The sequence below is a fragment of the Natrialba aegyptia DSM 13077 genome, assembly GCF_000337535.1.
Lineage (GTDB): Archaea > Halobacteriota > Halobacteria > Halobacteriales > Natrialbaceae > Natrialba > Natrialba aegyptia.
Genome location: NZ_AOIP01000060.1, coordinates 1 through 57,671 on the forward strand (window position 1 = coordinate 1; position 57,671 = coordinate 57,671).

The 57,671-nt window shown below is 61.1% G+C and carries 38 protein-coding genes and 3 pseudogenes; 11 read left to right on the forward strand and 30 right to left on the reverse strand.

Features of this window, described 5'->3' with window-relative positions; all coding sequences use genetic code 11:
• The 17 genes and pseudogenes from C480_RS20390 to C480_RS20470 form a co-directional block, all read right to left on the reverse strand.
• A pseudogene (locus tag C480_RS20390) lies at nucleotides 1-794 on the reverse strand (ABC transporter substrate-binding protein); the annotation flags it as partial.
• Complete coding sequence (locus C480_RS20395) at nucleotides 791-1,978, reverse strand: ABC transporter substrate-binding protein (protein ID WP_006667555.1); 1,188 nt, start codon at nucleotides 1,976-1,978, stop codon at nucleotides 791-793. The gene C480_RS20395 and the pseudogene C480_RS20390, both read right to left, overlap by 4 nt.
• Nucleotides 1,979-3,154: an ABC transporter substrate-binding protein gene (locus C480_RS20400; protein ID WP_006667556.1), complete on the reverse strand. Its 1,176-nt coding sequence runs from the start codon at nucleotides 3,152-3,154 to the stop codon at nucleotides 1,979-1,981.
• The gene (locus tag C480_RS20405; RefSeq protein ID WP_006667557.1) at nucleotides 3,151-4,344 is read right to left on the reverse strand and encodes an ABC transporter substrate-binding protein; all 1,194 of its coding nucleotides are present in this window, start codon (nucleotides 4,342-4,344) and stop codon (nucleotides 3,151-3,153) included. Before C480_RS20405 ends, C480_RS20400 begins: the two co-directional genes overlap by 4 nt.
• Complete coding sequence (locus tag C480_RS20410) at nucleotides 4,341-5,519, reverse strand: ABC transporter substrate-binding protein (protein WP_006667558.1); 1,179 nt, start codon at nucleotides 5,517-5,519, stop codon at nucleotides 4,341-4,343. Before C480_RS20410 ends, C480_RS20405 begins: the two co-directional genes overlap by 4 nt.
• On the reverse strand, nucleotides 5,516-6,685 hold the full coding sequence (locus tag C480_RS20415) for an ABC transporter substrate-binding protein (RefSeq protein ID WP_006667559.1): 1,170 nt from the start codon (nucleotides 6,683-6,685) through the stop codon (nucleotides 5,516-5,518). Before C480_RS20415 ends, C480_RS20410 begins: the two co-directional genes overlap by 4 nt.
• Nucleotides 6,686-7,873, reverse strand: a complete 1,188-nt coding sequence (locus C480_RS20420) for an ABC transporter substrate-binding protein (RefSeq protein WP_006667560.1) — start codon at nucleotides 7,871-7,873, stop codon at nucleotides 6,686-6,688.
• A gap of 2 nt (nucleotides 7,874-7,875) precedes the next feature.
• Nucleotides 7,876-9,075: an ABC transporter substrate-binding protein gene (locus C480_RS20425; protein ID WP_006667561.1), complete on the reverse strand. Its 1,200-nt coding sequence runs from the start codon at nucleotides 9,073-9,075 to the stop codon at nucleotides 7,876-7,878.
• A gap of 2 nt (nucleotides 9,076-9,077) precedes the next feature.
• Nucleotides 9,078-10,208 (reverse strand): ABC transporter substrate-binding protein, encoded by a 1,131-nt coding sequence (locus C480_RS20430; RefSeq protein ID WP_049904139.1) that lies wholly within the window; start codon nucleotides 10,206-10,208, stop codon nucleotides 9,078-9,080.
• Nucleotides 10,209-10,320: 112 nt separating this feature from the next.
• Complete coding sequence (locus C480_RS20435) at nucleotides 10,321-11,496, reverse strand: ABC transporter substrate-binding protein (RefSeq protein WP_006667563.1); 1,176 nt, start codon at nucleotides 11,494-11,496, stop codon at nucleotides 10,321-10,323.
• 53 nt (nucleotides 11,497-11,549) lie between these two features.
• A complete protein-coding gene (locus C480_RS20440; RefSeq protein ID WP_241433900.1) occupies nucleotides 11,550-12,740 on the reverse strand; it encodes an ABC transporter substrate-binding protein in 1,191 nt (396 codons plus the stop codon).
• A gap of 164 nt (nucleotides 12,741-12,904) precedes the next feature.
• Complete coding sequence (locus C480_RS20445) at nucleotides 12,905-14,788, reverse strand: ABC transporter ATP-binding protein (protein WP_006667565.1); 1,884 nt, start codon at nucleotides 14,786-14,788, stop codon at nucleotides 12,905-12,907.
• Nucleotides 14,788-15,705, reverse strand: coding sequence for an ABC transporter ATP-binding protein (locus C480_RS20450; protein WP_006667566.1), 918 nt, complete (start codon nucleotides 15,703-15,705; stop codon nucleotides 14,788-14,790). The genes C480_RS20445 and C480_RS20450 overlap by 1 nt, the downstream gene beginning before the upstream one ends.
• Nucleotides 15,706-16,836 carry a FecCD family ABC transporter permease gene (locus C480_RS20455; protein WP_006667567.1) on the reverse strand — a complete coding sequence of 377 codons (1,131 nt, stop codon included), beginning with the start codon at nucleotides 16,834-16,836 and terminating at the stop codon, nucleotides 15,706-15,708.
• A 237-nt stretch (nucleotides 16,837-17,073) separates the two neighbouring features.
• A complete protein-coding gene (locus C480_RS20460; protein ID WP_006667568.1) occupies nucleotides 17,074-18,060 on the reverse strand; it encodes a HEAT repeat domain-containing protein in 987 nt (328 codons plus the stop codon).
• Nucleotides 18,061-18,284: 224 nt separating this feature from the next.
• The gene (locus C480_RS20465) at nucleotides 18,285-19,577 is read right to left on the reverse strand and encodes a threonine ammonia-lyase (protein WP_006667569.1); all 1,293 of its coding nucleotides are present in this window, start codon (nucleotides 19,575-19,577) and stop codon (nucleotides 18,285-18,287) included.
• Nucleotides 19,574-20,917 (reverse strand): amidohydrolase, encoded by a 1,344-nt coding sequence (locus C480_RS20470; RefSeq protein WP_006667570.1) that lies wholly within the window; start codon nucleotides 20,915-20,917, stop codon nucleotides 19,574-19,576. The genes C480_RS20465 and C480_RS20470 overlap by 4 nt, the downstream gene beginning before the upstream one ends.
• A 144-nt stretch (nucleotides 20,918-21,061) precedes the next feature.
• Between C480_RS20470 and C480_RS20475 the strand changes: the two genes are divergently transcribed.
• Nucleotides 21,062-22,042, forward strand: coding sequence for an NAD(P)-dependent oxidoreductase (locus C480_RS20475; protein ID WP_049904144.1), 981 nt, complete (start codon nucleotides 21,062-21,064; stop codon nucleotides 22,040-22,042).
• 143 nt (nucleotides 22,043-22,185) lie between these two features.
• Here the strand turns inward: C480_RS20475 and C480_RS20480 are convergent, their stop codons facing one another.
• The 4 genes from C480_RS20480 to C480_RS20495 all read right to left on the reverse strand — a co-directional run bounded on the left by C480_RS20480 (nucleotide 22,186) and on the right by C480_RS20495 (nucleotide 28,430).
• The gene (locus C480_RS20480; protein WP_049904128.1) at nucleotides 22,186-22,485 is read right to left on the reverse strand and encodes a hypothetical protein; all 300 of its coding nucleotides are present in this window, start codon (nucleotides 22,483-22,485) and stop codon (nucleotides 22,186-22,188) included.
• Between the two features lie 512 nt (nucleotides 22,486-22,997).
• Nucleotides 22,998-25,097 carry a hypothetical protein gene (locus C480_RS20485; protein ID WP_006667573.1) on the reverse strand — a complete coding sequence of 700 codons (2,100 nt, stop codon included), beginning with the start codon at nucleotides 25,095-25,097 and terminating at the stop codon, nucleotides 22,998-23,000.
• A gap of 481 nt (nucleotides 25,098-25,578) precedes the next feature.
• On the reverse strand, nucleotides 25,579-26,757 hold the full coding sequence (locus C480_RS20490; protein WP_006667574.1) for a M24 family metallopeptidase: 1,179 nt from the start codon (nucleotides 26,755-26,757) through the stop codon (nucleotides 25,579-25,581).
• A gap of 188 nt (nucleotides 26,758-26,945) precedes the next feature.
• The gene (locus C480_RS20495) at nucleotides 26,946-28,430 is read right to left on the reverse strand and encodes a dihydrolipoyl dehydrogenase (protein WP_006667575.1); all 1,485 of its coding nucleotides are present in this window, start codon (nucleotides 28,428-28,430) and stop codon (nucleotides 26,946-26,948) included.
• A gap of 468 nt (nucleotides 28,431-28,898) precedes the next feature.
• Here C480_RS20495 and C480_RS20500 point away from each other — a divergent pair, with 468 nt between their 5' ends.
• The 3 genes from C480_RS20500 (at nucleotide 28,899) to C480_RS20510 (ending at nucleotide 32,145) form a co-directional block, all read left to right on the forward strand.
• Nucleotides 28,899-30,017: a CNNM domain-containing protein gene (locus tag C480_RS20500; RefSeq protein WP_006667576.1), complete on the forward strand. Its 1,119-nt coding sequence runs from the start codon at nucleotides 28,899-28,901 to the stop codon at nucleotides 30,015-30,017.
• A gap of 99 nt (nucleotides 30,018-30,116) precedes the next feature.
• Nucleotides 30,117-31,532, forward strand: a complete 1,416-nt coding sequence (locus C480_RS20505; RefSeq protein ID WP_006667577.1) for an aryl-sulfate sulfotransferase — start codon at nucleotides 30,117-30,119, stop codon at nucleotides 31,530-31,532.
• Between the two features lie 76 nt (nucleotides 31,533-31,608).
• Nucleotides 31,609-32,145, forward strand: coding sequence for a metal-dependent hydrolase (locus C480_RS20510; protein WP_006667578.1), 537 nt, complete (start codon nucleotides 31,609-31,611; stop codon nucleotides 32,143-32,145).
• 159 nt (nucleotides 32,146-32,304) lie between these two features.
• Here the strand turns inward: C480_RS20510 and C480_RS22745 are convergent.
• Nucleotides 32,305-32,916 (reverse strand): annotated as a pseudogene (locus C480_RS22745) (IS6 family transposase); the annotation flags it as partial.
• 778 nt (nucleotides 32,917-33,694) lie between these two features.
• Entirely contained in the window at nucleotides 33,695-35,920 is a 2,226-nt protein-coding gene (locus C480_RS20520; protein ID WP_006667580.1) for a glycoside hydrolase family 3 N-terminal domain-containing protein, read from the reverse strand.
• A 202-nt stretch (nucleotides 35,921-36,122) separates the two neighbouring features.
• On the opposite strand from C480_RS20520, the pseudogene C480_RS24865 reads away from it, so the two are divergent.
• Nucleotides 36,123-36,875, forward strand: a pseudogene (locus C480_RS24865) (ABC transporter ATP-binding protein); the annotation flags it as partial.
• Nucleotides 36,876-37,040: 165 nt separating this feature from the next.
• Here C480_RS24865 and C480_RS20530 read toward each other — a convergent pair.
• The 3 genes from C480_RS20530 to C480_RS20540 form a co-directional block, all read right to left on the reverse strand.
• A complete protein-coding gene (locus tag C480_RS20530) occupies nucleotides 37,041-38,894 on the reverse strand; it encodes a malectin domain-containing carbohydrate-binding protein (protein WP_006667581.1) in 1,854 nt (617 codons plus the stop codon).
• A 376-nt stretch (nucleotides 38,895-39,270) separates the two neighbouring features.
• Nucleotides 39,271-40,407: a TrmB family transcriptional regulator gene (locus tag C480_RS20535; RefSeq protein WP_006667582.1), complete on the reverse strand. Its 1,137-nt coding sequence runs from the start codon at nucleotides 40,405-40,407 to the stop codon at nucleotides 39,271-39,273.
• A gap of 105 nt (nucleotides 40,408-40,512) precedes the next feature.
• The gene (locus C480_RS20540) at nucleotides 40,513-43,167 is read right to left on the reverse strand and encodes a glycosyl hydrolase (RefSeq protein ID WP_049904146.1); all 2,655 of its coding nucleotides are present in this window, start codon (nucleotides 43,165-43,167) and stop codon (nucleotides 40,513-40,515) included.
• 1,344 nt (nucleotides 43,168-44,511) lie between these two features.
• On the opposite strand from C480_RS20540, the gene C480_RS20545 reads away from it, so the two are divergent.
• Nucleotides 44,512-45,612 (forward strand): S1C family serine protease, encoded by a 1,101-nt coding sequence (locus tag C480_RS20545; RefSeq protein ID WP_006667584.1) that lies wholly within the window; start codon nucleotides 44,512-44,514, stop codon nucleotides 45,610-45,612.
• Here the strand turns inward: C480_RS20545 and C480_RS20550 are convergent.
• On the reverse strand, nucleotides 45,605-46,402 hold the full coding sequence (locus tag C480_RS20550; RefSeq protein WP_006667585.1) for a ZIP family metal transporter: 798 nt from the start codon (nucleotides 46,400-46,402) through the stop codon (nucleotides 45,605-45,607). The genes C480_RS20545 and C480_RS20550 overlap by 8 nt on opposite strands.
• Nucleotides 46,403-46,684: 282 nt before the next feature.
• On the opposite strand from C480_RS20550, the gene C480_RS20555 reads away from it, so the two are divergent.
• Nucleotides 46,685-47,272, forward strand: a complete 588-nt coding sequence (locus C480_RS20555) for an AsnC family transcriptional regulator (RefSeq protein ID WP_006667586.1) — start codon at nucleotides 46,685-46,687, stop codon at nucleotides 47,270-47,272.
• Nucleotides 47,273-47,359: 87 nt separating this feature from the next.
• The gene (locus tag C480_RS20560; RefSeq protein ID WP_006667587.1) at nucleotides 47,360-50,119 is read left to right on the forward strand and encodes a heavy metal translocating P-type ATPase; all 2,760 of its coding nucleotides are present in this window, start codon (nucleotides 47,360-47,362) and stop codon (nucleotides 50,117-50,119) included.
• Between the two features lie 72 nt (nucleotides 50,120-50,191).
• Here the strand turns inward: C480_RS20560 and C480_RS20565 are convergent, their stop codons facing one another.
• The gene (locus C480_RS20565) at nucleotides 50,192-51,349 is read right to left on the reverse strand and encodes an MFS transporter (RefSeq protein ID WP_006667588.1); all 1,158 of its coding nucleotides are present in this window, start codon (nucleotides 51,347-51,349) and stop codon (nucleotides 50,192-50,194) included.
• A 356-nt stretch (nucleotides 51,350-51,705) separates the two neighbouring features.
• Here C480_RS20565 and C480_RS20570 point away from each other — a divergent pair, with 356 nt between their 5' ends.
• Together C480_RS20570 and C480_RS20575 are read left to right on the forward strand one after the other, a co-directional pair.
• Nucleotides 51,706-53,412: a nitrite/sulfite reductase gene (locus C480_RS20570; protein ID WP_006667589.1), complete on the forward strand. Its 1,707-nt coding sequence runs from the start codon at nucleotides 51,706-51,708 to the stop codon at nucleotides 53,410-53,412.
• Complete coding sequence (locus C480_RS20575; protein WP_049904148.1) at nucleotides 53,405-55,000, forward strand: Coenzyme F420 hydrogenase/dehydrogenase, beta subunit C-terminal domain; 1,596 nt, start codon at nucleotides 53,405-53,407, stop codon at nucleotides 54,998-55,000. The genes C480_RS20570 and C480_RS20575 overlap by 8 nt, the downstream gene beginning before the upstream one ends.
• 130 nt (nucleotides 55,001-55,130) lie before the next feature.
• Here the strand turns inward: C480_RS20575 and C480_RS20580 are convergent, their stop codons facing one another.
• Nucleotides 55,131-55,400 carry a hypothetical protein gene (locus C480_RS20580; protein WP_049904132.1) on the reverse strand — a complete coding sequence of 90 codons (270 nt, stop codon included), beginning with the start codon at nucleotides 55,398-55,400 and terminating at the stop codon, nucleotides 55,131-55,133.
• A gap of 272 nt (nucleotides 55,401-55,672) precedes the next feature.
• Here C480_RS20580 and C480_RS20585 point away from each other — a divergent pair, with 272 nt between their 5' ends.
• Nucleotides 55,673-56,905 carry a cation:proton antiporter gene (locus C480_RS20585; protein ID WP_006667592.1) on the forward strand — a complete coding sequence of 411 codons (1,233 nt, stop codon included), beginning with the start codon at nucleotides 55,673-55,675 and terminating at the stop codon, nucleotides 56,903-56,905.
• 74 nt (nucleotides 56,906-56,979) lie between these two features.
• On the opposite strand, the gene C480_RS20590 is transcribed toward C480_RS20585, so the two are convergent.
• Nucleotides 56,980-57,591 carry a TetR/AcrR family transcriptional regulator gene (locus C480_RS20590; RefSeq protein ID WP_006667593.1) on the reverse strand — a complete coding sequence of 204 codons (612 nt, stop codon included), beginning with the start codon at nucleotides 57,589-57,591 and terminating at the stop codon, nucleotides 56,980-56,982.
• Between the last annotated feature and the right edge of the window lie 80 nt (nucleotides 57,592-57,671).

Here is a 57,671-nt window from a genome sequence, read left to right on the forward strand (position 1 = left end):
AGATGTGTATAAGAGACAGGCTTCATTTCGTACCCTTCACTTCGCGCGTACAGCGGGTAGAACTGCCCCGCGGTCGGATCCGATCCACCGTTGATGAGGCCGATCCGCGGGCGCTCCGATTCGGGCGGCAGCCGGGACTGGATCTCCGACCGGAGTTCGTCGTGGATCTCGGCGAACGCCTCGTATCGCTCTCGCTCCTGAAACAGGTCTGCCAGACGTTCGAACCCCTCGTAGAGTGGGTAGAGCTCGTAATCGTGGAACTCGCGTCGACGGCGCATGTTGTTCCCGAAAAAGGGCGCGACGTTCTCGATGATCTCGGCCGTGTCTTCTTCGTCCCAGTTGGCGTCCCAGCCGACGCCGTGGAGGTACTCGGGGTCGATTAGGAACACGTCCGGATCGATCTCGTAGAAGCTCTCTTTGTCCCAACTGTCCTCCGCCCACATCGCCGGCAGGCCCTCCTGCGTAGGAACGTCGAGGCCGAACGGTTCGAATAAAAACTCCGGGATCATGTTGCCGGCGGTGAGGAACCCCTCACGTTGACCGAGCGCGAACGCCATGTCCGCCCAGCCTCCGTTGTAGACGGCGTACCGCTCCGGGACCTCCTCGAAGGAGAGACAGCCAGTAGGTTCGATGCACGCCTCGTACGACCTTCCACTCTCGGACTGTTGGGAATCGTCGTCCCGTCCGATCAGATTCGAACAGCCGGCCAGGACACTCCCCGTAACGAGTGTTCCGCCGTATTTCAGCGCGTCTCTTCGGGTCGGCCCCTCGAGCGTGCTGTCGTTGCCACTCATGCGAAGTCACCGTTGATGATATCCGCGACCGCCTGCCGGTCGAATAGTTGCTCGTCGTCGGGAATCTCCGGGTACGGCCCGTCGGCGTATGTCGGCCACTCCCCGAACACGTCGGGATAGAGTTGCTTCGCGCTCATCTCGAGTTGGAATAGGTTTAGGATCGGGCCCTGGTAGCGCGCCCCCTGCGCGTAAACCCGATCGGTTTGGACCGCGGAGAGTTCTCGTCCGACGGCGTGGTTCTCCAGATCATCCCGTATATTGGACATATCTGTTCCCGGACTCATACCGCCCAGCGAGAAGAGAACGTCGGGATCAGCCTCGAGTAGCCCTTCCATGTCGATCGTATCGCCGGAGGAAATATCGTCGCCCAGGGTACCGATCGGACCGAGCGGGCGCACGTGTGCCAACAGAAATCCGGGCGTGTCCAGCGTGTAGACGTACATGCTTTCAATGTCGCTCATCCCCGCCATGACCACGGTCGGACGGTTCTCTTCTGGGGGGAGATCCGCCTCGATCGTTTCCAGCAGGTTCGTGTGTACCTCCGCAAGCGCTTCGTATCGCGCCTCCTCGCGGAACACCGCTGCGACCTTCTCGAACATCTCCCAGAGCGTGTAATACTCGTAGCGGTCGGCCCACTCGGCGGGCGGCTCGCCGTGTCTGTCGCTGAATTTGTTCCCGAACCACGGGCCGACGGTCCCGCCGATTTCGTCGATATCTGACGTGCTCCAGCTATCGAGAGCGTTCACGCTCGCCGGGTCGGCGAGGTGGACGTCGCTGTCGAGGTCGTAGAGTTCCTCCTTATCCGGATCCCACGAAGAGTACAATCCCGACCAGTCCAGCGTGATTCCGGGAAGTCGCTCGGTAAACTGGTTCCAGAGCTGGTCGTAGTAGTCGGGTGCGTGCATCGCGTTGACGTCGTTTCCGCGTCCGAGAGCGAACGCCATGCCTGCGTGGTGAGTGAGCCGCGTGAAGATGCTCTCCGGCGGTGAGTCGAACTCGACTTCTCCCATGGGGGCCATCGTCACCGAATAGGAGCCATCGCCGGACGGGTCGTCCGTCCCCTCGTTTTGTCCGGCCAGATCGGAACAACCTGCAAAGGCGACACCAGTTGCGAGCGTCCCCCCGTATTTCAGCGCGTCTCTGCGCGTCGGCGTGTCGGTCGTGCTGTCGTTGTTGTCACTCATTTAGAGATCACCGTTGATGATGTCCGCAACACGCTGGCGGTCGAACAGCTGTTCGTCCGTGGGAATCTCGGGGTACGGTCCCTCTGTGTAGGTCGGCCACTCTCCGAAAGCATCGGGATAGAGCTGTTTGGCGCTCATCTCGAGTTGAAACAGATTGAGGATCGGTCCCTGGTTTCGAACCCCGCCAGCGTACACGCGGTCGTTCGCAACTGCAGTGAGCTGCCGGGCGACTGGGTCCTCTTCGAATGTGCTCCGGACGTCCTCGATACCGGAGTGGCCCATCATCTCGGCGACGAGGAGAACGTCAGGGTCGTGCTCTGCTAGCGTCTCGTAACCGATCTGCCGGCTGCTCGATAAGTCCGGGAACACATCCGTTGCTCCGAGCGGACGTGTGTGTGCGTAGGTGAAGCCCGGCGCGTTGAGAGGGTACACCCACAGTGACTCGTCGACCACTTTGAGAGTCACCGCCGTCGGCCGATTGTTTGGGGACGGACGGTTCTGCTCAATCGACGTGAGCACGGAGGCATGAATATCAGCAAGCGCTCTATACCGCTCCTCGGATCCGAAGAGGTTGGCGACTTGCTCGAAGATCTCCCACAGCGTATAATACTCGTATACGTCAGCCCATTCTTCGGGCGGAGAACCGTGTGTGTTGCTGAAGGTATTGCCGAACCACGGCGCGACGTTCTCTTCGATATCAGTGATGTCGGAACGAGTCAGTGAATCCATCCACGTCATGTATGCGGGATCCGCGAGATGGAGATCGCTCTCGAGTTCGTAGAAGAGTTCTTTGTCGAGATTGAACGAGTTCGGGAGGCCGCTCCACTCGACCGAGACACCCTCGAGGCGCTCGAGGTAGTTATTCCAGATCGGTCCGAAGCGGTCCCCACCCCAGGTTGCGTTGACGGCGTCGCCTCGGCCGACCGCGAGGGCCATCCCGGCGTGATGGGTCAAGTCAGTGTACACGGACTCCGGGGGCGACTCGAGTTCGATAGTACCTGCCGGTGCCATCGTCACGGAGTACGTCCCGTCGTCGGAACTCGACCCTGCTGGCGTCTCCTGTCCGACTAACTCCGAACAGCCCGCGAGGGCGGTCCCAGCCGCGAGTGCGCCGCCGTATTTTAGTGTCTCTCTGCGCGTCGATCCGTCGACTGTAGTATCGGTTTCGTCAGTCATGCGTTGTTGGCTCCAGTAATAATGTCTGCAACGTCCTGCCGGTCGAACAGTTGTTCGGCCTCGGGAATTTCGGGATACGGCCCGTCGGTGTAGGTCGGCCACTCCCCGAAAACGTCCGGATAGAGTTGCTTCGCCGCCATTTCGATCTGAAAGAGATTCATAATCGGCCCCTGATTCCGCCCGCCCTGCGTGTAGATGCGATCGTTTTCCACGGCCGACACCGACGCGGTCGCCGGATCGTCCGCGAGTCGCTCTCGCGTCTTCGACACGTGTCTGAATTCGGACATCCCCGCGGGACAGAGGATAACATCGGGGTCGGCCTCGATGAGTGCCTCGAAGTCGACCGTCGACTCGGTCGCCACGTCGGCGAAGACGTCCGTCGCACCGAGGGGGCGGGTGTGGGCCGTCAGGAACCCGGGACCGTTCAGCGCGTAGACGTACATGCTGTCCTCGGACTGGTTGAGGATGATCATCGCCACGCTCGGTCGCTCGTCTTCGGGCGGGAGACCCGCTTCGATGGTCGCGAGCATCTCGGCGTGAACGTCGGCAAGCGCCTGGTACCGCGCCTCCGCTTGGAAGACCCGTGCGACCTTCTCGAAGAGTTCCCAGAGCGTGTAGTACTCATAGCCGTCAGCCCATTCGGCCGGCGGCTCCTTGTTCGCGTTACTGAACGTGTTCCCGAACCACGGGGCGACGGTCTCCCCGATTTCCTCGATGTCGTCGGTACTCCAGCCACCCATCGTCGTCATATAGGCTGGATCGGCCAGATGGAGGTCGCTCTCGAGTTCGTAGAGGAACTCCTTGTCCGGGTCCCACGTCCCGGGGAGGTCGGCCCACTCCGCGGAGACACCGTCGAGGCGCTCGAGGAATTTGTTCCAGATCGTATCGTTGTACTCGGGGTTGTACAGCATCGACGAGACGGCGTCGCCGTGGCCGGCTGCAAGCGCCATATCCGCGTGATGCGGGAGGACCGTGAGGACGCTCTCCGGCGGCTGTTCGAACTCGACGGTGCCGCTTGGTGCCATCGTCACCGAGTACATCCCGTCCGATTCGTCGGACGAACCCGATTCGCTCTGGCCGGCGAGTTCCGAACAGCCCGCCAACAGCCCGCCGCCGACGACCGTGCCGCCGTACTTCAGGGTATCTCGTCGCGTCACTGCCTCGCGTCGAACGATATCGTCGTCCGTCATCGTTCGAATTCCCCGTTGATGATGTCCGAAACGCGATCGTAGTCGAAGAGGCGCTCATCGCCGTTCGACAGCGTTTCGAGACCGTTCCACTCTCCGAACGTCTCGGGATAGAACTGCTTGGCGGCAGCTTCGGTCTGGAACAGATTGATGATCGGTCCCTGATAGGAGGTTCCACCGCGATAGAGCCGATCGTTCTGGACGGCGGTGAGCCGTTTGCCGACCGGGTCTTCGCGCATGGCATCCATTCGCTGCTCGAACTGTTCGGTCGAAACGTGAGAAAACCCGTACTGGAACAGCAGCGCGTCCGGATCGATCTCGAGGAGCCGTTCGTAGTCCCACTCCGCGTAGCCCCCGTCGATCTCGTCGTCGAACGCACCTCGCATCTCGAGGTCCCGGTACTGCTTGTGTCCGTTCCCGTCGTGAACCGGATAGGCATAGAACGCACCCTTCTCGAAGTTCGAGTTGATCGATAGCAGTCCGACGGTCGGTCGTTCCTCGTTCGGCGGTAGTTCGGACCGAATTTCCGAGAGGAGGCGTTCGTGAATCTCGTTGAGTGCTTCGTATCGCTCTCGCTGTTGGAAGACGTCGGCGATTACGTCGAAGGCCTCGTATAGCGAGTAGTACGGGTAGTCGTGCCAGTCGTCGCCACGACGACGAATCGAGTTGCCGACGATGGGGCCGATACCGGTCGAGACTTCATCGAAATCCGCTGGCCCCCAACTGTCGTCGAGGACGCTGATGAAGTTCGGATCGAACAGGTGGACGTCGCTCTGGAGGTCGTAGAACGTTTCCTTATCAATTCCGCCCTCACTCATGAGCTGCGGAACGTCGTCGAACGAGACATCGATGCCCGGAAGCGCGTCGTAGAACGCGCTCGGCCAGTTCTCCGTGTAAATGAGTCCCTGCAGACCGTCGAGTTGGCCGAGCGCGATAGCCATGTCAGCATAGGTGCTGAAGTACGCCATCCACGTCTCGGGTACGGCGTCGAAGGTGACCTCGCCCATCGGTGGCATCGTCACCGTGTACGACTTGCTTCCGTCCGTCTCGACTCCGTCGCTCTGCCCGGCCAACTCCGAACAGCCCGCGATGGCAACGCCGGCCGCAAGTGAGCTGCCGTATTTCAATGCGTCTCTGCGCGTCGGGCCTCCGGTCGTGCTGTCGGTATTGTCACTCATCGTTCGAACTCTCCGGTGATGATGTCTGCGACCGCCTGTCGGTCGAAGAGCTGGTCGTCGCCGGTCACCTCCCCGAACTCGTCGGGGAACAGTTGCTTCGCCGCTCGCTCGGTCAGGAAGAGGTTGTGAATCGGCCCCTGATTGAGGTAGCCGCCGCGGTAGACGCGCCCGTTCTGGACGGCGGAAAGCTCGCTCCCGACGGGATGGCTCTGCATGTAGTCGAGAACCACGTCCCGAAACTCCGCGGCGGACTTTCGCTCGTGACCACGGACGAGAATCACATCTGGATCGACCTCGAGTAAGTTCTCGTAGTCGAGTTCACCGCGGTTCGCCGTGCTGAGGTTATCGATGTCCGTCCCCGCCAGCGCGTCGTGGACGCCGAGATCGCGCCACTGTTTCTTGCTCGTCCCCGCGTCGTCGAGTCGGTACGGCGAGAACGTCTTCGGCTCGTCGGTTCCCTCGAACGTGAGGAAGACCTCCGGTCGGTCCCCGTTCGGTGGAAGCCGCTCCTGTATCGACGCGATGAACTCGTCGTGAAGGTCACTGAAGGCCTCGTAGCGCGCTTGCTGTTGGAACACGTCGGCAACCTTCTCGAACGCTTCGTACAGCGTGTAGTAGCGGTAGTCGTGCCAGTCGTCGGAGCGCCGAAAGATCAGGTTCCCGACGAACGGCGCGACGTTCGTCGCGATCTCGTCGACGTCTCCCTCGCCCCAGTCTAACCAATTGATGAGCATCTGAGGGTCATACAGGTGGACGTCGCTCTCGAGTTCGTAGAACTCCTCTTTGGTTCTGACCTCCGGATACTGCTCGAGGACGTCTTCGTCGACGGTCACGCCCGGCAGTTCGTCGTAGACGTACGTGTAGTAGCGGTCCGCGCCGCCGACGCCGGCCAATCCGTCGGCCTGCCCCAGCGCGACGGCCATGTCGGCGTAGCCGCCGTCGTACGCGGCCCATCGTTCGGGTACCTCGTCGAACGAAACCGTCCCCATCGGCTCCATTGACACCGAGTACGATCCCTGCTCGGTCGTCTGGGTCCCGTGGTCATCCTCCTGTCCGACCAGTTCCGAACAGCCCGCGAGGGCGGTCCCGGTCGCAAGCGCTGCGCCGTACTTGATCGTGTCTCTGCGCGTCGGTGCCGCTGTCGTATTCGTGTTCTTGGAATTCATTTAGATCTCTCCGTTGATGATATCCGCAACCCGCTGGCGATCGAACAGCTGCTCGTCTTCGGTGACATCCGGGAATCGGTCAGAATCGAACGCGCCGAACGTCTCGGGGTAGAGCAATCGGGCGACGAGTTCGGTCTGGAAGAGGCTCACGATCGGTCCCTGTTGGAAGTACGGACCCGGATAGACGGCGTCGTTCTGGACAGCAGTGAGTTGGCGGCCGACGGGATGGTCCGAAAGCGGCGCGACGAACTGGTCGTGAAACGCGCTCGCGGAGAACTCGCCGGTTTCGTCCGTGAGGCGAACGCCGCCGTGGACGACGATGATCTCGGGGTCGACAGCAAGCATCGACTCGTAGTCGAGCATTCCGTCCGTCTGCTCGTCGCTGAACGCCGATTTGATACCGAGGTCGCGATACTGCTTCATCTCGAGGCCTTCGGAATCAGTCGTCATCGCCGCGAACTCGCCGCTTTCGAGGTCGGATCCGAAGTTGATGAGTCCGATTTCGGGGCGGTCGCGGTCGGCCGATAAGTTCGAGTCGATCTCGGCCCAGAGGTCGTCGTGAACGTCGACGAACGCCTCGTACCGCTCGCGCTCGTCGAAGACGTCGGCCAACCGATCGAACGCCTCGTACAGCGAGTACAGTTCGTAGTCGTGGAACTCGCGTCGGCGAACGATGTTGTTCCCGAAGAAGGGAGCGACGGTCTCTCCGATCTCTTCGGTATCGGACTCGTCCCACGAGTCATCGAAGCCGGTTCCGTGGAGGTAGTTCGGATCACAGAGGATGATATCCGGATCGAGTTCGTAGAACAACTCCTTGTCCCAGCCGCCCCCGGCCAGCGGGTTCGGAACGTCCGTCGGCATCGACACGCCGACGCGGTCGTAGAAGTACGGCTCTGGATACCATCCGGCGGGCCGAAACCCATCGCGTTGGCCGAGTGCAACGGCCATATCCGCCCACGGACCCGTAAGCGCCATCCAGCTCTCCGGAACCTCCTCGAGGGAGAGACAGCCGACGGGCTCGATGCAGGCTTCGTACGAACCCTGGCTGTCGGTCCCCTCTGCGCCGTCGTCCTGCCCGACCAGCTCCGAACAGCCGGCGAGCAGACTTCCCGCGGCGAGCGTCCCGCCGTACTTGAGGGCGTCTCTGCGCGTCGGTGCCTCGGTCGTATCGCTCGTCGTGTCTGGCATGCTCAGAACTCACCGTTGATGATGTCTGCAACCCGCTGGCGGTCGAACAACAATTCGTCCGTAGAGAACTCCGGGAACGCCTCCGGATCGAACTCTCCGAAGATCTCCGGATAGAACTGTCGGGCGACCATTTCCGTCTGCAGAAGGTTGACGATCGGCCCCTGTGAGCCGAACGCCCCGGGATAAACGGAACCGTTCTGAACAGCGGTGAGTTGACTTCCAACCGGATGGTCTTCCAGCGGAGTGACGTACTGATCGCGAAACGCCGCTGCGGAGAACCCGTTACCGCCATCGGTAGTACCGATCCCCCAATGGACGACGATGATATCCGGATCGACCTCGAGTAGCCGTTCGTAGTCGATCGTTCCGGCCTCGACGTGATCTGGCGAAAACGCGCTTCCGACGTCTAAATCACGATATGGCTTCATCTCGAGACCTTCGACCCGCGTGTCCATCGGATAGAACTGTCCCTGAGTCGGGTCGGATGCGCTGTTAATCAGGGCGATATCGGGTCGTTCGTTCTGGGGCGGGAGCCGGGAATCGATCTCGGACAGCACGCGCTCGTGAATATCGGCGAACGCCTCGTACCGATCTCGTTCTTGGAAGAGGTCAGCCAGCCGCTCGAATGCCTCGTACAGCGAGTAAGAACGATAATTGTGCCACTCTCGACGGCGGAGAATGTTCTTTCCGAAGAACGGCGCAACCGTATCGCGAATCTCCGCGGTGTCTCGCTCGTCCCACGAACTGTCCCATCCGGTCTCGTGCATGTAGTTGGGATCCATCAGAATAACGTCGGGATCGAGTTCGTAGAACCGCTCTTTGTCCCAGTTCGAGGGAGACAGTGACGCGGTTTCTGACTCGGGTGGAACATCGAGACCGAACGGTTCGAACAGGAATCCCGGAATCATGTTCGCGGCGGTCTGGAACCCATCTCGTTGGCCCAACGCGAAGGCCATATCCGCCCACTCTCCGTTATTGACGATGTACGTCTCCGGAATCTCCTCGAACGTGAGACAGCCGACCGGTTCGAGACAGGCCTCGTACGCCGAATCATCGGATCCTCCCTCCGACCCGGTATCGGCGTCGTGACTGAGAAGGTCGGAACAGCCTGCGACTGAAACCGCGGTTGCGAGTACTCCGCCGTGTTTCAGCGTGTCTCTTCGTGTCGGTGCCGCTGCCGTATCGCTCGTCGTGTCTGGCATGCTCAGAACTCACCGTTAATGATGGCTGCAATCCGCTGGCGGTCGAACAACTGTTCCGACTCGGAAAACTCCGGATACGCGCCGCCATCGTATCGCGGCCACTCGCCGAACTGCTCCGGATAGAGCTCCTTTGCGCCCATCTCGAGTTGGAAGAGGTGCGCGATCGGTCCGCCGTACCGAATCGCCATGGGGTAGATGCGACCGTTTTCGACCGCGGGAATCTCTCGAGCCACGGGATCGGTTTCGAGGAAGTCTTTCGTCTCGACGAAGTTTCTCGTCGGCCCCATCGCGTGGGTGTTGAGTATCACGTCGGGATCGGCTTCGACGAGCGCCTCGAGATCGATCTGGCTGTACGCCTCGATGTCGGTGAACGCGTCTACCGCACCGAGCGGGCGGAGATGCGCCTGCTCGAAGCCGGGGTCGTTGAGTGCAAACGGCGAGATGCTCAGGTCTCCATCCGAGAGTCCCGTCTGTATGCGAGCGACCCGCGGCCGGTCGGTTTCCGGCGGGAGGTTGGCCTCGATCTCGGCGAGGAGATCCGTGCGGATCGCCGTGAGTTCCTGATACCGCTTTTCTTCCCGAAAAACTGCCGCGACCTTCTCGAATATCTCCCAGAGCGTGTAGTACTCGTAGTCGTCGGCCCACGCTGCTGGCGGCTCTCTCTGGGAATCGCTGTAGGTGTTTCCGAACCACGGGGCGACGGTCTCGCCGGTCTCTTCGATGTCGTCGCGGTCCAAACTGTCCATTATCGTCATGTACGCCGGATCGGCCAGGTGGAGATCGCTCTCGAGTTCGTAGAGTTGCTCCTTGTCGATGTTCCAGGAGCTAGGCAGGTCGGCCCACTCGGTGGATACCCCCTCGAGGCGCTCGAGGAAGAGTTCGTAGAGCGTCCCGAAGTTCTCCGGGCTGTACAAGGCGTTAATCGAGTCGCCGTGCCCGAGTGCGAGCGCCATATCGGCGTGGTGGACGATATTGGTGAAGACGTTCTCCGGCGGTCGCTCGAGCGTGATCTCGCCGGCGGGGGCCATCGTCACTGAGTATGACTCGCCATCGCCCTCTCTTTCGCCCTCGTCACCGGTCCCGGTACAGCCGGCGAGTAGCCCGCCGCTGACCACTGCCCCGCCGTATTTCACGTATTCCCGTCGAGTCCGTTCGCTTCGCTCACTCCCCCGACGACTTCCCGCTCGCTGGCGCTCGCGGGAATCCCGTCGCGTCGGTGCTCCGGTCGTTTTCGCGTCGTTGGTGTCAGTCACGGTTAGATTTCCCGTTAACGATGTCGGCAACCTCCCCGCGGTCGAACAGCTGTTCGTCGGCTGGAATTTCGGGATACGGTCCCTCGGTGTAGGTCGGCCACTCGCCGAACGCGTCGGGATACAGTTGCTTCGCCGTCATCTCCGTCTGGAAGAGATTGAGAAGCGGACCCTGACGCCGTGATCCCTGGACGTGTATCCGGTCGTTCTGGACAGCGGTCAGCTCGCTCGCAACGTCGTGGTTCGCGAGGGTCGACCGGATCTCCTCGATGTCGTGAGACTCCGTCATCGGTCCGAAGACCAGGAGTGCATCAGGATCGGCTTCGAGTAGGAGTTCGTAGTCCAGCACGATGTTCCGACCGTCGTCTCCGTACGACGGGCCGACGGCGTCCGCGAGGGCATCGGTCGCCCCAAGCGGTCGCGAGTGGGCGGCGTAGTAGCCGGGGTGGTTCATCTTGTATCCCCAGATCTTGCCGTCATCCGCGGTCGAGAACAGGACCATCGCCGCTGTCGGCCGGTCGCCTTCCGAGGGCAGTCTGCGTTCGATTTCGTTTAGCATCGACTCTCGAACGGCCGCGAGTTCCTGATAACGCGTCTCCGCCTGGAACACCTGTGCGATCTTCCGGAAGATTTCCCAGAGAGGGTAGTACTCGTAGCTGTCGGCGTAGGCCTCTGGCGGTGCCTTCTGCGTGCCGCTGAGGGTGTTTCCGAACCACGGTGCGACGAGCTCCGCGATCTCTTCGACGTCGTTGGCGTCCAAGCCTTCGGCCGTCGCAACCTTCGCCGGGTCGGCCAGGTGGACGTCGCTATCCAGTTCGATGAGTTTCTCCTTCGTCGGCGGCCACGAGGAGTAGAGGCCGGACCAATCGACGGAGACGCCCTCGAGGCGGTGGAGGAACTTGCTCCAGAGCGACTCGTAATAGTCGGGCCCGTGCATGGCGTTGAGCGAGTCGCTGCGACCGACCGCCACCGCCATGTCGACGTGGTGGGGCAGAATACTGAACACGTTCTCCGGTACGGAATCGAACGTGACCTCGCCCATCGGAGCCATCTCGACCGAGTAGGACCCGTCTCCTGGCGTTCCGTTCTGACTCTGGTTCTCGTCTTGCCCCGCTAGTTCCGAACAGCCGGCGATTGCCCCACCCCCAGCCAACGCCCCGCCGTACTTCACAAGGTCTCTACGCGTCGGTGCTCCACTCGTAGTAGTGTCATGATTTGGCATTTTCAGACGTCTCCGTTGATGATATCCGCGACGCGCTTTCGCGAGAACAACTGCTCCGATTCCGGGATGTCGTACGTCCCATCGTCGTTGTAGGTCGGGAACTCGCCAAACTGCTCGGGGTAGATTTGCTTCGCAGCCATCTCTATCTGGAACAGGTTATAAATCGGGCCCTGCATCGAATCGCCGCCACCGTACAGCCGATCGTTCTGTACCGCGCTCAACTTCGAGCCAACCGGATCGTCTTTGAGGTCGAGCATCGACTGATACCGTTCGTCAAAGCCACCCGTGCCGAAGTTGTGAATGAGAACGTCCGGATCGATTTCGAGCATCAATTCGAGGTCGTAGGTTCCTGCGTCCGATTCGTACGTGCGGTCGCTGTCGGCGAATACGTCCCGCACGCCGAGCGGCCGGTAGTGTGAGACGCCGTATCCCTCGTTATCTATTTTGTACGGCGAGAACACACCCCAGTCGTTCATCGCGACCAGTGCCACCGTCGGGCGTTCGTCCGCAGGCGGGAGGTTGGATTCGACGAGTGAGACGAGATCGTCACGGACGCGTTTTAACGCCTGATACCGCTCCGTCTCGCGGAATACCTGTGCCACCTTATTGTATAACTCCCAGGCGGTGTAGAAGTCGTAATTCTCGACGCTTTGATCGACTCGCTCGTTGTGCGACCGCGAGAAACGATTCCCGAAGTAAGAGGCCACGTTCCGTTCGATCTCGTCGATATCGTTCTCATCGAAGTCGTAGTACTCGCCGTAAACGGTGTACCACGTCGGATCAAGCAAGATGAGGTCGGGATCGACATCGTAGATAAGCTCCTTGTTGTCGTAACTGCTCGTCATCCGCGCAGAGGGATCAAACTCGACATCGGGTAACTGGTCGTAATAGCCAGTATAAAAGCGCTCCGTCGGCATCGCCGTGATCGCTTCACCGTGGCCGAAAGCCACCGCCATGTCGACGTAATTTATACTATAGGTTAGCACCCGATCGGGGACTTCCCCGAATTCGATGGTTCCGACCGGTGATATCGTCACCGAGTAGGCGTCCCCGCCTGCTTCAGCCGTCGATCCCGAATCGTTCTGTCCTACTAAGTCAGAACACCCCGCCAGCAGTCCGCTTCCGACGGCCGTGCCGCCGTATGTCACGAAATTCCGACGTGTCGGGCCGTTGCCTCTCATTTTGTCTCCCATCGTATTTTTAGGATCGCCTAAAACATAATAAACGCTCCGATTATTAGGTCGGCCTAAATCAGGAACTGTCCCCGATTATAGTAACAACTGAAACGGTTTACACACTGATCGTACAGCTGTCGCACGATCAGGTGTGCACTGACTTTCAGTGGCTACTATACCTCTCAAGCGGTGGTCTCGAGAAACGATTCGGGGACGGCATCGATTTCACCGGCTTGGACGCCCCACAGCGTCGCGTACAGCCCGTCCGCTGCGAGCAAGTCGTCGTGAGTGCCGCGCTCGACGATCCGCCCGTCCTCGAGGACGAGGATCGTGTCCGCGTCCTTGATCGTCGACAGCCTGTGGGCGATGGCTACCGTCGTCCGCTCGGTGGTCAGTTCCTCGAGCGAGCGTTGGATGAGGTACTCCGTCTCCGTGTCGACGCTGGCGGTCGCCTCGTCCAGCAGGATGATCGCCGGATCCTGCAGGATCGCCCGGGCCAGTGCGATCCGCTGGCGCTGGCCGCCGGAGAGTTTGACGCCCCGCTCGCCGACCCGCGTCTGATAGCCGTCCGAAAGCGCTCGGATGAACTCGTGGGCTTCCGCCGCGTCGGCGGCCTCCCGTACCTCGTCGTCGCTCGCATCGAAACGGCCGTAGCGGATGTTCTCGGCGACGGTACCGTCGAATAGGAACGTGTCTTGGCTCACATAGCCGATCGCGTCCCGCAGGTCCGAAACCCGGACGTTCCGCACGTTGTGGCCGTCGACGCGGATCGCGCCGTCGTCGACGTCGTACAACCGCAAGAGGAGTTTCGCGACCGTCGATTTGCCCGCGCCGGTCGACCCGACGAGAGCGATCGTCTCGCCCGGTTCGACGGCGAAGTCGATCCCGTCGAGGATCGGTTCCCCGTCCTCGTAGCCGAACCGAACGTCGTCGTACTCGAGTCGCCCGTCGACCGCCTCGAGGGCGGCCGCGTTCGGTGAGTCCCGAATCCGGACTGGCACGTCCAACAACCCGCAGATGCGCTTGCCCGACGCCTTCGCGTTCTCGTACCAGTCGACGATACTCGAGAGTTGGGCCATCGGCCCCGTCAGGCGCTGGGTCAACAGCATGAAGACGACGAAGTCGCCCGTGGTGAGTTCGCCGGAGAAGAACAGCGGCGGTCCGGAGAACACCCACAGTCCGCCGACGACGAACGTCGCGAGCAGCGCCACGCCGGTGATCAACTCCATGCCGGGCCGGTAAAAGTAACTCAGCTTCAACACGTCCATCTGTGCATCGAGCACCTCCCGTGAGACATCGCGAACGCGGCCGTTCTCGTACTCCTCGGTGCTGGCGGTCTTGACGAGTTCGATCCCGCTGAGACCGTTCTCGATGCGCGTGTTCAGATCGCCGATCGTCGAGCGGACGGCGGTGTACCGCGGTTCGATCAGCCTGACGAACCACCAGGTAAACGCGACCAGCAACGGCACGGCCCCCAGCGTGACCAGTGCGAGTTGCCAGTTCGTGTACAGCAACGCGGCGGTGATTCCGACGACGATCACGCCGATCCGAACGCTGTCTCCCAGCGCGTTATCGAAGAACACCTCGAGATTTGAGGTGTCGTTGTTCAGAATCGACATGACCTCGCCGGTCTCCTTGTTGTCGAAAAAGGTCATATCGAGGCGTTGCATCTTCTCGTAGGTCTCCGTTCGAATCGTGTACATCACTCCGTGGGCGAAGAAGTTCATCGCCACGCCCCGGACCCATTGGAGCAGCGCACCGCCCGCCAGCGCGACCCCGATAACGGTCGCGGACAGCCAGAACTGCGCGGTCGGGTCAGTCGGCAGCCACGCGGCGGGCACGAGCGGAAGCGCGTACGTTTCCTCCCCGAACACCGCATCGATAGTCGTTCCGAGCACGAGCGGCGTCACGAGGACCGTTCCGTAGGCGATCACGCTGGAGACCAATCCAAGTGCGAGCCAGCGTCCCTCACCGAGGCCGTAGGTACGGAACAGTCGAAACAACGGCTGCGAGACTCGCTCTCGGTAGGCATCGAGTTCCGTCTCGAATTCCTCGTTCTCGGTCACTATTCAGCCTCCATGCCGTCGTTTCGTCGGCTGGTTTCGTCGTCGTGATCCGAGTCAGCGTCGTCGTTACGGGCGCAGAGTGGATCGATCCGCGGTCCGCGCTCGGTCAGTTCGACATCGGCATCGATCCGGAACACCTCCTCGAGCAATGACTCGGTAACGACGTCCGCAGGGTCCCCTCGATCCCGTATCTCGCCGTCCCCGAGGACAATTACGTGGTCGGCGAGCCGCGCCGCCTGTTCGATGTCGTGGAGCACGACGACGACCGTACTATCGCTTTCCTCGCGCAGGCGTTCGACGATCTCGAGGACTGTGAGGTGATGGTGAAGATCGAGGAACGTCGTCGGTTCGTCGAGCAAGAGCACGTCAGTCTCCTGGGCCAGCACCATCGCGATCCACGCGAGTTGTTTCTGGCCGCCGCTGAGACTGCCGACCTCGCGCTCGCGGAGGAGACCACAGTCCGCGAGTTCGATCGCGCGCTCGACCGCCTCGTGATCCGCGTCGGAGATCGACTCGAAAAAGCCCCGGTGGGGATAGCGGCCGTGATAGACGAGATCCTCAACGGTGATACTGCTCGGCGACGTACTCTCTTGGGAGAGCAAGCCGAGCTTCCGGGCGAGGGCCTTCGTCTCCATCGACTGTACCTCGTCGTCACCGAGCAGTACCGACCCGTCCTCGGGCGCGAGCCGGTTGGCAAGTCCCTTCAATAACGTACTCTTCCCCGATCCGTTCGGGCCGACGAGTGCGGTGACCGCTCCCGGTTCGGCCGCGACGGATTCGCCGCCGATGATCGGATCGCCCGAGCTCGAGTACTGCAACACGAGGTCCGAACCGGAGAGCGTACTCGCCGCCGAGTCGCCGGCGGCTGGCTCTCCCTGTTCGGTCGGTCGACCCGAGTCCGTGATGAGGCCATCCATTCAGATCTTACCCATGTTCTCTTGTTTTCGCATCAGATAGAGGAAGTATGGGCCACCGAGGAGTCCAGTGACGATGCCGACGGGGATCTGCGTGGGACTTAACGCGAGTCGCGCACCGACATCAGCAGCGACCATCAACGCTGGGCCGACGAATAAACAGCCGATGATCAGTTTCTTCGAGTCACTCCCAACGAGATTTCGAACCATGTGTGGGACGATGAGTCCGACGAAACCGACGATTCCGGCGACGGCGATGCTCGCTGCTGCCGCGAGGACTGCAACGCCAGACAACGCGAATCGGACTTTCTCGATGGACATGCCAAGTGACTTCGCCGTCTGTTCACCAAGCAAGAGGACGTTCATTTGACGCGAACCGGCGATGGATAGCAAGACCACGAGGAACGACCACGGGAGGATGAGCCGAACCTGTTCCCAGTCAGTTCCGGTGAGCGAGCCGGTAGTCCATGCGATAGCTGACTGGACAACGCCGATATCGTCCGCGAAGAAAAACAACGCCGTCTGCAGCGAGCCAAAGACCGTGCCGACGATGACGCCGGCGAGCACCAGTCGAACGGGTGATGTGCCGTTTTTCCAGGCGATAACGTAGACGATGAGAAACGCGCCAGCCCCACCAAACGCAGCGATCAGCGGCAGAAACGCCGTTAAGCTGCCAAACACGACGAGTGTAAGTAGAATCAACAACCCAGAACCTGAGGAAACACCGAGAATGAAGGGGCTCGCAAGTTCGTTCCGCGTCACCGCCTGAAAAATCGCCCCGGAGACGCCGAGGTTCATCCCGACGAGAGCCGCGACGAACACCCGTGGCAGGCGGATGTTCCAGACGATGAGGCTGTTAGTACTCATCTCGGGCATCGCTTCGCCGAGTATGAATGCATCCCATGCCTGCGGGTTGAACACCACGTTCGGGTTGAATATTGCGGCCCACGCCTCGGTGAACGTCATCGAATACGCCCCGAAGCTCACCTGAATCAGCCCGCCGGCGAACACGATAGCGAGGCTGCCGAAGACCACCGTCGCGAGCGTCGGATCGAAGAGCCACCCGAACCGCGTCTCGCTCACCAACGATGCCACCGTCCGTTTTGTGCCGACGCTCGATTCCTTCTTACTCATCGTCGAACCACGTACTCCGTTGGGACGGAACTGTGGCGCTCGTTTCTGTCGGGTGCGTTCTCACCGTGTCCGCTCGATTCCGAGCATCGAGCAGGCACCACATCACCACTGTTGCCCGGTATGGACACTTGCCGAACTAAGACGGGACGTTCCTCGAGTTCATCAGCCATAGTGATTTAGGCCGGCCTAAACAATAAAACCGTTCCGGTTTTTAGGCCAGCCTAATGCGACGCGCCGTCAGCGGGGGGCACCACACTGAGGACACAGCGGTGGTCCCGATTCAGGGAGAGCAAGCCCACAATGGGGACATACACCGCCGTCAGGAGCGGTGATCTCGGTTGCAATTTCGTCAGTTCGTTCACGAATCGACTCGATGGTCCCCACATCTGCCGCCATGCTTTCCTCGTCGCCATCGACTGCGAACTCGACTCGATCGACAAGGAACTGCAGAGCATCGCCGTCCGTCAGCGACTTCAGTTCCGGTATCGAGACGGCTGCCTCCGATCGAGCAAGTAAGCCGAACGCCTCAGCCACACGTCCCCGAACGTATGGACTCTCATCGTGTACCCGATCAGCCAAGGCGGTGGTACACTCGGCCAACGCAGTCGGATACTCACAGCCGACTGCAACAAGTGCCGTACAAAGGCGATATCGGACGAGTTCACGTCGATCGGAGAGGTGCCTGCTCAGATCCGCTGTGTGATGGCGGAGTCTATGTTGGTCGCCCAGCGCCACACATTCGAGCGCTTTCGCCAGTTTTTCTCTCACTTCGGGCTCATCGAACGACAGTCCAATTCGCAGGTCCGCCAGGACATCGGGAGAGGCGACTACCGCTGGCCGTTCCAGTGCAATGTAGCCAAGTGCCTCCGCCGATCGACCGCGCACATAGTAGAACTCGTCCTCGTCGGCCAACCGGTCGGCAAGCGGTGAGACGACCGTCGCGGCTGCGTTCGGGTCTGTCTCGGCGGCGGCGACGATCAGTTTTGCAGTCGTCAAACGGACTGACCGTTCCTCATCAGTAAGAAAGTGTGCAAGCGTCGGGAGTACCGGCTCGAGTGCGCTTGGCTGTTGAGTGGCGAACTGTCGGAGCGCCTGAAGCGTTGTTTTCCGTGTCTCAGCGTCGTCGTGTGCGAGTTGCTCGAGACAGGCAACAGCTCTCTCGCGTGGTCCGCCTTCAAGGAAGGCTTCGAGCCGGTCGATCGGCGGCTGTGTCGAATCATCCATATGACTGTCAGCGCGTATTCGGAAGATCGATCGCATCGCACAATAAAATCTATCGTCTGAGGGCTGGAATGGGTGTCGCGACCTCCCGGCGAAAGCGGGGCTGTGTAGGGGCGACAATCTGGTACCGAGACCGATGAATGCGGCGGTCTTCGGTGTGTGACGGAATGTGCGATAGCTGCGATAGGTGCCTCGGCGAAGTTACTAAAAATCGGACGCCGCAGGAATCAGTTACAACGAGGGTACTCGATGACCGAAACCGCGTCGAGTTCAGCCAGCGCGGAGAGCACGCCGTCCAGATGCTCGGGGCCGCTTCCTTCGAGTCCGATCATCACCGGAACGCGGTTCGGACGGGCGACCGGTCCGGTTCCCGTCCCTGTGCCGCGACGGGCGCGTTCTAACGCGTCGAGTTCGGCTCCTTCGGCTTCGACTGTGTCGACTACGTCGCCGACGGTCGTCGGCCAGCCGTCGAGGGCCAGCCGCGCCTCGACGTAGCGGCCGAGTTCGTGCAGGCCGGTCCGAGTCAGGTCGGCGTGCTCGGTGAGGTTCACGTTGCCGCCGGAGATGATAACGCCGACGTGTTCGTCTTCGAGAGCGAGCCCGGTCTCGTCCGACAGTGCGGCCGCGAGCGGCGCGGCACCGGCACCCTCGGCGACGGTCTTGGCTCGCTCCGCCAGCAGGGTGACGGCGGTCGCGATCTCGCGGTCCGTAACCGTCACCACGTCGTCGACGACTTCGCGGGCGGTTGCAGCTGTGGTCTCGAGCATCCGGGTGTCCGCGATCCCCTCCGCGACGGTATCCACGTCCGCGAGTTCGTGTATCCCCGCGCCCTCGCCGTTCCGAGCGTCTGCTGCGGCCTCGAGCGTCCGTTTCGCGTGGGCGGCTCCCTCGGGCTGGACGCCGATAACGCGAACGTCGTGCTCGGCAGCCTCGAGCGCCGTGCCGACACCCGAGATGAGGCCGCCGCCACCGATCGCGACGAGCACCGTCTCCATCTCGGGAAACTGGTCGCGCAGTTCGAGTCCGATCGTCCCCTGCCCGGCGATGATCGCCTCGTCGTCGAAGGGGTGGACGAACGTCTCCCCGGTTTCGTCGGCTCGGTCGAGCGCGAACTCGTAGGCTCGTTCGTAGATGTCGCCCTCGACGACGACTTCGGCACCGTAGCCGCGGGTGGCCTCGATCTTCGCGGCGGGCGTGACTTCGGGGACGACGATGGTCGTCTCGATATCGAGCAATCGTCCCGCCAGCGCGACGCCCTGGGCGTGGTTGCCCGCGCTCGCGGAGATAACGCCCGCCTCCCGTTCCTGAACATCCAACTGTGCCAGCTTGTTGTACGCGCCGCGGATCTTGAACGAGCCCGTTCGCTGGACGTTCTCGAGTTTGAGCCCGACTGACGCTGCGCCGCTCAGTTCGGCGAACGTTCGCGACGTGTCGAGCGGCGTTCGGTGGACGATGTCGTCGATCCGCGCACGGGCGTCCTCGACATCCGCGAGCGTGACGAGATCGTCGGACCCGCTCATTCGCGCCCCTCCGTCTCCACGATGCGGGCGTCTCCGTCCGCCTCCGCGGGATCGACGTGCGGAACCGGGTGCCGGGACTCGAGTTCACGGATCGTCTCGACGAGCACGTCGACCCCGTGTTCGAGACTCGCCTCATCGACGTCGAACGTCGGGGTGTGGTGGCTGGTCGGGTGATCCGTCCCGACGATGAGGTACGTCGCGAGCCCGCCGTCGCGCTGGACGCGTTCCATCAGGTACGTCGCGTCCTCGCTCGCGCCGAAGTCGGCGGCCGGCAGCACGCGCTCGATACCCGACGCGCCGTCGGCGACCTCGCTGACGAGCGCCTGCAACTCGGGATCGCTGTCCGCACGCGGCGATTCGCTGACGACTTCGACCTCGGCCCGACAGTCGTGCATCGTTGCAGCCGATTTGACGGTTCGCTCCAGCCGGTCCTTCATGAACTCCATCAGCTCGGTCGTCTCGCCGCGCGCTTCGGCCTCCATGTAGGCGCGTTCTGCGATGACGTTGCTCGCAGTGCCCGCTTCAGCTTTCCCGATATTCACCCGCGTCATGCCGTCGCTGTGGCGTGGAATCCCGTAGGCGTTCTCGATCGCCGTCCCCATCGCGTGCATGGCGTTTGCCCCCTCGTTCGGCGCTTTCCCCGCGTGCGCGGAGGCACCGTGGATCGTCGCGTCGACGTGGCACATGGCCAGCGGCTTCTCGATCCCGGCGACGACCTCGCCCGTCGGGTGATCGAGACCGACGTGCACGGCGAGCAGGTAGTCCAGGCCGTCCGCGAACTCGCTTTTCGCCATCGGACAGCCGCCGCCACTGGTCTCCTCGGCGGGCTGGAAGAAGACGACCAGCCGACCCGCAAAGTCGCTTTCTGCGATGGCTTCGAGGACGGCCAACCCCCACGTCATGTGCACGTCGTGCCCGCAGGCGTGCATCGTGCCGTCGATCTCCGATCGGAACCCCTCCGCGGCCGGATCGTGCTCCTCGGCGGTCGACTCCTCGATGAACAGCGCGTCGATATCGACCCGCAGTCCGATCGTGGGTCCCTCCCCGCGGTCGAGAACGGCGACCGCGCCCGTGTTGCCGCCAGCCATCCGGTCGAGCAGCGCCGGATCCGCGCCCCGCTCGCGGGCGCGCTCGATCCACGGCCCGAGTTCAGCGTCGGGAACGGCCATCCGATCCGCGGGGTCGTAGGCGTCCGGCCCGACGGCCAGTTCGTCGACGCCGATCGCTCGAATCTCCTCGACGAGGCGCGCCGTCGTGTAGAACTCGCGCCACGCCGGCTCCGGGTGGCGGTGAAGGTTCCGTCGAAGGGTCACGAGACGATCTCGTATCGGTTCGTTCATGCCAGACACTGACTCACTCCACTAACTTAATTATACACAATCAGTGTTGATGGTAGGTACACAAAAGGAATAAGAGAGGCGATGACAACCGTTGGGTACGAGTCGTTTCAGTGGCGAGAACACGCTACTGCGACGGAGGATCACATGAGCACGAGTACGAGTACGAGCACGAACGCAGATGTCGTCGTTCTCCGCGAGGGAACGGAAGGGCTATCGATGGAATCGTACGCCGAAACGCTGCGCGAGCGACTGCCGAACCACATCGTCGCGCTCGCACGGACGCCCGCCGAGGAGCGTGAACTCGTCCCACAGGCGCGGGTCGTGACAGGGATCACGATCGAGGAAGACCTCCTCGAGCGGGCCGAGCGACTCGAACTCTTCGCGTGTACGTTCGCCGGCACCGATCACGTCCCGATGGAGGCGCTCGCCGAGCACGGCGTCGCCGTGACGAACGCGGGCGGTATCCACGCACCCGGAATCGCCGAGCAGTCGATCGCCAATATGCTCGTCTTCGCGCGTAACCTCCACGAAGGCTGGCGGCGCAAGCAAAACAGCGAGTGGCGACACTTCCAATCCCACGAGTTCACCGGGAGCACCGTCACAGTGGTGGGGCTCGGCTCGATCGGTCAGGAAATCGTCCAGCGACTCCAGGGCTTCGAGGTCGAGACGATCGGCATCCGTTACACGCCCTCGAAAGGCGGCCCGACGGACGAGGTCCTCGGGTTCGAGGAGGAAGACGTCCACGAGGCGTTCGCCCGCAGCGAGTACGTCGTGCTCGCCTGTCCGCTGAACGACCTGACGCGAGGACTCGTCGGCGCGGACGAACTGGCGACGCTGCCCCCGAACGCCGTCGTCGTCAACGCCGCGCGCGGCGGCCTCGTCGACACCGACGCGCTCGTCTCGGCGCTGCAGTCGAACGGCATCCGGGGAGCCGCACTCGACGTGACCGACCCCGAACCGCTGCCGAACGATCACGACCTCTGGGATCTCGAAAACTGCCTGCTGACTCCCCATACGGGCGGGCACACGCCGAAACACTGGGATCGGTTAGCCGATATCGTCGCGCACAACGTGAGCGCGCTCGAGGATGGCGACGCTGAACTCGAGAATGTTGTCTCTCAGTAGAGAATGTCATAGAACTATTCACACGGGTTCTTTTCACGCACACAGGGCTGAACTATCTGTTCACTGTACGTGGGAATTGATCGCTGGTCGTCGAAATTCTCGTTTGGGGGGTTACTAATGACGAAGCCAGACATCTCCTCCAGCTATCCCGTGATGAACTCCGGGGTAACGAAGATAATAGCGAGAAGACACACCAATACGGCAATTGCTATTAGACGAACAATCCCAGCCGTAAACTTCCTATTTTTTGGAAGTGCCTCTGCAATGCCCGAGAGGAAAGCTCCGATAATCATAAAAAGTAACCAATTGATTGAGTCAGCATTGCCTCCAATCCAAGCGTAAGCATATAGCCCCAAGTAAATGACTGCAGCTGCGAATTGAACTGTAGAAGTGGGCCGGCCAGAAGGCTCACTAAACACAACTTCGTTGATCGTGGAGGGCATTACACGAACACTCGCCTTCAAGTACTAATAATAGTTGTCATGACCCGGTTCTATGTGAACTGTGAAATGTCTGTACTGATCGTTCGTCGGGTGACCATAGAGGAGGTATGCGAACTGTTCTTGACACCCTCACTCAGTAAGTAATCGTACTGTTCCTGTATCTATTTGCTACAGAAACAGCCATTTGAGAGAACGTGTTGTCAATTAATCTCCTACTCGGCGTTTTCCCTCCTGGTAGTAGCATACTCTACTGTATTAGATAGTGATCGAATTAGCCGATATCATGGGCTTAGACGGATGAAGACGAGGAAATCGAGCTTGGTATGGAGGACGACCTCCTCGACGTCGTTGAGCAGTGTCGTCATCTATAGGAGCCACTGACAATCAGAGTATACTAATCGCATGACGGCTGTCCGATCTGTGCAGAAGCAGTTTCAGTCGTTACTATAGCTAAACAAGCGTTGATATAGTTGTAACGTGATCCTCGAAGGTAGAAACCTGCCAAACAGTGATTATTCTGGCAGGATTGGCACAACGTCCTCGAAGTTATAGAGGACGCTATCTGTCAGCGATGGGCCGGTATCGAATACGCCAGCATCAACGTCGATTGCATCACCCGTGTACGGGTACTCCGATGACTCGTATCGACTTCGGTAGTAGTTGCCGTCCGGATTTCTGAGACCGACGCCGAAGTCGGTATCGGTCGGCTCGTCCAGCATAATCTCGAAGGACTCACCTGGATCCACGTCGGATACGTCGACTACGGGAGAGACTATCTCACCCCAGCCATCAATACAGAAGGCCTCAGTGTAGCCCTCTGGTGCGTTTTCCCCGTCAGCGATCGTACAGCGAACGCCGGAAACCTCTCGTTGAACATTGAAGTAGAGACCGTTGAAGCCCGAGTGGCTATCCCTCGATTCAGGATTGGGTAGCGAGATCGAGGTCCCGAGATTTCCGTCTCCCGCTCGGATTTCAGTAACCGCATAGCGAACGTTTTGAGTCGTAGATTGGCCGCCAGAGTAGACGCCAGCGGTTACCGCGAGGGATTCATTCTCGTACGTGTAATCCGGGCTACTGTCCTCGCCACGGTCCCAATAACCGCCATCGGCGTCGACCGTAATCGAATACGTGTTGTCAGCGTTTATTCCGTCAGCTGGTGCAAGAACGAACGAGTCGCCGGCACCCAGGTTGGAAATATCCGTCTGGGTAACGACCTCTGCAGCACTATCTCGGAGATAGGCCGTTTGATGCCGATCCGTGTTTTCAGAAAGACGTGCTTCGATCCTCTCGATGTTTTCTTTCGCCTGGAAAAGAATACCAGCTTCATTTGTCGGTTGGCTGTAGTCGTCATCCGACCCGAGGTCTAGCCAACCCTCAGTTCCGCCTTCGTCGTTCCCGTAATCGAAGTAGAACGACGGGAGGCTTCCGTCATCAACAAGGGGACTCTCAAGGCCGAGATCATCGGCTGACAGCGTGGTGCTGGAATATTGCTCGCCCTCGTAATGGAGTTCCCCCGAGGAACCGATGGAAAACTCGTCGCCCATGGTGGAGTCGACGCGAACATCCTCCTCGAGATAGCAGTAGCCGTCGTTTGCCCACGGCACGTGGAACGTGTGGTCCTGGCTCCCCTCGTCGTAGATGTAACAGTCTCTAAAGGTAGCCGACCCCTCACCGTTGACGGTACTGTCGATGCGGACAGGGAGTTCGGAGCCGCCACGGATGTGGACGACCAACTTCTCGAACTCGCAGTGAATCTGATCGCTACGCAACTGGACTGCAGCATTGCCCCAGGAATCGCCATCGACGATGATTTCGAGGCCGGTAACACTGGCCTCACCGTCTTGATGGACAAACGGCTGGGCAAGCTGAGAGTCGCGCTCGCTCGTTACCTCGGCAGTGCCGCCGACGACGACATCGCCGTCGCTGATGCGGATGTTGCCACGAGCGTTATCCTTGGCGTGACAGTTCCAAACGACGTTTTCCCCAGCATCGAGGTAGAAGCCGTTTGATTCCCACTGTTCGGCATAACAGTCCTTCCAGACGTTATACCCCTCGTGGCCCTCGACCGAAATACCGATCGCCTCGTCCTTTTCGCCGTCGCCCTCGAGACCACCGTCGGGCATCTCGAGGCGATGGATGAGCGTCTCGACACCGGAAGCGCTATCGATTGCGACGGTGTTGTTGAAGCCACCGTCCTGCGTTCGGGTTCGCTGGCCGAAGAACGAGATATCCTCGAAGAATCCTTCTTCTTGAATCGCTCCGTAGGTGGTGATGAGTGCGAGGTCCGGCCCCTCCGAGATATCGACGTTGAAGCCCTGCATCAGGATCCGATCCTCGCCACCGAGCGGGAAAATGATCGATGAGGAGTACTCACTCTGGTCACCGACAGCATAGATCGTGGCACCGTCACCCGCGATGGCAACCATCGACCCGGTGGAGTCAATGGAAGAGTGCATCTCATAGGTTCCGGATCCGAGATCGACGATTTCGCCATTGTTGGAAGCACTCTCAATTAAATCAGCGAGGTCCCCGTTCCGGCCGTCGTAGTCATCGGCAGAAACGACGGTAGCATCGACATCCTCACGGATATCGTCGTAGGACTCCTTCCACAAGTTGTAGGCCCTATTCGGGACCTCATCGACTAGATTGTAGTAGTCACCCGAGTTTTGCGTTGTCGAACTAGAAGACGCAACGGTCCGTGTTACTCCCTGGGTGAGGCCGATCATCGATGCTCCGAAGACTGAACTGCCCATCTTCAACCATCCCCGCCGATCCAAGAGAGTGCGATCGTCGTTCGTGATTTCGTCTCTATCGGTATTACTTCTAGATATGTCTTTCCGAGACATCAATCGGAAATTAACCATCATCCAATAAATAAATAGGGAATGATTCTATCTCAGGCTATATAAGTATATAATATTCTATATATAATTTTTATTTTATAATATACTAACATCCTATATCAAATTTACAAATAATTCATCATCGGAGAGCCGACTCGCCGCAGTGAGCCGGTGAATAAGGAGTCACCGAGAGAGCACCGAGGAAACGAGCGGACGCCCCGAGAAGAGCGTGTCGAAGGGACGAACGCGGCTACGCCGTAAACAGCTGTCGCGGGAAATTCGCCAACGTCTCCGCGCCGGAACTCGTCACGTGGAACGTCTCGCTGATCTCCATGCCGATATCCTCGGTCCAAATCCCCGGAATCATGTGGAAGGTCATGTCCTCCTCGAGAACCGTCTCGTCACCGGGTCGGATGCTCGCCGTGTGCTCGCCCCAGTCCGGCGGGTAACCCAGCCCCATCGAGTACCCGATGCGATCCTCCTTCTCGATGTCGTACTGTGCGATGGTCTCTCGCCAGGCCTTCTCGACGGCCTCGCAGGTGACGCCCGGCTCGGCAGCGTCGAGCGCGGCCTCGATTCCCTCGGTGACGATATCCGCGGTCCGCTCGAGTTCAGCCGGCGGGTCGCCGACGAACGTCGTTCGCGCGAGCGGCGAGTGGTAGCGGTGACGACAGCCCGAGAGTTCGATGATGACCGGGTCGCCATCCTCGAACGGACGGTCGGTCCAAGTCAGGTGCGGCGTGCCGGTGTGGTCGCCCGAGGGCATCAGGGGGACGATCGAGGGGTAGTCGCCGCCGAACTCGTCGGTGCCGGTGATGAGCGCGTCGTAGATCGCGGCCGCGGCCTCGTACTCGGGGACGCCCTCCTCGATGGCATCGATTCCGGCCTGCATGGCGTTTTCCGAGATGCGGGCGGCCTCGCGCATGTACGCGAGTTCCTGCTCCGATTTCTTGACCCGGACCCAGTTGACGAGCAGCGTCGCGTCGCTGAACTCGGCCTCGGGAAGGTTTTCCTGCAGACGCGTGTAGGATTTCGCGGTGAAATAGGAGGCGTCCATCTCGAGTCCAATGTGGCCGTCGTCGACGTCGAGTTCTTCGAGGACGCCCGCGACGTAGTCCATCGGGTGGAGGTCGTACGGCGAGTGGACGTGGTCGTCGCTGTACGACCGGATGCTATCTGCGGAGAGGATAGTCGTCGCCCGTGCGCCGTCGGCGTCCATCTCGCGGCCGACCCAGACCGGTTCGTCGCGGTCGGCCGTCACGATGACCGCCTGGTGAACGTAGAACGACCAGCCGTCGTAGCCGGTGAGATAGTTCATGTTGGCGGGGTCGGCGACGACGATCGCGTCGAGGTCCTCCTCGTGCAAGCGCGCTTTCGTCCGGTCGAGCCGACGGTCGTATTCGGCGGTGTCGAAAATAGCTCGTGACATGATACCAGGGCCTGTGCGAACAGTTGATCAGTGGGACCTAAAACTTTTCGTGTATAGTAAATACAGATACTGTTCACATAATCCCATTCGGCTCGTCGGTTACGACCGTGGTCGTCGTGGGCCTCGTGATCGCGCCCACGCTGGTGATTGGGGTATTCGCGCTCGTGGTCGGGGCGGTCGTGAGAACGCTAGTGCTCGTGGTCGTGAGACTGCTGCTGCTCGTGACCGTGCTGGTGATGATGCTCGTGTGTCCCTCCGTGACGCGTGAACTGTCCGGCGAACGCTCGATCGACGACCTCCGACAGCGCCGGATGGATGTGGACCGACTCGCGGATATCCCAGACGGACCCCGTCCCCGCCGTCATCGCGACGACGACCTCCTCGATGAGATTCGACGCCTCCGGCCCGACGATGTGACAGCCGAGTAGTTCGCCGTCGGGTTCGGCGACGACCTTGACGAACCCTTCGGCGTGCATCGCCTGCCCACGGGCGGTATCCTCGTAGCGATAGGTCCGCGTCGCGTACTCTCGATCCGCCTCGCGGAGCGTCTGCTCGCGGGCCCCCACGCCGGCCACTTCCGGCGAGGAGAACACGGCGAAGGGCATCGCCGTGTAATCGACCGGTTCGGGTTCGTCGCCGAACAGGTTTCGAACGACGGCCCGAGCCTCGTGATTCGCGTTGTGCTTCAGCAGGTACTCCCCGACGATGTCTCCGAGTGCCCAGATTCCGTCCGCCGTCGTGCGCAGGTACTCGTCCGTCTCGATAAAGCCGAACTCGTCGGTTTCGACGCCGGTGGCACCAAGGTTCAGCGTATCCGAGTTCGGCTGTCGGCCCGCCGCGACGAGCACGGTGTCGCCGGTTACGGCGACGGGATCGTGCGCCGACGGATCGTCCCACGCCGGCGGGTACGGCCGCGCCTCGATAGTTACATCCTCGCCGGATTGCGAGGCGGCGACGGCCTCGTACCCCGTGTGCACGTCGAAGCGCTCGTCGTAACGCTCGGTGAGCGCGGCCGCACTATCCTCGTCGCTCTCCGGAAGCAGGTACCGGCGGCGACCCACGATCGATACATCGCTGCCGAACGTCCCGAAGAAGTGCGCGAGTTCGGCCGCGATGAAGCCACCGCCGACGATGACGAGGTGATCGGGCGGCGTCTCGAGTTGGAGGGCGTCCCGACTGGTGAGGTAGTCGACGGCGTCGATGCCGTCGATCGGCGGGATGGCCGGACGCGTGCCGGCCGCGATGAGAACCGTGTCGGCGCGGGCGCGTGCACCGGCGTCCGGCCCGTCGACGAGTTCGACCGTTCGATCGTCGACGAAGCGACACTCGCCTTCGAACAGCGTGTGCTGCTCCGAGGCCTGCACGCCGTTGTAAATCGAGTCCGAACTTCCCGACACGTCCTCGTTGACCTCGCGGACGATCTCGGCGAAGTCGACGCCGGTCACCTCGGCATTGATCCCGAACTCGTCGGCGCGCTCGATGGTCCGTCGCACCTCCGCGTGGTACAGCAGTTTCTTCGACGGAATGCAGCCGCGATTGAGACAGGTGCCGCCGAGGGGCCCCTTCTCGACGACCGCGACTGACTGGCCGCGGTTCACTGCGGCGCTCGCTACGTCCAGTCCGGAACCCGATCCGACGACGAGGAAGTCGAACTCCGCGGTATCCGTCTCCATACGTGATCGACGGCTGCGAGACCCATTACCCTTACACCGGCAACGACAGAGAACCGGGGAAATCTCCGAGAGAGAGAGAGAAAGAGGGATGGCGTGATAGCGCTCCGAACGAGTTGTCGTCGGGTGCAGAGACGGAGTCGATCGCCCGCTCGGAAATCGAACAGCCAAGCGGCTCAAACGGACGAGAGCGAGTTCATAACCGAACGATATCGGTTGTTTTGGCTTTGGTGAATCGCCATACAGCGTTCGGTTGAGTGGCTTTAGAAGGCCTGTGGCAGAGTCCAATCGTTCTGCCATCGTGGATTCCTTCGAACTCGTAGCTAAATGGTTTCAGAGTAGCGCCACAAACTACTGACTCGTACCTCAGAAGTCGATGCCGTCTAGTGATTCACCAGAGCCGTTGTTTTGGGACGGAACAATGATAATTCATACCCACCGATTTAGACCCCACTAGCTAACAAGACAATAATGAACTCGTTGGAGATCGCCGGACGAATACTTGCAGGCGTACTGCTCATCCTGATAAACGCGTACTTCGTCGCGATCGAATTCGGGCTGACGCGCGCTCGGCAATATCCCAAGTCCGAGTTCGATACGCCGGGTTTGCGGCGAGCGTGGGAGATGACCGACGATCTCGAACTCTATCTGACGACCTGCCAGATCTGGATCTCCGGAACCAGTATCGCCCTCGGTATTATCGCTGAACCGGGGCTCGCAGCCGTTTTCGAACCGCTTTTCCAGAATTCGTTCCTTGCGTCGGTCGGTGCCGGATCGCTTTTCGCGTTCTTTCTTATCAACATGGTTCACCTCACCCACGGCGAGCAAACGCCGACGTATCTCGGTGTTGAGCGTTCAAAGCAGGTCTGTCAGTATGGCTCCGGACCGTTATACTGGTTCGCGTGGGTAATCTCGCCGCTGATCCGATTCGGCGACTGGGTCGCAAAGCGGACGCTCAACCTGTTCGGTATCGAGATGACCGGCGCGTGGCTCGAAACCGAAGAAGACGTGATCCAATCCCGGGCGGACCTCCGCAACCAACTCGGAACGGTTCTCGATCAGAGCGACCTCAGCGAGGAGCGCCGCGAGGAAGTCATGAACGCGCTGCAGATCGGCGAACAGCCGATTCGAGAGGTGATGATTCCGCCCGAGGAAATCGTCGCGCTGTCGACGGAGGAAGACTTCGAGGAGAACCGTCGCCGCATGGAGGCCCATCCACAAACGCGCTATCCGCTCGTCGGCTCGGATGTAACGGACTTTCGCGGCATCGTCTACTTCCCGATCTTCGCCAGACACCGCGAGGAGTTAGCCGCCGGTGAGATCGACTTCGAGGCGGTCGCTGCACCGCCGATGACGCTCTCACCCGATACGGATGTCAGCGACGCGATCGACCAGTTCCAGGCCGAATCACAAGAACTCGCGCTCGTGATCGAAGACGGCGACGTCGTCGGGCTGGTGACCGTGACCGATCTTCTAGAGGTCGTTATGGGCGATATCGAGGATCCATTGGACGTCGCAGCGACTGGGAAACGGCCGGCGCAGTCGGAAGCGAACGCAACTACCGAGAGCAACGGCGACACCGAGCGCTGACACCGGAAGAATAGTAGCAAAAGTACTAGTATCTCGCCTCGTGAAATAACACTCGATGACTCCCCGACTGCGCCGTGAACTCTCGGAGGTGAATCCACCGTGACAGATCGACAACGACCGTCGCTCGATCGCGTTCGTTCAGCACTCTCACGAACTCGGCTTCGAATCGCATTTGCCGTTCTCATCCTCGTTTCGGCCGCCGTCGTCGCCAGCGCGGCGACTTCGGGCGGACTCTCAACTGCGTCCGAAGACGAGTTACCCGAGGCACCGCCGACGGAGAACCACACCGTCATTACCGAGTCGGGACGCGCCGGCACGATCACCGCGTACGCACCCGACGGCGAACCAGTCTATTACAACAACACGCGAACGAAGTACTTCGACGTCGATCCCGTCGAAAACGAGTCGATGACGATCGAGTACACGGCGACCGACACGATCCACACCGAAGGGCCGACGTGTTCTGCGCCGCCGTGTGCGCTGAACGTCGTCGAGCGTGCCAACCTCTCGACCGGTGAGGTCGACGTCCTCTACGAACGATATGATCACCAGGAAACCGCCGGCGAGTGGCACGACGCCGATCGCATCAACGAGACCCACATCGCGATCGCCGACATCGTCGCGGACCAGGTGTTCATCGTGAACACCGAGACGGAAGTCGTCGACTGGCTCTGGGACGCACAGAGCGACTTCCCCGTCGAAGGGGGCGGCCCCTACCCGGGTGACTGGGCCCACATCAATGACGTGGAGTACATCGAAGAGGGCGAAATGGCGGGCAATCTCATGGCCAGTCTGCGGAATCAGGACCAGGTCGTCTTCCTCGATCCGCAGGACGGGCTCGTCGAAGACTGGACGCTCGGAGACGAAAACGAATACGACGTCCAGTACGAACAGCACAATCCAGACTACATCCCCGAAAGTCAGGGCGGCCCGGCCGTCGTCGTCGCCGACTCCGAAAACGGACGCATCCAGGAGTTCCAGCGCAACGGCAGCGAGTGGACTCGCTCCTGGGAATGGTCCGACAGCCAGATGCAATGGCCCCGCGACGCGGACCGCCTTCCCAACGGAAACACGCTCGTCACCGACACACACGGCAACCGCGTGATGGAACTCAACGAGTCCGGCGATATCGTCTGGGAAGTCGGCTCGACGCTCCCCTACGAGGCCGAACGGATCGAAACCGGAGACGAAAGCGACGGCGGGCAAAGCGCCAGCGAACTCGGCCTCGAGTCCCAGACCGAAGCCGAGAGCAGCAGCGGTGGGGGTGGTGGGAGCAGTCTCATCGACATCGACCCCCTCGGCTCTATCGGAGACTTCATCGAATCGACCCTTCCGCATCGAATATACAACGGGCTCCTGTTCGCGAGCCCCGTCTGGATGGGGTCATCCGAGTTCGCCGCGGTCGGAATCGCACTCCTCACCGGGCTCGTGTGGATCGGTCTGGAAATCCGCTGGCAGATCCACGACGCCGGCATCCGGTTCCGGCGACCGTTTTACCGGAACGGTGGTAACTGAGGAGATAGCGCCACCGACCGGACCTCACGACCGCAAACTATGTGAGCGAGTCCTCCGAAAGAGCGGATAAACGGATATGGAACTCGGACGACTACTGTTTCTATTCAGTGCGTTCGCCACACACGCTTTCGTCGGGTACGCGCTCGTTCGCGGGTTGACCGACGCCGATCCGCGACTTGGACTCGTTCTCGGGCTCCTCCCGGACGGTGACTTTCTGTTCCCCGCCGACTGGGGATGGCCGTTCGTGCACCGCGGACTGACGCACACGCCGCTTTTCGCGATTGGGCTCCTCGCAGGGCTCTACCTCGTCAGTCGCAACCGATCGGTTGCACTGGCCGGCGGGTTGGCCATCGGCTCACACCTCGCGATCGATTCGCTCTCCCCGATGGGAATTCGGTGGCTGTTCCCGCTGCGGACGGCGTGGAATCCTAGTCCCGGACTCGCGGTTCACAGTCCGGCCGCGACAGCTCTCCTCTGGACGGCAGCACTCGGTATCCTCGCGTTCCGAGCGACCCAGGGACCCAGCCACGACCGAGACCCGACCACGGACAAACAGGAATACAAAGACGAACAACCAACAGCCACACCCGACGCCACCGCTGAACTCGAGTAGCACGAGTTCGACCGCACAGTCCCGTTCGATACCGATACTGTCGACACGGTAACCGAACTGATCCGGCAGAGACGGAGGGATCACCGGCTGCGAGCAGCAGTCATCCGGTTGGTATGATACTATCGAAAAATAAGAGATACAATGAGAAGACACTGTCCAGTTTAGCACCTCGTCAGCTGGCGTTCCTCCGTCGAACGATCGATGCGGTCTTTGGTGGTTATAGAACTGTGCAAATTATTCAAGACACTTGCGGACGCCCGCCCGACTGCACACCCACGAGTTCTGCAAGCAGCCGATACGTATTTCGAGGATGTAAAACCGCTGTCCAATGCGTTTTCAGGCGATATAGTTAACCAGGTAGCTCAACCCGAACCGTGAGAAGACACACCAGTAGCTGCATCGATCAATAAGCAGTTCAACCTCGGAGAGATCGTATTTCTCGCAGGTTTTATACAAAAATGAAGCCGCTGGAGCAGTGCCAGACAGACCACACAACGTGACATCAAGGATCAACGTTGTTTCGATATGTATTGCAGTGTATAGACAAGACAGCTCTTCATTGATCTTGACAGCAGTCTCGTCGACAGCGACCTGCGACGGCTCTCCGTCGGCGGACCACGTTCTGCATAAACCACCACATATATCAACCATACAGTATTCCGTGAGAACATCCAACGCCTCGTTCCGTAAGAATCGTTATTGGTTCTCGAGTGAACAATCAGTCTGATCGAGGCGGACGGCAAACGGCCCAACGACCGTCCGCTCGTTCTCTCAAGATTCTTCTCAATTCGGCTCGTCGCTCTTGCTGAGCCGGTCTGCGAGCACCGATCCAAATCAAATTCGTGCCCTACTCGCCTCTCAAACTGGCTCAATTAGACCGTGCCAACTGATGGAGCACAGTCAGAAACTAATGGGTAGTAGATGCGTGTATCAATCGCGAATAGATGTCACTCTCACAGCCGTCCTTCTTTCGGGTCGTCTGCGATCCACGGACCCAAATGGATATACAGTAGTACGTCTGTAAATAGATCGCGGGATTACATTACACGTGCCGCTCTGTAAATGGACTGGGTGGGAGTCCTACACGTTCGGCCAGTAGCACAAGCAGAGCGGACCGAAGAGAGGGACCGCTCAGCGAATCGACTGTGTTGTTCCGGTATGGAAGTAGAAGACCACCTATTCTGGAGGGGCCGAGAACCGGTGTGCCCGATGGCGCGCAGAATCTCGCCTCTTTCAGAGATAGTACTCGCCAGAACACATATCATATTCTAGCTAGTATCTGACAATCATGAGTACTATATCAATTCAATCGCCTACTGTAGTGCGGTTCTCGATCTAGATTCTACAATAATAGGTAGCACTCTCCATATATTTCTCGCAAAGTAAAAATTTAAACACCTATTGAACGAGGACTGCCGCCATAGCGCCTCCTCGTCAGCGACACGGTCACTAGAGTGGGGTCGTAACGAACTCGACTGTCGGAAAAGAAAAAAGAAAAAAGAAAAGAAAGAAGGACCACTTCCGCAAGAAACGAGCGGCAGTCAGTGCATCACCGTACGTCGAGGTCGAACGTTCGATCCGCAACGAAGAGCCGGAGACGTCCCTCCTGGATTCGCTCACCATGCGATTGTTCGAAGCGTCCAATCTCGTCCGCGCTGAGCCGAAGTTCCACCTCCGTTCGCTCCCCGGGATCGAGTTCAACGCGCTCGAACGCCCACAGTTCGCGGACGGGCGTTACCACCGAACTGAACTCGTCTCGGCCAAACACCTGGACGACCTCGCTTCCGTGCCGATCGCCGGTGTTGGCCACGGTGGCTCGAACCGTAAGCTCCTCGTCCGGACGGACCGCGTCACGGGAAACGTCGACCGACTCGTACTCGATAGTGGTGTAGCTGAGTCCGTGGCCGAACTCGAACAGCGGATCGTACGATGCCGGGTGCTCGTCTGCCCCGATCGGTTGTGGATGGGGGAGGTGGTTGAAGTACGTCGGGAGCGTCTCCGCCGAGCGCGGGATCGAAATCGGAAGCCGCCCGCCGGGTTCGGCGTTCCCGAACAGGGTCTCTGCGATCACCTCGCCGCCGACCCGACCGGGATAGTACGCCATGAGGATCGCCGGGACTTCCGCTGCCAACCACTCGACGGCCAGCGGGCGACCGGTGACGAGGACTGCAACGATCGGTGTGCCGGTCGCGGATACTGCCGCGACGAGGTCACGCTGTGCGTCCGGAAGCGAGAGTTCGTTCCGCGTCGGGAACTCGCCGGTCTCCCCCTCGGTCTCCGCGGACGGACCGAACTCGTGAAGATACCAGTCCTCGCCGAGGGCGACCACGGCGATATCCGCTTCGGCGGCGCGTTCTGCGGCGGCATCGACATCGTCGGGAGTGGAAATCCCGCTGCCGGGTTCGTGGGTGACGACCGTGTCGGTATCGACGGTATCGGAGATTCCCTCGAGAATCGTCGTCCCGGGAACGCCGGTGTCCGCGTTGCAGCTCCAGCCGCCGTTCTGGTGGACCATCTCGTCGGCGTTCGGGCCGGTCACGAATACCTCGTCGACGCTATCGTCGAGGGGGAGTACGTCCTCCTCGTTTTGCAACAGGGTAAGCGACTTCCGAACGGCCTCGCGAGCGGTGTCGAGATGGGCGGGAGCGCCCAGTACGTCTTCAGCATCGGGGTCCGGATACGGATCCTCGAAGAGACCGAGAGCGAACTTCGCCCGCAGTACCCGTTCGGCGCTGTCCTCGATCACTTGTTCGGACACTGCGCCCTGCTCGACGAGATCCCGGATGTGCTGTGCGTGTTCGCCACCGGCAACCGAGCCGATGTCGAGGCCCGCAAGGCGCGTTTGACGTGCTGCTTCGATCGGGGTCCCCGCCGTGCGGTGGTCCTCGTGCAACTGGGTAATGCCGTTCCAGTCGGAAACGACGATTCCGTCGAAGTTCAGTTCCTCCCGAAGGAGGTCGGTCAGATATCGGCGGGACCCGTGAGCCGGTTCGCCGTCGATCGAGTTATAGCACGGCATTACTGCCCCAACGTCCTCGTCGAGGACTGCCTCGAACGGCGGGAGGAGCATCTGTCGGAGCGTGGACGGGGAGACATCGACCGGTGCGGCGTCCTCACCGCGCGTCGGTGCTCCGTAGGCCGGGAAGTGTTTTGCCGTCGCGAGTACGGCGTCTCCGGGGCCACTACCCTGATAGCCTCGGATCTCGCTGCTTGCCAGCGCCCCGACGAGGAACGGGCTCTCGCCGAACGTCTCTCCGGTTCGTCCCCACCGCGGATCGCGAGCGACATCGCACGTCGGGCTGTAGTTCTGGGCAGCCCCCGTTGCTCGCATCTCCGTCGCGGTGATTTCGGCGGCACGCTCGACGAGATCGGGACTCCACGTCGCCGCTGCACCGAGGTTGTTCGGGAAGACCGTCGACTCTTTGATGTAGGCGTGACCGTGAATCGCGTCGGCGGCGAACAGCAGCGGGACACCGAGTCGCGTCGATTCAAGGGCGTGCTTTTGCAGTCGGCGAGCCGCGTCCGTGGCCTCCGCGATTGACTCGTTGGGCGAGCCGCCCCAGCCGAAGGGGGCGGCTGCGCCGATGTGGTACTCGTCGATTTCGTCGATAACGTCGTCGACCCCGCGGGGGCCATCAGCAAGCACCCCGATGTAGGAACCAGCTAGCTGGCCGATCTTCTCTTCGAGCGTCATCCGGTCGAGGAGGTCTACGACGCGCTCTTCGATCGGGAGCGATGGATCTAGGTATGACTCACTGTCCTCTAGGCTTGTCATGGATGTAGGTATCTGGAGAGGTAGTAAATAAATGTATCCCTCACCGTCCGGAATGCGACGGATCGGCGAGCAGGAGAAACGATTACCGCACGTGGTCAGCCGCTTGTTTCCCGCAGTCGAACACGCCGGTCAGCGACACTTCATATCCGGCCACCGATTCCCGCCGTTTCCATCCGGGGCGCACGGACACGCAGTAAAATCCGGATCGTCGCTGAATCCACACCGAACCGTCGAGGCGTCGCTTGCCGAACCGCTGAAGACGGTTCAGACAGAGCTGGGTCCCGAAGACCGTGAGGCGCGAATCCTCGCGATGTTAGAGCGCGTCGGGATGACGCCGCCCCACGACTACGCCCCGACGGTATCCCCATCAACTGAGCGGCGGGGAGAAACAGCGCGTCGCACTGGTTCGAGCGCTGTTGATGAATCCGGACCTCACCCTGGCCGACGAGGCCGTGAGCGCGCTCGACGTCTCACTGCGCGTCGAAGTGATGGACCTAATGCTCGAGCTCCAGGACGCATTCGACACGTCGTTTCTCTTTATCTCACACGACCTTTCGAACGCTCGCTACTTGGCCGAGCACGCCGACGGTCGACTCGGCGTGATGTACCTCGGTGAACTCGTTGAACTCGGTGATGCGGAAGAAGTGCTCCGAAACCCACAGCACCCCATACGAAGGTGTTGAAGTGGGTGACTCCTTCCCTCGGCATTGAGAAGGGTCCGGCAGAGCCGCCGGTTCTGGAGACCGATATCCCCGATCCGGTCGATCCACCCGCCGGCTGCCGGTTCCACACGCGGTGTCCGTACGCGACTGAACACTGCCGTGAAACGACCCCTGACAGGCGCTCGGTCGGCGAGGCGTCCCACCGAGCGTCCTGCTTTCGTAGCGGGGAAGACAGCGAATACTGGCACAGCGAGCCGCTCGAGGGAGCCAGCCTCGACGCCGACGAGCGGTAACGGCGGTTCGCGGCCGTCCGTTTCAGTGACATGGTTCTCGCGTGGGCTCCTCGAATAAATGAAGCGGTCTCGGTCAGCTGTTGCCCTCACAATGGGATGCCCGTTCCGCCGGTGGCACACCACTGAATAAGAGATCCCCCCACCGGTTATCGTCTCGATTCGTGCTTACGCTTCGGTGAACAGTCGAACGTAGTCGATCTCCATCCGCTGCGGGAAGGTCGTCGTTTCGTCGGGCGAGCCGGGCCACTCGCCGCCGACGGCGCAATTGAGAATCAACCAGAAGGGGCCGTCGTCGAACACCCAGTCGTTACCGCCGCTCTCGACGTCCTCGCGGGTGACCGTGAAAAAGTGCTCGCCGTCGACGTACCACTTGATCACACCGGGGTCCCACACGACGGAGAAGACGTGGAAGTCGTCGGCGAAGACGCCACTGTCGAGGTGATAGTCCCCGCCGATGGAGCCGCCGCCCGAGTAACCGGGTCCGTGGACGGTTCCGTGGACCGCCGCGGGTTCGTTACCGACCAGTTCCATGATGTCGATCTCGCCGTCGTCCGGCCAGGCCGTGTCGCCGGCCGGTAACATCCAGTGGGCCGGCCACAGTCCCTGGTCCTCGACGAGCTTCGAACGGAAGTCGACGCGACCGTACTGGAAGTCCAGATTCCCCTGGGTCACCAGCTTCCCCGACGTATAGTCGTACGTTCCGTGTTCGTCCGACGCCTGTTCCTCGCGAATCTCGACGACCAGATTGCTATTCTCAACCCACCTGTTGTCCTGGCTGTAATACTGCTCCTCGCTGTTCCCCCAGCCAGGGGCGCCGTAGTCGTGGCCATTCCCCTCCTGATCCACCCAGACGCTCGTATCGAGCGAGTCGCCGTCGAAGTGGTCGGCGAAGAACTGGTTCCAGGACCGGCCGTCGAGGTTCCCTGGATCGTCGGGATAGGTCGCCCCAGCGTCATCGCCCGCGGGGCGCAACTCGAGATAGTTGAAGTTCCAGTCACCGGTCTCCGCGTAGACTCGAACGACGTGTTGACCGGCGGCCAGATTGACTGAACCGGCGGCAATAGTCGTCCACTCTTGCCAGCCGCCGGTGGCATCGAACTCGATCGAGCCGGTGACGTCGGTCCCGTCGACCTCGACGCGAACCCGTCCGCCCGAGGTCGAGGCGACTCGAAGATCCAGGTCGTAGGTATCGTCACCGTCGACGTCAACGGTGTACTCGAGCCACTCGTCGGCCGCGATCCAGCCGACGTTGTACCCGCCCTCGGTTGCGGACTCGATATCGACATCGTCGTCGCGGTACGCGCCGCCGGCGTTCCCCGATGTGGTGTCGTGATAGGCGACACCTTCGCCACCGGTATCGTAGTCTTCGGCCTCGATGCGACCGGGAATCGTCCACGCCGATCCGCCGTACGGCTGCTGGCCGGATGAGCCGTCGCCGGTGGCTTCGACCACCCTGATCGCGTTGATCACGGCGTTGTCGACATCGCCAGTAGCCGATATCGTGAGCGTCCCGCCGGAAACATCGACGCCGGAAACCGTCCGCACCAGCGCCGCGTCGTGACCGACCTCGGCGTAGATGTCGAGATCGGCGACCGCCTCGGTACCCGCTACCGAAACATCGAACACGCGATCGCCGCTCGCCTCCCAGTACGTCTCGGCGAAGTGGAGTTCCACGTCGTACGTCCCGGCAGCGAGTTCAATGTCGTAGCTGAACTCGCCGTATCGCTCGCTCCGGTAGAGGTCGTCGTCGTCGGTACCGGCGATCGAATCGCTCGACTGTGCAGCGCTCCCGCCGCTATAACTCGTATCTGCCCGATAGTCAGTCCCGTCCGCAGCCGTGTAGGCACTCCCGCCGGCGTTGACCGCGAACGCGACGTCACCGGGAGCCGCACTCGCGACTGAACTCGCAAGACCGGAACCGGCTGCGGTCGCCGCAGCCGCACCCAGAAACCGCCTGCGCGGAATGGTCGCGTCTGTCGAATCCTCTGCGCTCCGTGCTTCGTGTCGTTTGTTTTTCATAATTTGCAATTGGATTGTATCCGATGTCTCCCGACGGATCGGCGTCTTCCGACCACGCTTGCGGTAGTGTCACTCTATCGACTCATCGACTCGACGCGAGCCACCGGAAGACACAATAGATGTCACAGTCACATCAATGATAAAAGTAATTCTTCATAATTGACGTGTTTGGCCGGTTCGTACGGCTTGTCTTTCGTGCCGACCGCGGTTGCTCCTGACTCGACGCCCCGTCGTAGCGGCAACCGAGAACGCGGGCCTCGTCACTCACGCAGGGGTGGTCAGCGACCGGGTCGGCACTCGCGTGCGGATCCGAGTCAAACGCCGGTCCGACGAGTTCACTGGAGCGGTCACGATCGAGTTCGAGAAGCGTCGTCGATCAATCGTCTTCCGATTCGAGCGCGGCCGCCGATACGTCGTCGCCGTCGGCGCTCTCCCCACTGTTCGGTTCGTCGAACTCGATGGCCTCGAGCGTAATCTGGACCGCCTCGATATCCTCGTAAACGGTCCCCCATCCGCCGACGCTGTACAGGTCGCCATCGGCGGCCAGCGTCAGTTGCAGGAAGCCGGCTACCTCCTCGAACGATGGACGGCCCTCAGACCGGTAAACGCCCGGGTATCCGATGTCGGTGACGACCCCGGTGATCTCGCAGGCGTCGTTCGTGTCGGCCCACGTCCCGTCGACAGTCACTGCGACGGTCGCTCCGTCCCGCCAGAGCGGCGCGACGTCCTGGACGAACTCTTCGAGAGTCATGTAGATGTAGGGCGGGTCGGTATCCTCGTACACCGTCTCCCAGAGCGCCCAGACGCCCGTCTGGAAGTACCAGTGGAAGATAAACGAGAGAATGTAGTCGTCGATCAGAACGCCGAACGGTCTGTTGGCCCAATCGTTCGGCGTAAAGCACGTCTGCGTGCGGTCTGCCACGAGCAGGAACGGCCCCGGAATTCGGCACGCGCGAAGTTCTGTCACCGTTTCTTCGAACGAGACGGTCGCGAGTTGCGCTTCCAGATCGACCCCGTATACCGCCACCTTCGTGATGACGCCGCGATCGCGGGCGTCCTCCAGGGCGTTCGTGAGGGTCCGGAATTGGTCGACGGTCGCCGACAGTTCGATGAAGCTCTCCGCGTCCCGAATCAGGTCTCGCGCCCGGTCGATGACCGTCTCCTCGTGTTTGACGACGCTTACCTTGTGGTCGCTAACTGCCGGTTGCTCCCACCGATCTTCGATCGCATCCGCCGCCGAGTTCATCAGCTCGCTCCGGGACCGGAGTTCGCGGAGAACGGTGATCGGCTCCCGCGGGCGGGCGTGGAGTTTGTCCTGATCGAACGTCTCGATGTAGTCCATCCGCTCGAGAGCGCGAAGGACGTCGTAGATCTGGGACACCGGGACGGAACAGCGCTTGGCGACCGCCACCGCCGGCATCATTCCTTGCTCGAGTAGCGTGATGTATGCGTCGGCCTGGTACGAGGTCAACCCCGCGTCCTGTAGCGCGTCCCGGAGTGGGTCCCTGTCCATGCCCCCATCACTGGAGCAGCCGCTAATCAGTCTTTTGCAAAATCGGGCCGGATCGATGTCTTCGCCACCGATCCGGTCCGTCTCTATCCAGCCGATCGGAACCGGTCAGTACTGGTGTGTGAACGCAGCAGAGACGTACTGCCCACCAGCCCCGTCGTCCCAGACGAACCGGACATCGATCGAGTCGCCATCATCGGCGGCGTCACGAGTGTGGACGTGGGTGCCTCCGTCGGCCGCCATGCGATACCCGATCCAGCCGCCGCCGTCGTCGAACTGCACGTCCGCCCAGTCGGCAGCGTCGTTCGGATCGAACTCCCAGTGACCGCCGTCCGAAACGGTCGCAGTCCATCCACCACCGGCGTCTCCGGAATAGGTCTCTCCATCACCATCGCCACCGTCGCCGCCGTCGCCACCATCACCACCGTCGCCGCCGTCGCCACCATCACCACCGTCGCCGCCATCACCACCATCATCACCGGTAGCCGTCGCCATCGAGTTCGCCGGGACGGACAACTGCGTCCCATCGGAGAAGGAGACGGTCTGCTCGGAGTCGCCGGCGTTGTAGGCAACGTAGGTCCGCTGGGTCCCGTCGCTAAACACCTGGTAGAACGGCGTATCAGCGGTAACGTCGCCATCCGGTGCGCCCATCGCACGAAGGTTGTAGATCCAGTGATACGTCTGGGCGCGGGTGTGGCCGCCCTCGACCTCGTACTCGTCCTTTCGCGCCTCGAACTTGTCGACGGCATCCTGTCCGTCGGAGAACGCCCGGTACATCCACATGAGATCCGGCCAGTAGCTGAACTCGTCGGTCCCCTTGTTCGCGACGAGTTCGTCGTAGTTCGCTTCGGGGGCCGCATCGTCCCACCCCAGGTGGAGTGAGTAGCCGGCGAGCGGGAGCCAGTTGATACCGTGGATGGCCTCCTCGTCCGCGGTCCACCAGGTGGCGTAGGCGTAGCCGTTGCCCCACACCATCCCGGCGGTGTCGTAGTCCCACGAGTCGGGGTGATTCGTGTCGTCGGCGTCGAACCAGTACTCGTGGACGGCGTGGAGTTCGGTCGTGTACAGGTAGACGCCGAAGTCCCGCAGTTCCGCGTTGTCGGTGTATTCGCCCCACTCGATGATCGCCGCGTACGCGTTGAGCGCTTCGGAGGAGGATTCCTGGTTGTTCCCGTCGGCGAACTCTGCGCCGCCTCCTTCCGCCCAGGAGTGCCCGCAGTAGGGGCTGAAGTTCCGGGCGAAGGGGAACATATCGTCTTCGCGATCGGGGGTTGCGTAGTCGCGAATCAGGTGCTCGATCATGCCGCCCCATTCGGATGCAGTGCCCCACCCGGGGTTCGTACGCGCGATCTCGGCGGCGGCGCGGACGTAGTACCCGTAGTGGAAGTGGTGATCGGACAGCGACGACGCCGAGCCGTGGCTCTCGGGATACCCGAGCAGGGTCCCCCAGTTGTCGTCGTAGTAGAACAGTTCGTCCGATCCGCTCTCGGCCTGCAGCCACCGCTCGAGGTGGTCGCGAAGTGAGCCGACGATATCGTCGCGCTTGTCGCTCGAGCCGAACTGTTCGGCAAGCGCCTTGCTCTCGACCAGTCGGCCGTAGTCCTTGCCGACGTTGTACGTGTCTGGCCCGTCGATCGCGGTACCGATCTCGTCGATATATCCCCGTAGTTCCGCGGTATCGTACTCTCCTTCGTCGGGCAAGAACGGGAGCATGCCGCCGTAGTCGTAGGTCGTCGAGAACGATGGTCCGGCAACGACGCGCATCTCTCCGCGCGGGGACGTGTAGGTCGTGCCCAACGTCTCGTCGTCGCTGTATTTCCACTGGTGGGGATGCAGGGCTGTGATCGTTCCCGCCGCCGCGCTCTCGGGTCTATCGGCAGTCTCGAAGCTGTAGGTCGTGTGGACCGCGGCATTTGCCTGATCGTACTCCCAGTCGACCTGGGTGTCGGTGACGAAATTGTACGCGTACGCCTCGAACGTCTCGAGGGATCCGGTCTCGGGAAGGGCTGCGATCGAGCAGTATCCCGCGCCGCCGAGGTCGTTGGCGAGCGTGTCGGTCCCGATGCCCGTCCAGTTCGTTCCCGAGGGGGCGAACAACCCGTAGTGATGACCGGAGACCGTGACGCCGAGAACGTTGCCCTCGTCGGCCCAAACCGCCGGCACATCGTCAAAACCGATCTCGGCGCCGCCGCCACCGTATTCGCAGAACACGAACGGTGATCCCTGTGCGAACGTTGCACGCAGTGTGGTGGCGGTTCCATCGCCCCAGACCGCATCGACCGACCAGTCGCCGTGATCGTCGAGACGCGCGTCGCCGAAGCTATCGGTACCCGCATGTCCGATCGTCAGATCGCGCCCCCGATTGTCCATTACTGTTGTCGACCCATCGATCCACTCGGTCGGATTCTTGACGAGAAGACCGTCCTCTTCCGCCCGAAGCATCAGCGGCTGAGAGAACATGTTCTCGGAGAACGAGTTCCAGACGAGACTCGACCACCAGTCGTTGGTCGGAACCGGATCGCCGCCGAACTCCGGTGTCGTCCAGATAGCCGCCTGTGGTGCCTCCGCTCCCGATGGCAACGCTGTCGTGTAGCTGCCATTGCCGACCGGAACATGACTACTCGCGCCAACTGTGCCGACTGCACCGACCGCTCCTGCCGCTGAAGCGGCGCTGATCAGTTTGCAGTAGTCCCTGCGCGAGACGTCGCTCGAGTGTAGTTCGCTGTCGATGCCCTCGCCATCCGACGGTTGTTTATCGTTCATAACTGTCTCCCGATAGCGCCCGGGCGCGGCCCTCCGGCGGTGAACGCGTCCGCCGACTCTCTCCGTCCAGTACTCCGCGCAGTCGCGTTCCGGCATTGCCGCTTCGACGGTCGTTCTACAGCCGCCGCACCACTATACGCTATTACCATAGGTTCATCCGGAATGTATTATATTTTTCTACTAGTTATAAACACAACGCCATGATTGAGAGCGGAACGCACCGTGGATCGTTCGAGCGATAAGATGAGAGCAATGGGATTGATGGGTGTCAGACTGCCGAGTCGGCGACGGTAACTGAGATACCTTTGATACGTCCAAGCAAAGACATCCGTCACAGAGGTCGGCTATCTTATGTGTTATTTTTTCACACTATAATTCCGGGAAACACCAGGGAGGAGCGGGGTGTAAACAACAACAAATCGACATGTACTCGGGTAACAGACATATTTCCAACAATCGATCGTTCATGTCTCAAGCGGCTCTACGAACGGTCACTCATTTCGTGCCGGTAGCCAGCGGGAGAGTTCAACCTCGGAAGCAGCCGGGGAACCGATGGAACCAGGTCGGGAGTTACTTCCGCATCACGAACCGGCGACCCACACACTGAAACGGTGCTACGCATACCTTTACCCGTGTACTATTGTAAATCAAAGCAGGCTCCGTCGAGACCCGTAGCCCGCCGTCACTGGCCGGTCTAGCGCGTTCCTCACTCAGGTTAGAGCTGAACTCGTCGTAGTGGAACGAAATCGAGGACCCCGATCCGCTGGAACGTTGCAGCGTTACCGTGGATCACGAAATTACAAACGCCCCGCTTCTTGTCGCTTCGGAGAACTCGGCGGTCCATGAAGAGACGCTCACTATCCACAGTCGCGATTACGAAGCGTTCAGCGAAGGCTGCCGGATAGTGTATGGATTATTATCTGCAATACTATGTCGAAATAATACCCAGAAAAAGCAGTCGGAAAATGAGAGAGAACGACCGTATTTCCCGTTATCTACAGTAGTAAGCACCGTACTAACGATTTTTCAGAGAGGGCTTCACCAATACCGGACAAAGGTGGTGTATTCTAGCAAATATGAAGCGATTTACTGCCGGAGAGAAAGTATCTCATCGGAAAACAGCCAATGTATCCAAAAAAGTGGGGTTCCAACCAAGACGCATAGATCGGTGTCAAACTTCGGCATAGTATTGCACGTATTAAGAAATACATTTGGACACCACAAGACCGGCACTCCCGTCGCACATCTACCTAACGGCTGTTTCAGCAACGTATCGAATCAAGAGAGTTCAACAGAGCCTAATATATACAACGAACGGGACCGTAGCTCGAGATCGAGATGTCCATGCAGACATCCACACGTCGGAGATTTCTCGCGTTCAGTAGCGTGTCGCTCACAACCGGACTTTCGGGCTGTAGTTCGTCGCTCTTTCGCGCCGAGGACGATCCATCACAATCCGATCCCTCGACGGAGTCGACCAAATCGGAGACACAACCGCGGGCCGCTGGAAACGATTACACGGCGGTCTACCGAGAGACGATCTCCTCGGTCGTGCTGGTTCAGACGAAGACCGGACAGGGAACGGGATTCCAGTACGACGAAGACCACGTCGTCACGAACGCCCACGTCGTCGGAAACGCGGAGACGGCCCAACTACGATACTCCGATGGAGCCTGGAGCGACGGAAGCGTCCGAGGAACGGACGCACACAGCGATCTCGCCGTTATCCGGGCCGAGTCCGTACCAGATTCGGCACGCCCGCTGTCCTTTGTAGCGGACACGCCCGTGGTCGGACAGGAAGTCGTCTCCATCGGAAACCCGTACAACCTCGATGGAACGGTGACGACGGGGATCATCAGCGGCACCGATCGATTGATTCCATCCCCCTCCGGCTACCGAATCCCCGACTCGATTCAGACGGATGCTGCGGTGAACCCGGGCAACAGCGGCGGGCCGTTGATGTCGCTCGACGGAACGGTTCTCGGCGTCGTGAACTCGAAGCAAGGAGACAACATCGCGTTCGGCATCTCTGCCGCACTCACACAGCGCGTCGTCCCCCGGCTTATCGACACGGGAACGTACGACCACGCCTACATGGGTGTCTCGCTCGAAAACGTGACGCCGTCGATTGCCGAGGCAAACGGTATGCACGACTCTCGCGGGCAGTTAGTCGTCCAGACGACTCGAGGCGGGCCGGCGGACGGCGTATTGCAACCGAGTTCGATCCGATCCGTCAACGGAACTCGCATCCCCGTCGGCGGCGACGTTATCCTCGAAATCGAGGGAGCAGCGATGGACACGTTCGAGGACTTGGCGGGATACCTCGCACTGGAAACGCGTCCCGAGGATTCGATTCAGGTGACCGTCCTCCGGGACGGAGGCGAACAGACGGTCGACCTGACGCTCGCCGCCCGGCCCGAGCGATCACAGTCACCGCTCAGATGAGCGCTAGCGGAGCCATGAGCACCACTCCGAGCACGATCCCGCCGACGAGTTCAGGTTTGCCGCCGTTCGGGAGTCGGGTGCCGATCGACAGCGCCTCGGGGACGAACTGCGAGAGCACGAGGTAGATCATCGCCCCGGCGGCGAAGCCGAAGCCGACGGCGAGGAACTCGCGGGCGACGCGAACGAAAGCGAAGGCCAGCACGGCCCCGATCGGCTGGGGCAGACTCGAAAAGACCGCCCACCAAACAAGCTTCCAGTTCGGGACGCCCAGCGACGTGAGCGGAATCGAGATGGCCGTTCCTTCGGGCACGTTATGGATGGAGATAGCAACGGTCATGAACACGGCCAGCAGCGGGATCGTCACGCCGAGGAACTCGAACCCGCCGTCGAGGCCGAGATCGGCGAACGAAACGCCGATGGCGACGCCCTCGGGAAAGCTGTGGACGGTGAGCACACCCAGGATGAGAACGAGGCGTCTGAAATCCGCCTCTTCGTACTCCCGGGGGTCGATATCGGCGTCGACGATGAACTCGTGAGCGACGACGACGAGCACGACGCCGGCGGCGAGGCCGATGCTGATGTCGACGAGTCCCCCTTCGGCGAGTCCTTCATCGACCAGCCCGAACACGGAGGCCGCGAGCATGATTCCCGAGGCGAGCCCCCAGAGGACGACGTTTTGGCGGTCGTTGATCGACTCGAAGAAGAAAAACGGCAGGGCACCGATGCCCGTCGCCAGCGCCGTGATCAGCCCGGCGACGAAGACGAGCGCGAGGTTCTCGAGCAGACCCATTACTCACACTGCTACCGAGTGACCCATATACGTCGGCCCGTCGTGAGCACGGGCCCGCAGTCTCCTCGGCTCGAGAGCCTCTGTCTCTCTGCCTCTTTCTCGGGGGTCTTCTTTTCCACTCTCTTTCTCGGGGACCGAGTCCCGCGATCTCTCGGCGGGCGAGCGGACTGCAGTCCGGCCGGAGGACCAGGAGACGTTAGAATCCAAAGTGAAATGGCGTATCGAATTTGCCTTCGAAAGTCTAACCGACGGCGTATTGAGTCTCGAGACCGAACTCGAGCTATGCGAACGCTCGACGAAACCGACATCGAGATCCTACAACTCCTCGGCGAGGACGCCAGACGACCGTTCAGCGACATCGCCGCCGAAGTCGGTCTCTCTGGGCCCGCGGTGTCGGATCGCGTCCAGCGGCTCCAAGAGGCAGGGGTGATCAATCGCTTTACCGTCGACGTCGACCGCTCTCAGTTACAAGCTGGCGTTCCGGTATTCGTCCAGGCGACGGTTGTCAGCGGCGACGTCGAGGACTGCAAAGATCGGGTTGGCGAAGCCGATGCGGTCGAACACGTGTTCGTCACCGCCGACGGTGAACTCTGGTTTTACGCCCGCGCACAGGTTCAAAACGTCCGACGGTGGCTCGATGGCCTGTTCGACGGCCACGATGTCGACTACACGGTGACGTTGATCGACGACGCCGAATGGCATCCCTCCCACGGCGGAACCGAGTTCGCGCTTACGTGCGCGGAGTGTGGCAACACCGTCGACAGCGAGGGGGAATCGACTCGAATCGACGAGCAGGTGTATCACTTCTGTTGTCCGTCCTGTCGAAGCCAGTTCGTAGAGCGCTACGACCGGCTCGAGGAGGGCGTCTAGCTGCTTAGGATTCCAAAGAATCTCTAGGTGTCACCTTTGGATTGCTATCAGAAAAGCGGGTAAGTACGGCACCCGTCTAGTCTGATAATGGACACCCGAACCACGCACCTCGAAATCCAGGGCATGAGCTGTGCGAACTGCTCGCAGGCGATCACCGACGCCCTGGAAGAACTCGACGGCGTCTCGGCGGCGAACATCAACTTTGCCACCGACGACGGAACCGTCGAATACGATCCCGACGCGGTGTCGCTTGGAACGCTATACGACGCGGTCGATGACGCCGGCTACCACGCCGAGCGTGCGACCGCTTCGGTCGGGATCTCGGACATGACGTGTGCGAACTGCGCCGCCACGAACGAGGACGCGCTCGAAGCCGTTCCCGGCGTGATCAGCGCGAAGGCGAACTACGCGACCGACGAGGCGCAAGTCGAGTTCAATCCGGCGGACGCGTCCAGGGAGTCGTTCTACGATGCGGTCGAGGACGCGGGATACACGCCCGTCCGCGACGACGACGGGGAGCAGTCGGACCAGGAGCGCCGCGACGACGCTCGGCAAGCGGAGATACAACGTCAACTCCGATTGACGCTCTTCGGAGCCGTACTCTCGGCACCGCTGCTCTTTTTCATCGCCGAGAAGTTCCTGCTCGGCGGCACGGTGCTCCCGGATACCGTATTCGGCATCGAGTTCGGTTGGATCGAGTTCCTGCTCGCGACGCCGGTACAGATCGTGCTCGGGCGAGAGTTCTACGAGAACTCGTACACGGCGCTCGTGAAGAATCGGCGGGCGAACATGGACGTGTTGATCGCGCTCGGGTCGTCGACGGCGTACGTGTACAGCGTCGTCGTCCTGCTCGGGCTGTTAGCCGGGAGTCTGTACTTCGACACCGCGGCGTTGATCCTGGTGTTCATCACGCTCGGGAACTATCTCGAGGCTCGCTCGAAGGGCCAGGCCAGCGACGCGCTCCGGGCGCTGCTGGAACTGGAAGCCGAGACGGCGACGGTCGTCGACGAGAACGGCGAGGAGTCCGAGGTGTCGCTCGACGCGGTGACGGTCGGTGACCGGATGAAAGTCCGCCCGGGCGAGAAGGTTCCGACCGACGGCGTGGTCGTCGATGGACAGTCGGCGGTCGACGAGTCGATGGTGACCGGTGAGTCGGTCCCCGTCGAGAAGGAACCCGGCGACGAGGTGGTCGGCTCGACGATCAACGAGAACGGGGTGCTCGTCGTGGAGGCGACGAAAGTCGGCAGCGAGACGGCGCTCCAGCAGATCGTCCAGACGGTCAAGGAAGCCCAGTCCCGCCAGCCGGACATTCAGAATCTCGCCGACAGGATCTCGGCGTACTTCGTCCCGACGGTCATCGCGAACGCCCTGTTCTGGGGGTTCGTCTGGTTCCTGTTCCCCGAAACGCTGGCGGGGATCGTCGACTGGCTCCCGCTGTGGGGCCAGGTCGCCGGCGGACCGGCACCGGCCGGGGGAAGCGTCTCGGTCTTCGAGTTCGCGATCGTCGTGTTCGCGTCGTCGGTGCTCATCGCCTGTCCCTGCGCGCTCGGGCTCGCAACGCCTGCGGCGACGATGGTCGGGACAACCATCGGCGCGAAAAACGGTGTCCTGTTCACGGGCGGCGATATCCTCGAACGGACGAAAGACGTCGATACGGTCGTCTTCGACAAGACGGGGACGCTCACCGAGGGTGAGATGGAGTTGACCGATGTCGTCGCGGTAGACGGAGAAAGTCGTTCTGTGGCGGACGGCGGCGAGGCGGCGGTCGACGGCGGTCTCGCGAGTGAGACGAGTGAGACGAGTGACGCGAGTGAAGCAGGCGAGGCGAGCGAGACGAGCGATCCGAACGACCCGCCGGCGGATCGGGTAGCGGGCGCGGACCGACTCACCGAAGGCGACGTACTCCGGCTCGCGGCGACGGCCGAACGCGGCAGCGAGCACCCGCTCGCCCAGGCGATCGTCGACGGGGCAAAATCGCGCGGGCTCGAACTCGCAGAGCCCGACGAGTTCGAAAATGTCCCGGGACAGGGCGTTCGTGCTACCGTCGGCTCCGACGAGGTGCTCGTCGGCAACCGACGGCTCCTGCGAAACAACGGCATCGACCCCTCGCCGGCCGTCGAGACGATGGAGCGACTCGAGAACGAGGGCAAGACCGCGATGCTCGTCGCTCGCGTGCCGGCCGGAACCGGCGATGGCAAACCTGAGGGTGATGACGGCAGCGAGAACGACAACGACAGCGACGGTGAACTCGTCGGCGTCGTCGCCGATGCCGACACCGTCAAAGACAGCGCGAGGGCGGCAGTCACTGAACTCTCCGAGCGCGGGACCGAGGTGATGATGATCACCGGCGACAACGAGCGGACCGCTCGATCGGTCGCCGAACGGGTCGGGATCAAACCGGAGAACGTTCGGGCCGAGGTGCTCCCCGAGGACAAGTCCGACGCGATCGCGGCGATTCAAGCCGACGGCCGGCAGGCGATGATGGTCGGCGACGGGGTCAACGACGCTCCCGCGCTCGCCGTCGCGCACGTCGGGACGGCCATCGGGTCGGGAACCGACGTCGCCATCGAGGCCGCCGACGTGACGCTGATGCGCGACGACCCGCTCGACGTCGTGAAGGCGATTCGCATCTCCGATGCGACGATCCAGAAGATCAAACAGAACCTCGTGTGGGCGCTCGGCTACAACACGACGCTCATTCCGCTGGCCTCGCTCGGGTTGTTGCAACCGGTACTGGCCGCGGCGGCGATGGCGTTCTCCAGTGTGTCCGTGCTGTCGAACAGCCTGCTGTTCCGGCGGTATACCCCCGATCACGACTACGAACTGTTCGGAAGAGTTCGGCGCTGATTCCGAACTCGAGAGTCGAGTTCAGGAGCCGGGTTCAGGGGCCGAGTGCAGGAGATGAAAATGAAAACCGCGTTAACTCGGGAGGCGATCCGTCCGCTCGAAGAGGACGAGAACGAGGATCGTCGCGCCGAGAAAGAGTGCAGCGCCGCTGAACACCGTATCGTAGGCGTAGCCTCGTTCGAGGAGGATTCCCAGGGCCGACGAGCCAAGCGCCTGCGAGAACATCCAGATCGAACTGAACACGGCGTAGGCGCTCCCTCGCGTCGAGTCCGAGAGCGTATCGAGAAGGTACGTGTCGACGGCCGGGTACAACATGTGGACGACGAAGCCGATGAACGCGGAACCCGCGACGAGCGCGGGGAGACTCTCGAGTCGCGTCACCACGAGCAGCGTCGCGGAAAACGTCCCGACGATACCGAGCAGATACGGGACGTGCGGAAGTCGGTCGGCCAGATCGCCGCCGAAGTAAAACGCCGGAACGCCGGCGGCGAAAACGATCGTGAGCATTGCCCCCGCCGCTCTATCGGAAAGTCCCTTCGACTGCATGTACAGTTCGTAGAAGTTGAACACTCCCTGCCAGACGAAGACGGCCAGTCCGACGATAGCCAGTGCCGTCACGATGATACGCCACTCCGAAAGCGCGCCGGCGACGAAATCACGGTCGGCCTGTCCCGCGCTCGGCATCTCGGTCCGACTCGCGACGATCCACGTGTAGACCGTGATCACCGCAGCGCCGACGGCAATGGCCCACAGCGAGAGCCGCCAATCGACGAGGACCGTGAGGGCGACGAACGGCGCAGCGATCACCGCGGCGAGCTGATTGGCGGCCCCATGGATGCCCATCACGCGTCCGATGCGCTCCGGATATAACTCGCTCAAAAGCGGATTCGCCGAGACGAAATACACGCCGGAAGCCATCCCCATGAAGAACGCACCGACCATGAGATGCGGAAGCGTCGTCGCCGTCGCCGCGATGGCAGCGGAGACTGCAAGAATCGCACCGGACGCGATGACGACGTAGTGTCGCGGCACCTTCGTGAGAAGCCACCCCGTCGGAAGGCGGAGTGACGCACTGCCGACCCACGCGAGCGTCACGATGAGCCCAGCAGTCGCCTCCCCGATCGGGAACTCGGCGATAAAAACGTCCAGAAGTGGGGCGAAGATGATTCTGGCGAGATTAACGAGAAAGACGAGTCCACAGAGGGAGGCAAAGAGCCGAGAGCGAGCCATGGAGTACATTTCTAACGGTGATTCTCAAGGGTTCCGAAACCGGAATTTCTCAGCCAGTTGGGAAGATGTCCCTAGATGTACAGTTGGTATCGGAACAGCCGACGAACGATGTGGATAATGCCTACGGGGCGAAGACGGCCATATCCAGCCGGACAGTGGCAAGTACCACACAGTATCGATGTGAGGGCTGTCGTCATCTCGTAGTCAGCAGCAATTTCAACCGCAATCGACGAGTATCGTCAGGTCTCGCCGTATCCCGAGAGACAATCACACTCAAACCCTTCTATCCTGTGCTAGTTCGCTGGGAGAGCCGTTCCCAGGATTCGTCGGTAGCTAGTAGCCAGAGGGGAATACCAATGAATACAGTCGAACACTGGAAACAAGAAAAACACCCGCTCGACATTATCGAGGACGTCAAGGAGTACGCGAACGAGGGTCTCTCGTTCGACGAGATCGAAGACCGCGCCGGCGACGGCGAGTGGGAGCGCCTCAAATGGGCCGGGATGTACAGCCACGGCAAGCAACGCGGCTACTTCATGGTCCGCACGAAGGTTCCCGGCGGAGCGTTGCGGCCCGAGCAAGCTGCGGTCGTGGGCAAGGTTGCTGACGAATACGCCACCGCACCCGAAGAGTTCGGCGGCGCACAGCAGAACGACCTCTGGGGCGACGCGTTCGTGGACATCACCACGCGACAGGACTTCCAGATGCATTGGATAGAACTCGAAGACGTACCCGAAATCTGGGAGAAGTACGATGAAGCCGGATTGACGACGATTCAGGGGTGCGGCGATTCTGCGCGCAACGTTCTGGGATGTCCAGCGGCGGGTCTCGACCACCACGAAGTCTTCGACGCGCAACCGGTTATCGATGCGGTGTCCGAGTTCTTCACCGAAAACCGGGAGTACGCGAACCTCCCGCGGAAATTCAAACTAACGATCACGGGGTGTCGGGAGGATTGCGCCCAATCCCAGATCAACGACGTGGGTCTCACCCCCGCCAGAAAAGAAATCGACGGTGAACGCTACTACGGCTTCCACGCTCGCGTCGGCGGCGGGCTCTCGGACGGCCCCCGGATGGCCTCACCTCTCGACGTGTTCGTTCGCCCGGAAGACGCAGTCGAGTTCTGTCGCGCCGTCGCCCAGGTGTTCAAGGAAGTCGGCGATCGGCACAACCGCGGCGTCTGCCGGATGCGCTACCTCGTGGAGGAGATGGGTCCCGAAAACTTCGAGCGGGCGATTCGAGATCGTGCTACCGTTCCCCTCCGGTCGCGCGGCGAGGACCTCACCGAAGGGTACACCGGCGACCACGTCGGCGTCCACGAGCAGCGCAACGACGACCTCCGCTATGTCGGATTCAACGTCGTTGGGGGCCGGATGGGGGGCGACGAGTTGGTCGAGGCCGCCCGCGCGGCCAAAAAGTACGGCACGGACGACACCACGATTCGGCTGGCGACCGACCAGAACTTCCTCATCACCCACGTGCCCGAAGAGAACGTCGACGACCTGCTCGCCGAACCGTTCGCCGCGGAGTACCAGCCCGACCCCGGACCGTTCTCACGCGGCGCGGTGGGCTGCACCGGCAGCGAGTTCTGCAACTACGGCATCATCGAGACGAAAAAGCGCGTCAAGCGGTGGGCACGTGAACTCGACGACCGTATCGACACCCCCGACGACCTCGACGTGGTGCGGATGCACATGTCGGGCTGTTCGGCCTCGTGTGCCCAGCCCCAGATCGCGGATATCGGGTTCCGCGGTGAGACCGTCCAGGTCGATGACGACGAGCACAGCACCAACGAAGAAGGGGACACCATCGTCGAGGGCATGGACGTCGGTCTCGGCGGTTCGCTTGGCATCGACAACGAGTTCGTCGACTGGGTCGAGACCGCTGTCCCAGCCGACGCCGTCATTCCGGCTCTCGAGCGGTTATTCGCGGCCTACACCGACGACCGCCGCGACGGCGAGCGCTTCTACGAGTGGTGTCGACGCGTCGATAACGACCGGCTTCGGGCGGTCATGCAACGGGCTGATGCGAACGTTTCCGGAGGTGTCGCCGCCGATGACTGAGCGAGAGAACGGGAGCGACCGGCCGCTACCGGGAGTCCCCGACGTGAGCGACGATGGCACGAGCGGTCCGCCGGGCAACGGTAACGACCACACGAGTCGGCAGACCGGGCACACCACGAACGAGGCCGATGGCACAGACGGTGACGAACGCTGCACTGACGGGCAGTGTACCTGCGGTGCACGCGGGTCGGACGGCACGGCGGGTGACCAGGGGGCCATCGCTGACGGTGGTGCACCGGCGGCGAACGTCGACGAGAACGGCAGCCTCGGCGATATCGAGTTCACTCGGCCCGCCGACGGCGTGAGTCAAGACGTGGAACGCGGAGACGGGAAGTCGCCGGACGAGCGCGTCAACGTTCCCGATGGGGCGGCCGTCGATACGCCGGGGTATTCGATCCGTTCGGAGATGAACGACATCGAGACGCCCGACGACAAGACGTGGTTTATGGAACTCGATACGGCAGTCATCGACGAGGGTCGATGCATCCAGTGTGGCACCTGCGTCGCCGCGTGTCCCTCCGATTCCATCGGTATCGGCGACGACGGCCTGCCGGAACTCGTCAAGATGTGCACCGGCTGTTCGCTCTGCTGGGACTTCTGTCCGCGCGGCGGGCTGCGCTACGAGCGCCAGTGGAAGATCACCGGTGGGGAGGACAACGTCTCGGGCGCTGGCGATCCGATCACGGAGTTTTCCGCGCGTGTCGAAGCGAACTGGCGAGAGGGCGCACAGGACGGCGGCGTGGTTTCCTCGCTGCTGATCCACCTGCTCGAAGCCGGCGAAATCGACGGCGCGCTCATCGCCACCGAGAGCGACGAGGAGGCCTGGAAGGCGGAAAGCTTCCTTGCCACCACCCCCGAGGAAGTCATCGACAACGCGGGAAGTTTCTACAACCAGACGATGGCGCTCGGAAACCTGGACCTCGCCCAGTGGGAGCACAAACTCCCGGACAAGGATCACGAGGATCTCTCGCTCGCGCTCGTCGGGACGCCGTGTGAAATCGAGGGTGTGCGCGCGCTCCAGGACTTCGAGTGGGACTACCAGTCCCAGAACGCGGGCGTGCGCGGCGTCGAGTACACGATCGCCTTGATGTGTACGAAGAACTTCAACTATCGGAAACTCATCGGCGAGCAATTAGAAGCGAAACGCGACATCAGCCCCGACGAGATCGGCAAACTCGACGTGCTCGACGGAAACATGTACGTCTACGACGAGGACGGCGAACAGCTCCTCGCGGAGGACATCGAGAACTTTCACGGGGCCGCGCTGAAGGGGTGCGACGAATGTGCGGATTTCACCGGGTACGCCGCCGATGTGACGGTCGGCTCGGTCGGGAGTTCGGACGAGTATTCGAGCGTCATCGTCCGCACCGAGCACGGTCTCGACGCGTGGCAGCACGCAGCGCCCGACCTCGACTATCACGACCTCGAAGACCGCTCGGCGATCGGCGGACTCCAGTCGTGGGACAAAAAGAACGCGTTTGAGGCGCTCGAACGACCGTTCGACCCGGACGCGCCGCGTTTCATCGACTACACCGACCACGTCGAGAACTACGGGACTGAACTCAACCCTCACGAAGCCGACCACTGACGCAGCGGAATCCCCTCATCGTCAGCGCCGTCCGAATATTTTGGAGGCGCTCTCCGACGTTGTCCGGCCGACCTACACCGCCTCGGACGGTCTGCTGTGACGATTCCGTAGATACGGCAAACAGCAGCGTTTACGACTCGATCTTCTCGACGATTTCGCGCGCCTGCTCTTTGGCTTTCTCCTCGCCGACGGATTTCTTGATCAGGACACTCGTGACCTCCCAGTCGTCCTCCCCTTCGATTTTTCCGGTTCGTACTTCGCTCCCCTCGGAAACGGACTCTGCCGGGTTGTCCGCCCAGTCTGGTGTTCGAATCTCGTCGTACCGATCGGGGTCGCGAAAGCGGACGTGAATGTACTCGTCTTCCGCGTCCACCATCTCGATGTCTGGTATGGATGCCATAGGCGTTCTATCCGAGATGGGTGCCTAAAGGAACGGCCTGAATGCGCACAGCGGCTCGAGTAGAGTCGTAGCGTCGTAGAGGTGCGGTCCGTACCGACCCAACTACCCGAAAACGTACTCGAGTTCACCGTAGAAACGCCGACAGAAACAAGAGTCGCTGTGGTGTCGGGAGAAATACCTGCAGTGTTCGAAAGCAATGGGTTGGCTATGACTGGCGCTCCCGAACGGTGTCGATTACGTGCTCCCCAGTCGATCGAACGGAGCGGGGGATAATGGTCGAAACCGTTAGCATCGATGTTCTCGGGCTCTTGCTCGTGCTTACAGTCGCCTGGATATTCGGTGGGATAGCCGAACGAATCGGCTACCCGACGATGATGGGCGAACTGTTCGCCGGAATCGTCTTCGGCCCGCCGCTTCTCGGGCTGTTACAACCATCGAACCTTCTGGATGTCCTCTCCGAACTCGGCGTGTTTCTCCTGATGGTGTACGTCGGGATGGAGGTCGATCTTCGGGAGTTGTTCAGGCTGGGGCCACAGTCACTGTTGATCGCATTCGGGGCGTTCGTGATCCCGTTCGGATTCGGATACGGCGCGGGCATCTGGCTGGGAGTATCGACCGGAGCAGCACTGTTCCTGGGCCTTGCGATGGCCGCAACCTCGCTCGCGACGAAATCCCGAATCCTCGCCGATCTCGAGCTACTCGATACCCGTATCGCGAACGTCCTCCTCGGGGGCGCACTCGCCTCCGATGTCGGCGTCCTAATCGCCTTTGCCGCCGTCGATAGCTACGTCACGGCGGGCACACTCAACCTGCTGGAAATCGGTATGATAGTGGCGAAAGCGCTGGGCTTTTTCGTGATTACGATCGTCCTCGGTTATCGGTTCCTCCCGCTCGCCTGGGCGTACATCGAGAACCGTCGCGAACGGTACGGATTCGTCGATAAAACGACCGCCTTCATGTTCGCCCTGCTCGTTTCGCTCCTGTTCGCCCAATTAGCGACGCTCGCGGATCTCCACATGATTATCGGCGGGTTCGTCGCCGGCATGTTCCTCCGTCAATCGGACGTCGAGCCGTCGCTGTACGAGCACATACATACGGTCATCTACGATCTCGCGATGGGGTTTTTCGCCCCGGTGTTTTTCGTGATCGTCGGCTTCGACATCACCTTCGACGTCTTCTTCGATTCGTTCGGGATTCTCGTCGTCCTCGTCGCCATCGCATTCCTCGGCAAAATAATCGGTTCGTGGCTCTTTGCACTGCCAACAATGCTCACCTCGCGAGAAGGACTCGTCGTCGGATTCGGGATGAACGGCCGCGGAACCGTCGAGATCATCATCGCGTCAGTCGCACTTTCGGCCGGCGTAATCGATTCGCAGTTGTTCTCGATCCTGGTCTTCATCGCAATCTTCACGACCGCGCTGGTCCCGATTACCGTCACCTGGGGGGTACGACTGCTCGAGAGCGCCGACGAACTCGTCTATGTTGACGCCGAAGAGCCGAGTTAGCCGCTACTCCCTAACCCGAGACGCGTTCGACGAGCACAGGACCTGAGCGGTCACTGGCGATCCGACCACCGTCGTCACTCCGGACGGAGAAGACGCGCCCGAAGACACTGATCGAACATGGCGCGACCCGCTCTCAACACGTCGTCGTCATCGCTGGTGACGCGCTGTGTCATCGTGCCGACGAACACGATTTGAAAGAGTGCTGCTGTTTCCTGCGGATCGACCTCCTGAAAGACACCCTGTTCGATACCCGACTGAATCGTGTGTGCGACGTGTTTTCGGACGAATCGATCGCTTCGAGTGAAATACTCGCGATAGGCTTCGTCGTGAGCGGCCTGTGTGCGAAGTTCGAGCAGCGCCTGCGTGAAGTGAGGATTCTTTTCGGTACTCCCGAACGCAAACGTGCGGTCGACAATATCTGCAATGTGTTCGTCAGCACTTCCGTCTCGGTACGCCGGCATCTGTCCTTCGAGTTCAGCCAGCATGAACTCGAGGAAGTCGAGGAGAAGGTCGTCTTTGCTATCGTAGTGGTGGTACAACAGCGATTTACTCTTCGGGAACTCGTTTCCGATCCGTTGGATCGTGAGATCGCTGTAGCCGTGTTCACAGAGAGCATCGTACGTGGCCTTCATGATGGCCCCGCGAGTGTCGTCAGGCTCGTCGAGGAACGAGGGTAGTTGCGTCATCGGTGGCGGATAGCAGTGACGCGGTTACCCGACCCGTCGCCGGTGTCATCCTGTCGGAACACGACACAATCAGCCTCTGA

Bases quoted from the DNA above. Each gene is read 5' to 3' on its own strand.
- C480_RS20410 (WP_006667558.1), bottom strand. From the start codon at position 5,519: ATGAGTGACAATACCGACAGCACGACCGGAGGCCCGACGCGCAGAGAC.
- C480_RS20560 (WP_006667587.1), top strand. From the start codon at position 47,360: ATGGACACCCGAACCACGCACCTCGAAATCCAGGGCATGAGCTGTGCG.
- C480_RS20495 (WP_006667575.1), bottom strand. From the start codon at position 28,430: ATGGAGACGGATACCGCGGAGTTCGACTTCCTCGTCGTCGGATCGGGT.
- C480_RS20420 (WP_006667560.1), bottom strand. From the start codon at position 7,873: ATGCCAGACACGACGAGCGATACGACCGAGGCACCGACGCGCAGAGAC.
- C480_RS20585 (WP_006667592.1), top strand. From the start codon at position 55,673: ATGGTCGAAACCGTTAGCATCGATGTTCTCGGGCTCTTGCTCGTGCTT.
- C480_RS20400 (WP_006667556.1), bottom strand. From the start codon at position 3,154: ATGACTGACGAAACCGATACTACAGTCGACGGATCGACGCGCAGAGAG.
- C480_RS20510 (WP_006667578.1), top strand. From the start codon at position 31,609: ATGGAACTCGGACGACTACTGTTTCTATTCAGTGCGTTCGCCACACAC.
- C480_RS20450 (WP_006667566.1), bottom strand. From the start codon at position 15,705: ATGGATGGCCTCATCACGGACTCGGGTCGACCGACCGAACAGGGAGAG.
- C480_RS20545 (WP_006667584.1), top strand. From the start codon at position 44,512: ATGCAGACATCCACACGTCGGAGATTTCTCGCGTTCAGTAGCGTGTCG.
- C480_RS20455 (WP_006667567.1), bottom strand. From the start codon at position 16,836: ATGAGTAAGAAGGAATCGAGCGTCGGCACAAAACGGACGGTGGCATCG.
- C480_RS20440 (WP_241433900.1), bottom strand. From the start codon at position 12,740: ATGGGAGACAAAATGAGAGGCAACGGCCCGACACGTCGGAATTTCGTG.
- C480_RS20530 (WP_006667581.1), bottom strand. From the start codon at position 38,894: ATGAAAAACAAACGACACGAAGCACGGAGCGCAGAGGATTCGACAGAC.
- C480_RS20465 (WP_006667569.1), bottom strand. From the start codon at position 19,577: ATGAGCGGGTCCGACGATCTCGTCACGCTCGCGGATGTCGAGGACGCC.
- C480_RS20565 (WP_006667588.1), bottom strand. From the start codon at position 51,349: ATGGCTCGCTCTCGGCTCTTTGCCTCCCTCTGTGGACTCGTCTTTCTC.
- C480_RS20520 (WP_006667580.1), bottom strand. From the start codon at position 35,920: ATGACAAGCCTAGAGGACAGTGAGTCATACCTAGATCCATCGCTCCCG.
- C480_RS20570 (WP_006667589.1), top strand. From the start codon at position 51,706: ATGAATACAGTCGAACACTGGAAACAAGAAAAACACCCGCTCGACATT.
- C480_RS20490 (WP_006667574.1), bottom strand. From the start codon at position 26,757: ATGTCACGAGCTATTTTCGACACCGCCGAATACGACCGTCGGCTCGAC.
- C480_RS20480 (WP_049904128.1), bottom strand. From the start codon at position 22,485: ATGCCCTCCACGATCAACGAAGTTGTGTTTAGTGAGCCTTCTGGCCGG.
- C480_RS20425 (WP_006667561.1), bottom strand. From the start codon at position 9,075: ATGCCAGACACGACGAGCGATACGGCAGCGGCACCGACACGAAGAGAC.
- C480_RS20590 (WP_006667593.1), bottom strand. From the start codon at position 57,591: ATGACGCAACTACCCTCGTTCCTCGACGAGCCTGACGACACTCGCGGG.
- C480_RS20500 (WP_006667576.1), top strand. From the start codon at position 28,899: ATGAACTCGTTGGAGATCGCCGGACGAATACTTGCAGGCGTACTGCTC.
- C480_RS20575 (WP_049904148.1), top strand. From the start codon at position 53,405: ATGACTGAGCGAGAGAACGGGAGCGACCGGCCGCTACCGGGAGTCCCC.
- C480_RS20460 (WP_006667568.1), bottom strand. From the start codon at position 18,060: ATGGATGATTCGACACAGCCGCCGATCGACCGGCTCGAAGCCTTCCTT.
- C480_RS20555 (WP_006667586.1), top strand. From the start codon at position 46,685: ATGCGAACGCTCGACGAAACCGACATCGAGATCCTACAACTCCTCGGC.
- C480_RS20580 (WP_049904132.1), bottom strand. From the start codon at position 55,400: ATGGCATCCATACCAGACATCGAGATGGTGGACGCGGAAGACGAGTAC.
- C480_RS20415 (WP_006667559.1), bottom strand. From the start codon at position 6,685: ATGAATTCCAAGAACACGAATACGACAGCGGCACCGACGCGCAGAGAC.
- C480_RS20405 (WP_006667557.1), bottom strand. From the start codon at position 4,344: ATGACGGACGACGATATCGTTCGACGCGAGGCAGTGACGCGACGAGAT.
- C480_RS20550 (WP_006667585.1), bottom strand. From the start codon at position 46,402: ATGGGTCTGCTCGAGAACCTCGCGCTCGTCTTCGTCGCCGGGCTGATC.
- C480_RS20395 (WP_006667555.1), bottom strand. From the start codon at position 1,978: ATGAGTGACAACAACGACAGCACGACCGACACGCCGACGCGCAGAGAC.
- C480_RS20470 (WP_006667570.1), bottom strand. From the start codon at position 20,917: ATGAACGAACCGATACGAGATCGTCTCGTGACCCTTCGACGGAACCTT.
- C480_RS20475 (WP_049904144.1), top strand. From the start codon at position 21,062: ATGAGCACGAGTACGAGTACGAGCACGAACGCAGATGTCGTCGTTCTC.
- C480_RS20535 (WP_006667582.1), bottom strand. From the start codon at position 40,407: ATGGACAGGGACCCACTCCGGGACGCGCTACAGGACGCGGGGTTGACC.
- C480_RS20540 (WP_049904146.1), bottom strand. From the start codon at position 43,167: ATGAACGATAAACAACCGTCGGATGGCGAGGGCATCGACAGCGAACTA.